Source organism: Caulobacter sp. GW821-FHT12A07 (genome assembly GCF_058807655.1).
Window position 1 is genome coordinate 56354 of the sequence record NZ_JBXAQX010000007.1, and the last position, 51875, is coordinate 108228.

Sequence of the window (51875 nt, forward strand, 5' to 3'; positions counted from 1 at the left end):
CACCGAGAACGGCTGCTCGGACCCGTTCGGCGACGGGCCGGGCATCCAGGCCGACACGTTCCGTATCGCCTTCCTGCGCCGGCACCTGCAGGCGGTGAAGGCGGCCATGGAGGCCGGCTCGCCGGTGAAGGGTTTCTTCGCCTGGTGCCTGATCGACAACTGGGAATGGGCGCTGGGCTACCGCTCGAAGTTCGGCCTGGTGACCCACGACCGGGCGAGCGGGGTGCGAACGCCCAAGGCGTCGTACGCCTGGTACGCGGCCCTGGCGCGGAGCGGGGTGTTGCCAACGGCGCCGTGAGGACCGCCGTCTTTCTATCCGCCCGTCATTCTCGCCCTTGTGGCGAGAACCCCTCTGTCAGCCGCAGGTGCGGATGGGGCGGATCGCTGGCGATCCGCTTGCGCTTCACGTGCGAGCGGGTCCAGGGGTTCCCGCCACAAGGGCGGGAATGACGGGAAGAAAGGGAAGCGAGCTAAATCCTTAGTCCGGCTTGCAGATCAGCACGTCCTTGCCGCCGCGCTTGGCGGACAAGAGGCTGCCGGCGCAGGCCTGCGGGTTGGCGGGATCGATGATGATCTCGCGGCCGGCCGGGATCTTGGCCGGGGTCGCGCCGATGGGGGCCAGGGGCTTCTTGACCGCCGGGGCGGCCACGGGCTTGGCGGCGACCGGCTTGGCCGCCGCGGGCTTCTGGACGGCCGGCTTCTGCACCGCGGCCTTGGGCGCCGGCGCGGGGGCCGAGACCTCGACCTTGGCGGCAGGCGCTTCGGCGGGCGCGGCGGGCTCCTCGACGGGCGGCGGCGGGGCCGGTTCGGGCGTTTCGGCCTGCGGCTCGGGCTGGGCCGGCACGGCGCTTTTCACGTTGTAGTTCAGGGCCTGGCCGAACAGGTTGGACTTCTTCTCCAGGGTCTTGGCGCGGGTCTCGCAGTCGCCGGGCGGCGACCAGCTCATCCACACCTGGGCCAGGCGCGCCTTGTCGATGGTTTCCGAGCCGCCCCAGATCGAGCGGCCCTTCTTCATGGCCGCCGCGCCGTATTCCGAGATCGGACGCGGGCTGGCCTTTTCGGCGGCGGTGATGGCCGAGGCGTAGATCCTGAGGTCTGAGCGCGCCTGGGTGCGCATCGCCGGATATTCCTTCAGCGCCGCGGCCGCGCCGTCGGGGCCGGGGAAGGCCTTCTCGATCCGCGTCACCTCGGGCATGACCCGGTCGTACAGGTCGATGTAGCCGCCGAGCGCGCCATAGCACCAGGCGATATAGCCGTACTCGTCGCTGGGCGGCGTGGCCGCGGGCTGGGTGCGCGGCGGCGGAGCGGCGGTGGTCACGGGCGCGTCCTGCGCCATCAGGGCGAGGGCGAAGAGAAGAGCGGTCGCCATACGGCCGGGAATCCTTTCGGTAGCGTCAGCGGACTGACTAGATCATTTCGGGCCGCAATGGGACCGCAGCATGGCGCCGGCGGGACCAACCCGCGCTCCAAGCTCGACCATAACGACGCAAGCGCCGGATGGCTCCGAAGTTCGCGGCGATTCTGAACAAGTTTACATGTGCGGCGCAGCAATCGCCGGGTGGGTGCGCCGCGAGGCGTGTGCTATGAGGCGCTTCCGGAGCGTCATCCTGGAGACGTTCGGATCCGTATCTCCCAGGACCGGCCGGCTTTTAAGACCCCTCCGCATGACCTTCTGGCGCAACATCGCAAGCATCGCGGCCCGCCGTCTGGACCTGGCGGAGTGCGCCGAGTGTCCGCCCGGACCGCCGGGACAGGATCCGGCCTTCTCGACCGCGGTCACGGCGCTGGGCGCCAAGCTGGCCAAGGCCGACGGCAGCGCCGACGGCCACGAGTTCGCGGCCTTCTCGCAGGTCTTCCACCCGGATCCGGCCTCCGAGCAGAACATCCACCGCCTGTACGACCTGGCCCGCCAGACCACCCACGGCTTCGAGAGCTACGCCAAGCGGCTGGCCAAGCGCTATCGCTCGTGCCCGCAGCTGTTGGAAGACGTGCTCGACGGCCTGTTCCACATCGCCAAGGCCGACGGCGCGGTGACCCAGGACGAGCTCGACTACCTGGAGCGGGTGGCCGAGCTGTTCGGCCTGTCGCCGCTGGCCTTCCGCCGTCTCAGCGCCACCCACCTGGGGGCGGGGGCCGACGATCCCTATGTGATCCTCGACGTGGCGGCCGACGCCGACGACGCCGCCGTGCGCAGCGCCTGGAAGCTGGCGCTGTCGGACGCCCACCCCGACCGGGCCCGGGCCCGCGGCCTGCCGGCCGAGTTCATCGAGGTGGCCGAGGCCAAGGCGGCCGCGATCAACGCCGCCTTCACCACCGTCATGCGCGAGCGCAGGGAACTCGGACTGGCCGCCGCGGGTTGAGCGGAAAAGTCTTTGTGATTGAACCCAATGGGTGTTCAGTTGACGTTCAGACCTCCGAAGCCAACCTAAGGGGCGAGGACGGAGATTCTGGGCGCTTCGGCGCCGATCGAGGACGACGATGACCATGACCCTGGGCGCGAACATCGGCGCGACGCAGTCTTCGGCTTGGCGCGGCCTGGCTGGAGTGATCGGCGGCGTGGCCACGGCGATCGCCGTTTCGGTGGCCGCCATCGTCGCCGTCGTGTTCGCAGCGACCCTGGTGGTGGTGGGCTTCATGGCCACCGCGCTGCTGGGCCTGGCCGCCTTCGCCCTGCGCGGCCGCCGCCACGCCCACGCCAAGGCCAACGCCGATCCCAACCTGATCGAGGCCCGCAACGTCGGCGGCCACTCGTGGGTCGCCTACGGCTGGAACGAGCGGCGCTGACCTGATCCTGGGCTTCGGTCCGACCGCCGCGCCGTGCTCGAACGCATTCCAAACTGGGTTCCAGCGGTGTTCACCTGTGCGGTGATCGCCAACCTGATCGCTTTCGCCGTGGTTTGCGGCCGTTACGGCTGGGCGCTCGGCGGCAAGGTCGAGGCCGGGCGCTATTTCCTGAACAACCACGGCCTCTATACGCGGGTGAGCCAGCAGGTCTTCGTACTCGACGCGGCTTGGTCCTACACGTCCCTGCTCGGGATTCTGTCCCTGTACGCCCTGGCGAAGGCCCATAAGCGATCCGTCTCCGGGACGAGCTTGTAACTTCGCTCGTGCTCGTCCAACCTGCTTTTCAAACAAACGTTGGGAGGCGAGCATGATCGGCGTGGTGGCGACCCTGAAGGTCCAGCCGGACAAGACGTCCGAGTTCGAAGCGGTGTTCCTGGGGCTGGCCGCCAAGGTGAAGGCCAACGAGCCGGGCGCGATCGTCTATCAGCTGACCAAGTCCAAGACCGAGGCCGGCGTCTACAAGGTGCTGGAGCTTTATGCCTCGGAAGACGCCCTGAAGCATCACGGCGGCACCGACTATTTCAAGGCCGCCGGCGCGGCCATGGGGCCGTTCATGGCCGGCCGTCCGGAGATCGAATATCTCGACGCGGTGGAGTAGGGGCCAACCCCGCGCTTGACGGGCGGCCCAGGCTTCGCGCATCCCGGCGGCGAAAGTCGTTTGGAGCAAGACCTTGAGCCGTTTCTGGAGCCCGCTGGTCCACAAGCTGTCGCCCTATGTGCCGGGCGAGCAGCCGAAGATCGCCGACCTGGTCAAGCTGAACACCAACGAAAGCCCCTATGGGCCTTCGCCCAAGGCCGTCGAGGCGATCGCGGCGGCGGCGGGTGAGGCCCTGCGGCTCTATCCCGATCCGACCTCCAGCGCGCTGCGCGAGGCCCTGGCCGCCTATCACGGCGTGGCCGTGGAGCAGGTGTTCGTCGGCAACGGCTCGGACGAGGTGCTGGCCCACGCCTTCCGCGCCCTGCTGGGGCACGATGCGCCGCTGCTGTTCCCCGACATCACCTACAGCTTCTATCCGACCTATTGCCGGCTGTTCGACGTGGCCTACGAGACCGTGCCGCTGGCCGATGACCTGTCGGTGCGGATCGAGGACTATCGCCGTCCGGCCGGCGCGATCATCGTCGCCAACCCCAACGCCCCGACGGGCGTCGCCCTGACCCGCGCCGAGATCGCCCGCCTGCTGGCCGAGCATCCTGACAAGCCGGTGGTGATCGACGAGGCCTATGTCGATTTCGGCGGCGAGAGCGCCATCCCGCTGGTCGCCGACCATCCCAACCTGCTGGTGGTGCAGACCATGTCGAAGTCGCGGGCCCTGGCCGGCCTGCGGGTCGGCTACGCCATTGGCGACGCGGCCCTGATCGAGGGGCTGACGCGGGTGAAGGACAGCTTCAACTCCTATCCCCTTGGCCGTCCCGCCCAGGCCGGCGCGCTCGCCTCGATTGAGGACGAGGCCTTCTTCCAGGAAAGCTGCGCCAAGGTGATCGCCGGCCGCCGTCGCCTGGTCGAGGGGCTGGAGGCGCGCGGCTTTACCGCCCCGGCCTCGTCGGCCAACTTCGTCTTCGCCCGCCACGCCTCGCGGCCCGGCGCCGAGCTGGCGGCGGAGCTGCGCAAGCGCGGCGTCATCGTTCGTCGCTTCGACGCCCCGCGCATCGGGGACCACCTGCGGATCACGGTGGGGACGGACGGCCAGATCGACCGTCTGCTGGCGGCGCTGGACGAAATCCTGGGATAGGGGTTTTCTTTCCGAACGGGCCACACCAGATACAACGACCGTTGCAGTATTTCTGCATGGCGGTCGCTCCGAACAAGTGTTTGGATCGCATCGGTTCATACTCCTGCTGGAGCGCCCGCATGGCCCTCGACGCCCTCTTCAAGCCCTTCGAGTTCAAGTCGCTGAAGCTGCCCAACCGGGTGGTGATGGCGCCGATGACGCGGTCGTTCTCGCCCGGCGGCGTGGCCACCGACGATGTGGCGGCCTATTACGCCCGCCGCGCGGCCGCCCAGGTCGGCCTGATCGTCACCGAGGGCACGGGCGTGGCCCGCGCCGCCTCGCTGAACGACGCCAACATCCCGCGCTTCCATGGCGAGAAGGAACTGGCGGCCTGGAAGAAGGTGGTCGACGACGTCCACGCCGTCGGCGGCCTGATCGCGCCGCAGCTGTGGCATGTGGGTTCGGCCAAGGGCAAGGACGTGCTGGGCAAGATCGACAGCCCCTCGGGCGTGTCCAAGGCCGGCGGCTCGCCGTTCACCGAGCCGATGACCGACGCCGAGATCGCCGACACCATCGCCGCCTTCGCCACGGCCGCCGCCGACGCCAAGCGCCTGGGCTTCGACGCCATCGAGCTGCACGGCGCCCACGGCTACCTGATCGATCAGTTCTTCTGGAACGGCACCAACCTGCGCGACGACGGCTTCGGCGGTCCGACCATCGCCGAGCGCAGCGCCTTCGCGGCCGAGATCCTGAAGGCCGTCCGCGCCGCCGTCGGCCCGGACTATCCGGTGATCATCCGCCTGTCGCAGTGGAAGCAGCAGGACTACGCGGTGAAGAACGCCGAGACCCCGCAACTGCTGGAAGCCTGGCTACAGCCCCTGGCCGACGCCGGCGCCGACATCTTCCACTGCTCGCAACGCAGGTTCTGGGAGCCGGAGTTCGAGGGCAGCGACCTGAACTTCGCCGGCTGGACCAAGAAGCTGACCGGCGCCCCGACCATCACCGTCGGTTCGGTGGGCCTGTCGGGCGAGTTCATCGCGGCCTTCGGTGGCGAGGGCAGCCAGCCGGCCTCGATCGACGGCCTGCTCGAGCGCCTGGACCGCGGCGAGTTCGATCTGGTCGGCGTCGGCCGGGCGCTGCTGCAGGATCCCGAGTGGGTGGTGAAGATCCGCGACGGGCGCGAGGACGAGCTGCAGAGCTTCTCGCGCGAAGCGCTGGGGGTTCTGTACTGATCTTCCCGATCCCTCTCCCCTTGCGGGAGAGGGTGGCCTCCCGGAGGGAGGTCGGGTGAGGGGTTGCACGTGCGGAAACGCCGCGACAGCCGATCAGCTGTCGCGGCGTTTTGCGTTTGAGAGACCCCTCATCCGTCGGCTTTCGCCGACACCTTCTCCCGCAAGGGGAGAAGGATCATTGATTGAAGTTCAGCCTCAGCCCCGGCCGCTCCCACCGCCCGCGCCAGAGCTTCCCGGTTCCCGACCCGGTGATCCACACGTCCCGCAGATCCGCCCCCCCGAAGCAGAGGTTGGTGACGATCACGTCCGGGACCGCAACGTGCTGGGTCGTCCCGTCCGGCGAGAAGGCCGTGATCCCGCCGTTGATGATCGTCGCGACGCACACCCGCCCATCGGCCTCGACCGCCAGGCTGTCGAGCAGCTGGTAGCCCGGCAGGTTGCAGACCACGCGGCCGGGGTGGAGCGGGGCGGGCGGGGCGAGCTCGCCGGGGGCGACGACGTCGAAGGCCCATAGGCGGCCCAGCATGGTGTCGGCCACATAGACCACGTCCTGCGCCGGCGACAGGCCCACGCCGTTGGGCGAGATCAGGTGGTCGCGGGCGCGCACGATGTGGCTGCCGTCGGTCCGGGCGTAGTACAGCGCGCCGTACTTGCGACCCTCGGGCGTCGAGCAGCCGTGATCGGTGAACCAGAACCCGCCCTGCCTGTCGAAAACGAGATCGTTGGGGCCGACCAGCCGCTTGCCGTCGCAGGCCTCGTAGAGCGTGGTCACCGCGCCGGTGGCAAGGTCCACCCGCTGGATCGAGCCGCCCTGGTGGCTGGCAGGCGTGGGGCCGGGGATGTTCAGCCCGCCCATGTCGAAGAACTCGAAACTGCCGCCGTTGTTGGTGACATAGACCGCGCCGTCCGGACCGATCGCCGCGCCGTTGGGACCGCCGGGCAGGTCGGCGACGGTGGTGCGGGTTCCGTCCGGCGCGATGCGGGTCAGGGTCTGGCGCTGGATCTCGACCAGCAGCACCGAGCCGTCGGCCATGGCGATCGGGCCTTCGGGGAATTGCAGGCCTTCGGCGACGAGGGTCAGGTCCATGTCGTCTCGCTCCCTGGATGCGCGTCTCTGCTGGACGCTGCAGGGGAGTAAACGGTCGTTTGAACCGGGCCGCAACCCACTCAGGCGTCAGCGAGCAGCCGGGTCAGCTCCTCGGCGTTGAGGCCGCGCGGGGCCAGGCGCGCCGACTGGCCGGCCCAGAGGTTGGTGAAGTCGGCGTTGGTCCCGTCCTGGCGCAGTGGTGTCAGGGCGCCGCCGGCCAGGGGGAAGGGCGGAACGACTTCGCCGCCGATCGGCCCGGCCTCAAGCATCAGCCGGTTGGCGACGCCCCGGGCCGGACGGCCGGTGAAGAGGTCGGTGATCATGGTGTTGTCGTCGCGGGCCTCGTCCAGGGCGGCGCGGTGGGCCGGCGGGATCCTGGCTTCGGGCGTGAAGAGGTAGGCCGTGCCGACCTGCACGCCGGACGCGCCCAGGGCCCGGGCGGCCGCCACGCCGCGCGCCTCGGCGATGCCGCCGGCCGCGATCACCGGTACGGAGACGGCTGAGACCACCTGCGGCAGCAGGGAAAAGAGGCCGGGCTGGGCGGCGCTGTCCAGGCGGTTGTCGATCGTCTTGTCGATCCCCTGGCCGAAGCCCGGCAGGAAGACGGCGCGATGGCCGCCGGCCTCGGCCCCCATGGCGATCACCACGTCGGCGCCGTTGACCTCCAGCCACACGGCCTCGGCGACCGTGGTGGCCGAGGACAGCACCTTGGCCCCCGTCGCCTTCACCCGGTCGAGCAGCGCGGGCTCGGGCAGGCCGAAATGGAAGCTGACCACCTCGGGGTGCAGATCCTCGACCAGGGCGCAGAAGGCCTCGTCGAAGGGCGCGCGGCCGCCGGCGGGCGGCGGCGGGGCCGGATCCAGGCTCGCCTCGACATAGTAGGGCGCCAGGCGGGCGCGCCAGGCCATCATCCGTGCCGGATCGGGCGCGGGCGGGGTGTGGGCGAAGAAGTTGAGGTTCAGCGGCGCGTCGACGGCGGCCCGGAACTGGGCGATCGCCTCGCGGGCCTGGTCGGGCGTGTATTGCGCGCAGGGCAGGGAGCCCAGGCCGCCGCCGCGGGCCGCGCCGATCGCCATGGCCGGCGTGCTGGCTCCGGCCATCGGCGCCTGGAGCACCGGCGCCGCCACGCCCAGAAGGTCGATCAGCCGCCGGTCGGTCCAGGAGGTCATGGGCGCTCTCAGTTCAGGTCGAACAGGTCGTAGGCGATCAGCTTCAGCCGCGCGTCGAAGAAGGCCCGGCCGTAGCTGGAGCGCTTGAGGGCGGCCTGATCGACGCCGTGCTCGACGTCCGAACCGCTGGCGCCGGGCGCGGCGCAGGGCACGTAGAGGCGCAGGGTGCGGCCGACGGCCAGCTTCACCCCCGGCTCGGCCCGATAGACCTTGGCGACGACGTAGCAACGGCCGCGCACGCCGCGCGGTACGCCCACGTGCTGGACCTGGACCACGGCGATCTCGGCGGCCTTGTCGCGCGCGGCCTGACGGGCGTCCGCGGGCGAGGGCGGCGCGGGCGTCGCCGCCTGGGCCAGCAGGACCGCCGCGATCAGCGGGCCGCTCATTTACGTTCCAGCACGCGGAAGACGAAGGGGAAGTCGTCGCCCTCGCCGGCCGGGCGCTCCTCGCGCCGCACCTCGGTCCAGGCGTTCTCGTCGAAGGCGGGGAAGTGGACGTCGCCCTCGACCTCGGCTTGCACTTCGGTGACGTAGATTCGCTTGGCGCGGGGCAGGGCGAGCTCGAACAGGGCCGCGCCGCCGATCACGCAGACCTCCTCGACGCCGTCCTCGGCGGCCTGCTCCTTGCCGATCTGGACGGCCTCCATCCAGGTGTCGCAGACCACGGCGCCCTCGGCCTCGAACTTGTGGTCGCGGGTCAGGACGATGTTCAGGCGGCCGGGCAGGGGCTTGCGGGGCAGGCTGTCCCAGGTCTTGCGGCCCATGATCACCGGCTTGCCCAGGGTGGCGGCCTTGAACATCTGAAGATCCGACTTCAGCCGCCAGGGCAGGTCGTTGTCGCGGCCGATGACGCCGTTGAGCGAGCGGGCCACGGGGCCGACGGTAAGGATGGGGGCGGTCATGGGCGACTCTTAGCCGCCCGCAGCCCGATCCGGAAGGTCGGGTTTCAGACCGAGACCGCCGCCTTGATGTGCGGGTGGGCCTCGTAGCCCTCCAGCTGGAAGTCCTCGTACGCGAAGGCGAAGAGGTCGGTCTTGTCGGCGATCTTCATCGTCGGGAACGGCTTGGGCTCGCGGGTCAGCTGTTCGCGGGCCTGGTCCAGGTGGTTCAGATAGAGGTGGGCGTCGCCGAAGGTGTGCACGAACTCGCCGGGCTGGAGGCCGACGACCTTGGCCACCATCAGGGTCAGCAGGGCGTAGCTGGCGATGTTGAACGGCACGCCCAAGAACACGTCGGCGCTGCGCTGGTAGAGCTGGCAGCTGAGCTTTCCGTCAGCCACGAAGAACTGGAACAGGCAGTGGCAGGGCGGCAGGGCCATGTCCTCGACGTCGGCCGGGTTCCAGGCCGAGACGATGTGGCGGCGGCTGTTGGGATTGGTCTTCAGGCCCTCGACCAGGTTGACGATCTGGTCGATCGAACCGCCGTCCGGGGTGGCCCACGAGCGCCACTGCTTGCCATAGACCGGGCCGAGCTCGCCGTTCTCGTCGGCCCACTCGTCCCAGATGCGCACGCCGTTGTCCTTGAGCCAGGCGATGTTGGTCTCGCCCCTCAGGAACCACAAAAGCTCGATGATGATCGAGCGCAGGTGCAGCTTCTTGGTGGTAAGGACCGGGAAGCCCTTCGACAGGTCGAAGCGGATCTGGCGGCCGAAGACGCCCAGCGTGCCGGTGCCGGTGCGGTCGCCGCGTTGCACGCCGTTCTCGAGGATGTCGGCGAGCAGGGCCAGGTACTGGCGCTCGGGGTGATCGGCGGCGGCTTTCGGGGCGTCGAGGACGGCGGTGGTCATGGGGCGCACAATCGCGACGAATCGAGCTCGTGGCCAATCACAAAAACGCCCCGCGCGGCGAGCCGGCGGGGCGTTCTAGCTCAGGTGGCGAAGACGCCTATTTCGACGGTTCGAGGCCGGTGTTCAGCACCCAGCCGACATTGTCGTTCTCGTCGGCCACTTCCCACCACAGGTCCTGCTTCTTGCCGGTCGGGTAGACGATGGCGCCGGCGGGCAGGGCGCGGATCAGCTTGCCGGCGGCCACCGGGGTGGCGCGCATGTTGACGACGCGGGTGGCCACGAAGGTCTTGGCCGGGGCGTTCTGGGCCGCCGCCGGGCTGTCGCCGACCAGGCCAAGCTCGCCGACCATCTTCGAATAGGAGTTGATGAAGGCCAGGGTGATGATGCGGCCGATCTCGGTGTCCTCGTAGCCGCCGCCGACCGCGCCGCCGAAGCCGATGCCGCCGCCCGCGCCCCAGCCGATGTCGTTCTTCACGGCGTAGCCTTCCTGCACGGCCACGGTCTCGGTGGTGCGGACGTTGGTCAGCGACAGGACGGTGTTGGCTTCCAGCTTCTTGGTCTTGATGCCGCCGACCAGGGCGCCGGCGCGGCCGCCGATCAGGCCGCCGATGGCGCCGGCCACCGCGCCGCCGCCGGCGTTGCTGTCGCTGGCCTGGACCTCGGCCACCAGCACGTAGTCGGCGGCCTTGATCTGGCCCTGGCCGACGTTGGAGCCGCGCTGCAAACCGAGATTGCCGCCGATGTTGCGCTCGATCTGGGCGGCGTTCAGGCCCGCGCCGCGATCGACCAGATTGAAGCAGCCCGACTTCTGGACGATGGCCCGCAGCAGCTTCTGCGGCGAGGCGAGGTTGTACTGGGTCCAGCCGCGCGGATCGTCGCCGTCGATGATCGACAGGGTGCCCAGCTTGCGCGAGCAGCGCGGCACCTCGGTCACCGCCTGGGTCTGCATCTGCTGGGCCTTGCTGGCCTTGGCCTGGGCGAAGGCCTCGACCGGAACGACGGCGCAGACGATCGCGCCCGCCGCCAGCAGGCATTTCTTCATCGACATCAACTTGGCCTCCAGAGCCCTCGAAAACTGCGTGCGAACACTACAGTACCGATTGCACGCAAGCCAAGCTCGCCCGGAGGCTGATCCCCAAAAGTGGGGAGCAATTACAATCTTCGGGCTCTGCGGATCGTGGAGAAGCCTATCCGGCGAAGCCGCCTTCGTCGAGGAAGGCCTGTTCGGCCGGGGTTGTCTCGCGGCCCAGGGCGATGTTGCGATGGGGGAAGCGGCCGAAGCGGGCGATGATGTCGCGGTGGATCAGGGCCCACTTCATCGGCCCCTCGTCGCCGGTGTCGGCCTGCAGGCCGGCGCACAGCTCGATGCACAGCTCCTGGTCGGCCAGGGATTCGGAGTGCTCGAACGGCAGGTAGAAGAAATAGCGAAGTTCGGGGGCCACCTCCTGGTCGAAGCCGGCGGCGATGGCGACGCGGGCCACGGCGCGGGCCTTGCCGTCGGTGGCGTAGCCGTGGCCGCTGCGGCGGTAGAGGTTGCGCGGGAACTGGTCGAGCACGATGACCAGCGCCAGGGCCCCCTCGGGGCTTTCCAGCCAGGCGTCATAGTCGCCGCGGGCGGCCTTGTGGTGGGTGGGCTCGTACTTCAGGCGGATCGCCTCGTCGAAGGCGTGGTTCTTCTCGAACCACTTCTTGGGCCCCGCCTGGGTCCAGAAGCCGAGAATGTCCTGGGGCTGAGCGGCCATCGAATCCTCGCTGCGGGTTTCGTTCAATTGCGGTTCATGCACCGAGCGCGACACTGTCATCAAGGGATGAGCCACGGGCCGGCGCAAGGCCTATTGGAGCTAGAAATGAAACGTCTGATCACCGTCGCCATGATCCTGTCGCTGACGGGCGGCGCGGCGGCGCAGGCTGGCAACGGGGCGTTCGCCGTCGCCCAGCAAGAACAGAACGATCGCGGCGATCGCCCCGCGCGCCAGGATCGTGGCTCGCGCGGCGGCGAGCAAGGCGGCCGCGCCCAGCAGCAGCGTGGCGGCGATCAGGCCGCTCGCCCCGAGCGCGCCGACCGCCAGGAAGGCGGCTGGCGCGGCGGCGGCGGCCGGGTGAACGACGGCGCGCCCCAGGCGCCGCGCGCCGCCGAGCCGCGTCCGGCTCAGCAAGCGCCCCAGGCGCCCCAGGCCGATCGCGGCCAGGACCGTGGCGGCCGTGGCGACCGTCCTGATCGCGGCGGCTGGCAAGGCGGCCAAGACCGCGGCGGCCAGGATCGCGGCGATCGCGGTCCCGACCGAAACGACCGCAATGATCGCAACGACCGTCCCGGCGGGCAGCCCGATCGTCGTCCCAATGACGGGCGTCCCAATGATGGCCGTCCCAATGACGGTCGCCCCAATGACGGTCGTCCCGGCGGCTGGCAGGGCGATCGCGGCGGCTCCCGCCCCGGCGCGCAACGCCCCGGCGACCAGCGCTGGCGCGACCGCGACAACGGCCGTCCGCAGTACGACCAGCGTCGCTGGCGGCCCAGCTATCGCTCGGCCCAGCGCTATCGCGCCCCGGCCTACCGCTATCCGCGCGGCTGGTACTCGTTCCGCTGGAGCTTCGGCGATTACCTGCCGGGCGGCTGGTACGGCAGCTCGTACTATCTCGACTGGTACCGCTACGGCCTGCCCATGCCGCCGATCGGCTGCGAATGGGTGCGGGTCGGCGGTGACGCCGTCCTGGTCGATGTCTGGTCCGGCCAGGTGCTGAGCGTCTACTACGACCTCTTCTGGTAAGAGGCCCAGTTCTGGTAAGAGGCTCAGGCCTCGCCGGTAGAAAGTCGAAAGCCGCGCTTCCGGAAGGAGGCGCGGCTTTCTCTCTTTCTGAGCGGGGGAGGAGCTCAGGAAGCGGTGATGGTCGGATCCCAGACGAAGTAGCCCAGCACCTGCAGCGAGCCGGAGTGGTACTGCAGCACGGCGAACGAGACGTTGTAGTTGCCCGTGCCGCTCTGGACGATGTCGGCCGTCAGGTAGAAGTCGTACTGCGGCGTCACCGAGTAGGTCGGCGGCAGGGCGATGTTCCCCGGGGTGGTGCCGGGCACCGGGGTCTCGACGTTCAGCAGCTTGCCGCCCGTCGTGGAGGTCACCTGCGTGCCCGAGAAGATCGCGATGTTCTGCAGGTCGGCCGAGTAGCTGGTGTTGCCCGACTGCGAGACCATCCGCCAGCGCACGGTGTCGCCCACGTCGGCCGAGATCGACAGGTCGCCCGAGGCCTGGCCGCTGCGGACATATTCGTTCGGCGCGACCATGTAGGCGTAGTTGTGCCCGATCGGGGTCGGGGCGTTCTGGTTCTGGCTGGGGTTCTGGACGCTCGCGATCAGGTTCGCGGTGTCGACCACGATCTGGATGTCGATGATCTCGCTCATGGGGATGCCCTCCCGTTCTCGCCTCCGGGTGTGGAGGCGGGTTGAGGGTGTTGTGTATGCAACTTTGAGTCAATTTGACTTATTTATATATCTGAGGTTGTTTTTGCACATTCTTCGCTGAAGGCGAGGCGAGAAAAGGCTTCGTCGCGATCCGCCTTGCCTTTCCGGGGGCTTTTTCGCCTCAGTCGCGGTATTAAGCGTCGCCGATCATCGCTCATGGGCGCGCCCCGCCTTGACGAGGCGGCAAAAAAACGCTCAAACGCCGGCCTTTCCCGCCTCCAGCTTGCGTGAGGCGGGCAGATTGACCAGTCCTGGAGAAGAAATCATGCGCGTCTACTACGACCGCGACGCCGACCTCGCCCGCATCCTGGACCGGAAGATCGCCATCGTAGGCTATGGCAGCCAGGGCCACGCCCACGCGCTCAACCTTCGTGACAGCGGCGCGTCGAACGTGGCCGTCGCCCTGCGCCCGGGTTCGCCCAGCGCCAAGAAGGCCGAAGGCGAAGGCCTGAAGGTTCTGTCGGTGGCCGAAGCCGCCGCCTGGGCCGACCTGATCATGATCCTGGCGCCGGACGAGCACCAGGCCGCGATCTACAAGAACGACATCGCCCCGAACATCCGCGACGGCGCGGCTCTGCTGTTCGCCCACGGCCTGAACGTCCACTTCGGCCTGATCGAGCCGAAGGACACCATCGACGTCCTGATGGTCGCCCCGAAGGGCCCGGGCCACACGGTCCGCGGCGAGTACCAGAAGGGCGGCGGCGTGCCCTGCCTGATCGCGGTGCACCACAACGCCACCGGCAACGCGCTCGACCTCGGCCTGGCCTACGCCTCGGCCATCGGCGGCGGCCGTTCGGGCATCATCGAGACCAACTTCCGCGAGGAATGCGAAACCGACCTGTTCGGCGAGCAGGCCGTCCTCTGCGGCGGCACGGTCGAGCTGATCCGCGCCGGCTTCGAAGTGCTGGTTGAAGCCGGCTACGCGCCGGAAATGGCCTATTTCGAGTGCCTGCACGAACTGAAGCTGATCGTGGACCTGATCTACGAAGGCGGCATCGCCAACATGAACTACTCGATCTCGAACACCGCCGAGTACGGCGAGTACGTCACCGGCCCGCGCGTCGTGACCGCCGAGACCAAGGCCGAGATGAAGCGCGTGCTGGAAGACATCCAGTCGGGCAAGTTCGTCCGTGACTTCATGCTGGAAAACGCCGTCGGCCAGCCGTCCTTCAAGGCGACCCGCCGTCGCGCTTCCGAGCACCAGATCGAGGAAGTCGGCGCGCGTCTCCGCGGCATGATGCCGTGGATCGCCAAGAACAAGCTGGTGGACGTCACCAAGAACTAAGCTTCCGCCTCACGGCTGAAGACGGAAACGGCGGGCTCGCAAGGGCCCGCCGTTTTTCGTTTGGGCTACCCCTGCTGCTGGGCCGCGTGGCGGATCCTGATCACCTCGACCGTGCTGGCGCGGATGCGATAGCGGATCAGATAGGGGCGGACGATCAGGAGTTCGTGCAGCCCGCGCGCCACGGGGCGGCCACGCTGAGGGTGACGTTCCAGCGTCTCGATGGCGGCGAGGAAGCGGGCCGCCATGCGTTGGGCGGCCAGGGGCGCACCTTGCGCATGGATGTAGGTGCAAGCCTCTTCCAGTTGACGAAGCGCCAAGCTGGAAACCGCGACTTTGTAGGCTTCGGGCGAAGAGCTCATGCGCCGATCTTGGGTCTCACGACGTCGGCGCTCTTAGTGGATCAACCGCCGACGCGCGGCGTGGGCAGAACCTTGTCCGTTCCCCAGGAGCGAAGCCACTGCTTCACCGCTTCGCCGGAAATCACACGTCCAGCCTCGATATCGCTCAGGCCCTCGGCGTCGGCGAGGGCTTCGGCCTCGTCGTCGATAGGGGCGATGGGAGAGGGCTCGGGCTTCATGCCGACAGGATAACACACTGTCGGAAGCATGGGAGGCGTCCGTGCGCTCGCCTCAGTGTGCAACTATCTGGTTGCGCATGTAGCGGTTTGGAGTCATCAATCTAGCAACCAGAAGGTTGCTGAAATGACCGACCGCATCGAGAAGACCATCGTGTTGAACGCGCCGCTGGAGCGCGTCTGGAACGCCATCGCTGATCACGAGCAGTTCGGCGCCTGGTTCCGGGTCAAGCTGGACGGGCCGTTCGTGCCGGGAGAGGACTCGACCGGCCACATCACCTATCCAGGCTACGAACACATCCAGTGGCGCGCGCAGGTCGTCGCCGTGGAGCCCATGCGGCGGCTGGCCTTCCACTGGCATCCCTACGCCATCGATCCGGCGATCGACTATTCGGGCGAGACCCCGACCCTGGTGGAGTTCCTCCTGACGCCGGAAGGCGACGGCGTGCGGCTGCTCGTGATCGAGAGCGGCTTCGACGCCGTGCCGGCCCATCGCCGCGAGGAGGCCTTCCGCATGAACGAGGGTGGCTGGGCCCAGCAGGTCGAGAACATCAAGGCCCATGTCGAGGCTTGAGGCCGGGGCGCCGGACGCCCCTGATCCCGCCGTCGTGTTCGCCGCCCTGGGCGATCCTACCCGCCTGGCCCTGCTGGACCGGCTCAGCGACGGCCGCCCGCGCTCGATCTCGGCCCTGGCCAGCGGCGGCGACATCACCCGCCAGGCCGTGACCAAGCACTTGCGGGTTCTGGAGGGCGCGGGCCTGGTCGCCAGCCTGCGCGAAGGCCGCGAGAGCCGCTTCGCCTACCGCCCCGAACAGGTGCGGCAGGCGCGGGCCTGGCTCGACACCGTCTCGGCCCGCTGGGACGACGCGCTTGGGCGGCTGAAGGCGTTTGTGGAGGGGTAGGGGCCGTTGCGGGGCGCCACGGGCTGCGGCATCTCGCGGCGATGATCGGTTCAATCCTCGCCGCCGCCCTCGCGATCTCGACGCCGGACGCCCCCGATCCGCCGAGCCGGACGCTGCGGGGCGCGCTGGTGACGTCGGTCGCCCCGTCGCCCTGCAGTTCCGGGGTTCTGGCCTGCTACGCCCGGATCACGGTGAGCGCCAAGGATCAGCCGTCGCAGGACCTGTTCCTTATGGCCGAGCCCAACGGCCGGTTGCCGGCGCTGGGCGCGACCTGCGACTTCGAGGTCCATCGCGGGCTGGTCGGCGGCGGCCAGGGCGACCGCCTTCCGCGTTCGGCCGACCGGCTGGAGATCGACAAGCTCTCGTGCGCGACCGCCGCGCCGAAGTCCTGAACGAGCTACCCCAGCACCACCACCGGCCCCCACGCCACCTGATAGCGGTGCGCGCCGCTCGACAGGTGGGGGCGCAACTGCCAGGCGCCGGGCGGGATCGCCACCGGCTGGGGGCGTTCGACATAGGTCTGGGTCAGCACCTCGCCGCCGGGATCCGACAGCGAGAACTGGTCGATGCGCGGGCTGGCGCGGGAGAGGGCGGCGGCGATGGCCTCGACCGAGGGGGCGCGCAGCGGGGCGGGGGCGGCCAGGCGGGCCGAGACCTCGGCATAGACGCCCACGGCGATGACCTCCGGCCCGTCGCGCAGGGCCGCGTAGCCGACATGGGTCAGGCCCGGCGCCAGCAGGTTGGCGCGATGGCCGGGGCTCGACTTCCACTGGCCCATGATCTGGTCGGGGCGGACGGCGCCCGAGGCGTTGCGGCGCATGGCGATATTCTCGGCCGGGGCGCCGACCATGTCGCGGGCCAGCAGGCCGACGCGGGCGGCGGGGCCGAAGCCTTCGCGGGTCATGTGGTCGTAGATGCGGGTGCGGGCGATGTCGGCGGCGTGGGCGCGGGCGGCCTGGGCCAGGCCGGGATCGAAGGTCAGGGGCGACAGGCGGCGCGCCTCGCGGAAGGCGTCGCCCTGGTCGAGCAGCTCGCGCTCGAAATCGGCGTCGAAGTCGCCGCGGCGGGAGGCCAACTGGTCGCGCAGGCGACGCTCGTAGGCCAGCCAGGTCTGGGCCGGGGCGGCTTGCGCGAGACCGGGCAGGAAGAGGGCCGCGACGCCAAGGCTGAGGACGGTTCGGCGGGGAAGGGCGGTCATCGGGGCGGGCTCTGATCTCCAAGACGGTTGACAGGACAGGCCGGTCGTCCGCTCTAAGGCCGGATGCGACCCGTCCGTTCCCTTTGGCTGGCCGGCCCCGAGGCCTGGCTCCCCGATGCAGAAGCCCAAGACCTGCGGCGCAAGGCCCTGTGCCTGGACGCCGGCTTCACGGCCTTTTCCGGCGCCCAGCCGGCGCCGGGCGACGAGTTCAGCTCCGAGATCCAGGCCCGTGAACTCTACATGGAGCGCATGGCCCAATTGCGTCGGGCCGACGCGGCGATCGTCAACCTGACCCCCTGGCGCGGGCCGTCCTGCGACGCGGCCACGGCCTTCGAGGCCGGGGTGCTGGCGGGGCTGGGCAAGCCGATCTTCGCCTATCTCAACGTCGAGGACGAAAGCCTGGCGGAATATGTCGACCGGGTCGACGTGCTGGTCGGCGCCGAGCGCGGCGAGGACGGGATCTGGCGCGACGAGCACGACTGCGTGGTCGAGGACCTGGGCCTGCCCGAAAGCGTCATGCTGTGGGCCGAGGCGCGGCGGCTGTTCGTGATCGTCACGCCCGAACCGCTGCACGACCTGACCGGGCTGGAGATGTGCCTGCAGGCCCTGCGGCTTTACGCGGAGTAGGGGGAGAGAGCCCCCTCAGTCGCTCCGCGACAGCTCCCCCAGAGGGGGAGCATCTGGGCGCTCGAGATCCTCCCCTCTGGGGGAGGTGCTCCGGAGGACCGGAGGGGGCTCGCCGCCCCTTGCCCTCCCATCGCGCATCGGCCACCTTCCGGCCCCGTTTCGAAAGGCCCTTCCATGTCGCGTCCCGCGGCCGCGCCGGCTTCCGGGAAGTCGCGCGGCGTCATCGCCTCGGATCTGATCGAGCTGCTGCGCCTGGCCGGGCCGGTGGTGCTGTCGCGCCTGGGCATCATGGTGATGGGCCTGACCGACGCCATCGTGGTGGGGCACTATTCGGCCAGGCAACTGGGCTTCCACGCCATGGCCTGGGCCCCGACCTCGGTGTTCGTCACCGTGACGGTCGGCCTGCTGGTCGGGACCCAGGTGATGGGCTCGCGGGCGCTGGGGGCGGGGCGGCTGCACGAGGCGGGCGCGGTGCTGCACCGGGGTGTGAAATATGGCCTGTGGCTGGGTCTGGCCGGCTCGGTGCTGCTGGCCCTGGCCGCGCCGCCGCTGCTGCACCATGTCGGCATCGACAAGGCCCTGGCCGACGGCGCGACCGCGCCGCTGATCGTCTTCTCCCTGTCGCTGACGCCCTACGCGCTGAGCGTCGCCTTGAGCTTCTGGCTCGAGGGGCTGGGCCGCCCCGGCCTGGTGACGGTGACGATGTGGATCGCCAACCTGATCAATCTGGGGGTCAACCTGCTGCTGGTGCCAGGCGTCATGGGCCTGCCGGCTCTGGGCGCGGTCGGCGCGGCCTGGGCGACCTTCGTGGCCCGCACCGCCTTCACGATCATGCTGGCGGTGGTCATCGTCCGGCTGAAGGACGCCCGGGCGCTGGGCGTGTTCGACAAGCCCGGCCGGGATCGCGCCGCCGAGAAGGACCAGCGTCGGGTCGGCTACGGGGCCGGCGCGTCCAACCTGTTCGAGGTGTCGGCCTTCGCCGGCATGAGCCTGGTGGCGGGTTGGCTGGGCGGGCTGAACGTCGCGGCCTGGGCGGTGGTGCTGAACGTGGCCGGGGTGATCTTCATGGTGCCGCTGGGTCTGGCCACCGCCACGGCGGTGCAGGTCGGCCGGGCGCATGGCGCGCGCGATCCGGCGGGCATGAGCCGCGCCGGCTGGATCGCCTTCGGCGTCACCGCCGTGTTTTCGCTGATTGTGGCGCTGCTGCTCTATCCGCTGCGTCACCTGGTGGCCGGCGCCTACACCGCCGATCCCGCCGCCATCGCCCTGATCGCCCCGGCCCTGGTGCTGACCTGCCTGTTCCTGGTGCCCGACGCCGTGCAGGTGGTCTGCGCCCAGGCCCTGCGGGCGCGTGGCGAGGTCTGGATTCCCGCCTGCACCCACATGGTCGCCTACGCCCTGATCATGGGCCCGCTGGCCTGGTGGCTGGCCCTGCCGATGAAGATGGGCGTCAACGGCATCGTCTGGTCGGTGATCGTCACCAGCTTCGCGGCCGCGGCGATGCTGCTGGGGCGGTATCGGATGCTGGATCTGAAAAGCTGATCCTTCTCCCCTTGTGGGAGAAGGTGTCGTCCGAAGGACGACGGATGAGGGGTCTCTCAGACGCAAAACGCCGCGACAGCTGACCAGCCGTCGCGGCGTTTCTGTTCGTGCGACCCCTCACCCGACCCCGCTCCGCGGGGCCACCCTCTCCCGCAAGGGGAGAGGGATCAGATGCTGGCCCCGAGGATCCAGCCTTCCTGTGTCTGCACGTCCTCGACCAGTTCGGCCGGCGCGTCCTTGCCCGGACCGAACAGCGCGGCCAGCTTGCCGGCCTCGTCGAGCTTGGCGAAGTGTTCGGCCAGGGTGCGCACCTGGGCCAGGTCCTTGATCTCGCCCGGACCGGGGACGGCCTTGACCAGCGAGGGATAGACCTCGGCGGCCACGACCTCGACGCCGTCGAGATCGGCCTCGGTCAGGGTCTTGAAGCCGGTCTCGAACGGCCACACGCGAACGGTCTCGCCGCGGGCGTCCTTCAGGCGGCGCACGGCCGGGATGCCCATGATCGCCTGGCCGCCGACCGAGCCGTTGTAATAGAGCTTCCAAATCGAGTGTGCGCCTTTCGCGGCGACATCGGCGTGGCGGAACTCCGGCAGGTCGTCGGGGCCATGCTCGCGGGTGCGCTTGGGCTGCAGGGTGGTCAGGGCGTCCTTGGGCGGGCAGCCCCAGAACGGGAACGGCCCGCCGGTCAGGCGGCGGTTGATCTCGGAACCGACCCCAAAACGATTGTTGGTGTTGTCGGCCTTGTCCTTGACCATCTTGTTCAACTGGTCCCAGACCGCGCGCCAGGGCTTGTCGCCCGGCAGGTTCAGGGCCTGGGAGAAGCCGCGCGGGAAGCCCAGCGGGAAGTCGAAGCCCAGCAGGGCGCGCTCGCCGCGCTTCTTCAGGTCGTCGAGGATGACGGCGATCTTGGCCTCGGCCTCCTGGCGGGTGGCCGGATTGAAGCTCTCGAAGGTCAGGCGGAAGCGCACGTCGCGCTTGAGCACGCCGATCCAGACGGAATCCGCGCCCGTTGTGGGCTTGGCCGCCGCGCTCCAGTCGACGATCACATAGGCGCTGAAAAGCCGCGACACGGCGAAGGCTCCGTCAAATCCAAACGAAGCGCGCTTCTACTCCCCCGGAGGGCGAGCCGCCAGACGTTGCGAAGCTTGAGTAGCTGTTTCTGGCCGGCCGAAAACAAAAAGCCCCGCCGGTGAGGGCGGGGCTTTTCATATCGGGGCGAAGAGTGATCAGGCCGCGTTCTGCTCGGCGGTCGCCAGCGGCGCGGCCGGGGCCTTGCCGACCTTCCAGCGGGCCGGCGGTTCGCAGACCGGGCCGAGGGCGGCGCGGACGATGGCCGGCGGGGTGCGCTCGTCGGGGGTCATGAACAGGCCGTTGGCCTTCAAAGCGAGGCCGGCGGCCTTGCTGGCGCCCAGCATGGTCAGTGGCACGGCCAGGATCAGGCCGGCCAGGATCGGGGCGGTGGCGGTCAGCAGGTCCGGCGTGAACCAGAACATCGCGGCCAGGCCCAGGCCCGTGGCGCTGATCCAGCCCATGGCGGCGCAGGCTTCCTTGAAGGCGACCTTGTCGGCGTCGCGGCGCTGGGCGCTCCAGCCGCCGACGCGGCCAGCCAGGATCTCGACCAGGGCGCGGGTCTGGGTGAACATCAGCATAGGGGCGACCAGGGCCGAGAGCAGCATCTCGACGCCCAGGCCGGCCATCACCCGGCGACGGCCGCCGAAGCCCTTGATCTCGTGCTTGCGCATGAAGATCAGGGTGGCGCCCATGATCTTGGGGCCGAACAGCAGCACGAAGGTGATGATCATCGCCCAGGCGGTGGCCTGGATCTCGCGCCAGTCGATCAGGGCGTGGGCGGCGGCCTGCAGGTCGGCCATGGTGAAGGCGGCCTTCTTGACCTCGGGCATCAGGGCCCGCGAGATCACGCCGGCCGACAGGGCGACGAACCAGATCGGCGACAGGGCGTAGCTCAGCACGCCGATCACCAGGTGCAGGCGGCTCATCCAGTGCAGGCCCGGCAGGCCGATCAGCGGCACGTGCTGGACGTTGCCCCGGCACCAGCGACGGTCGCGGGTGGCGAAGTCGAGCAGGTTCGAGGGGCTTTCCTCGTACGAGCCTTCCAGATAGGGGGCCAGGTGCACGGCCCAGCCGCCGCGGCGCAGCAGGGCGCTTTCCAGGGCGTCGTGGCTCATCACCTCGCCGCCGAAGGGCTTGGGGCCGTTCAGCGAGGGCAGGCCGCAGGTCTGGGCGAAGGCCTTGGTGCGGATGATGGCGTTGTGGCCCCAGAACGAGCTTTCCGAACCCGACCACCAGGCCAGGCCCGTCCAGGCCACGCGGCCATAGAGCTTGGTGGCGAACTGCAGGGTGCGGGCGAAGATGGTCTGGCCGTTGATGATCGTCGGCATGGTCTGGATCAGACCCACGCCCGGGTGACGCTCCATGGCGTCGGCCAGGCGGACCATGGCGTCGCCGGTCATCAGGCTGTCGGCGTCGAGCACCAGCATGTGCTCGTAGTCGCCGCCCCAGCGGGCGACCCAGTCGGCGACGTTGCCGGCCTTGCGGCCCGCGTTGTCGGGGCGGCGGCGATAGAAGGCGTGGCTTGAGGCCTCGCGACGGAAGCGGGCGAAGCAGGCCTGCTCGGCCAGGGCCACGGCGGCGTCGCGGGTGTCGGAGATGATGAAGATGTCGAAGGCGCGGCTGTTTCCGGTCTCGGCGATCGAGGCGTCCATGGCCCGCAGGCGGGCGAACACCGCCTGGGCGTCCTCGTTGTAGACCGGCATCAGGATCGCCGTGCGGGCGCGCGGCTTGGGCATGGGCTTGCTGCTGTCGATGCCCAGCGGATCCTTGGGCGTGCGCAGCAGCACCACGAAGCCGGCGACGGCGGTGACGAACCACAGGGCGAGCGCCAGGAACAGCGGGGCCAGCAGGGTCAGGCAGACGGCTTCCAGGCGGGTGACGCCGCCCAGGGCCACGGTGTCGAAGGTGGCCTTCCAGCCGGCCGCGCCCATGATGGCGGTGGCGATGAACACCACCCAGCGGCGCATGACCGTTTCCGAACCCGGGGTGCTGACGGCGCGAGCCGCGCCCTGCCAGAAGCCCAGCGGCTGGACCGGCATGGCCAGCGGCGCCTCGGTCGGGATTTCGACCCGGTCGCGCGGAGAGATCACGGTTTCGAAGGCCACCGGGGTGGAGGTGGCCAGGTCGAAGAAGGCGCCGCGTTCGGTCATCGGTTCCGTCTCGGTGATCCGACCGTGGTCGGACGAAATGCAGAGCTTCGATTTCACGCCGAACGCCTTCACGGGACGCCTCCGGTCCGCTAGGGATCGGTTGCGTTCAGGGAGGGGTCTGGCGTTGCACGAAGTCCGGCGGAGGAACCGCCGACGCATCTAGAGTAAAACTTCGATCACGAAATCGCTATCGAAAATGTGATCGATTTCGCAGGTGCGGTGAAAAATCTGTGCAAATGCGCGCAATGGCGCGGCCGGAAGTCGCTATGAGATTGGGTAAGGCTATGAAGTTCAAGGCAGTTTTGGCGTTTCTCGCGGTTGCGAGCCTGGCCGCCTGCGGGCCGGCTTCGAAGGGCGACAGCGCCACGCCGCCCGCCGCCCGGCCCGCGCCGCCGATCTCGATCGCCCCCGAGCACGAGACTCAAGGCGTGATCGCCACGGTCGACGGCCAGGTTCTCACGCTCGATCACGACGGCGCGAGCGCCGCGCCGCTGCCGGCCGGCCGCACGACCTTCCAGGCCTATGGCGACGTCCTGGCCGAAGCCCCGCTCGAACCCGGCGCGCGGGTGACGTTCAAATTTCGCAAGGTCGCGGTTGGCGAAGGCTGGGAACTGACGGAGATGCGGGGGCGGTGAACCCCCTCCGGCCCTCCGGGCCACCTCCCCCAGAGGGGGAGGATCTAAGCCGCAGATGCTCCCCCTATGGGGGAGCTGTCGGCGAAGCCGACTGAGGGGGCCTTCGCCCCCCTACAGCTTCACCAGCATCTTCCCGAGGTTCTCGCCTGAGAACAGCTTGATGAACGCCTCGGGCGCGCGGTCGACGCCTTCCAGCACGGTCTCCTTCCAGGTCAGCTTCCCCGAACCGATCCAGTCGGCCATGTCGCGCACGAAGGCGGGGAACAGGTCGTAGTGGTTGGAGACGATGAAGCCTTCGAGGCGAAGGCTCTTGCCCACCGCCTGGATGATGTTGGCCGGGCCGGTCGGGCGGCCGGTGTCGTTGTACTGCGAGATCATCCCGCACAGGGCGAAGCGACCGAACGGCCGGGCCGAGTTCAGGGCCGCCTCCAGGTGCGCGCCGCCGACGTTCTCGAAATAGACGTCGATGCCCTTGGGGGCGACCTTGGCCAGTTCCGCGACCACGTCGGGCGTGGCCTTGTAGTCGATCACGTGGTCGACGCCGATCGACTTGAGGAAGGCGACCTTCTCCGGTCCGCCGGCCGAGCCGATCACCGTGTGGCCCTTGATCTTGGCGATCTGGCAGACGACCGAGCCCACCGCGCCGGCGGCGGCCGAGACGAAGACGACGTCGCCTTCCTTCAGCCCGGCCACCCGCAGAAGGCCGGCATAGGCGGTCATGCCGGGCATGCCGGCCACGCCCAGGAACGCCTGGGGCGGCATGCCGTGGGTGGAAAGCTTCATGATCCCGCCCATCGGCCCGGCGGCCGCCAGGGCTTTCGGATGGGCGTTGTAGGCCTCGCGCCAGCCGAACATCGAGCTGACCAGGTCGCCGACCTTGAAGTCCGGATCGTTGGAGGCCGTCACCTCGCCGACCGCGCCGCCTTGCAGGGCCTTGCCCAGCTCGAACGGCGGCACGTAGCTCTTCCGGTCGGTCATGCGGCCGCGCATGTAGGGATCGACCGACATGTAGAGGTTCTTGACCTGGATCTCGCCGTCGCCGGGCGGGGGCAGGTCGACGCTGGCCAGTTCGAAGTTCTCGGCGGTCGGCACGCCGACGGGACGGCTCTTGAGGCGGATCTCACGCGACGTGGTCATGGCGACCTCCCTTTTCTGGCTTTTGGGCCTTTGTGTTCTGGTTCAAACGAATGTTTAGCGCTGGTCCGCGTCGCCCGCCAAAGCTTTTCGCGGCATCCCGAAGCGGCTAGAGACAGCGCCCATGACCCAAGATGCTCAAGTCAAAGCCCTGAAGGCCGGCGTTGTCGGCGCCGGCGTGTTCGGTGGCTACCACGCGAAGAAATACGCCGAGCTGCCGGGCGTCGATCTGGTCGGCGTGTTCGACATCGACCTGGCGCGCGCGCAAGCTCTGGCCGGCCCGTTGGGCGCCAAGGCCTATGACGACATGGACGCCTTCCTGGCCGCGGTCGACGTCGTCACCGTCGCCACCCCGGCCGTGCACCACGCCAAGGCGGCGCTGGCGGCGCTGAAGGCCGGCAAGCCGGTCTATTCCGAAAAGCCCCTGGCCGTGTCGCCGGAAGACGCCGACGCGCTGATCGCCGCCGCCGCCAAGTCCGGCGTGGCTCTGGCCTGCGGCCACCAGGAGCGGGTGGTGTTCCAGGCCATGGGCCTGCTCGACATCCCCGAGCAGCCGCTGCGCCTGGAAGCGGTGCGTCGCGGCACGCCGTCGGACCGCAATCTCGACGTCTCGGTGGTGCTCGATCTGATGATCCACGACATCGACCTGGCCCTGGCGCTGTGCGCCGCCGATCCGGTGGCCGTGGAAGGCGAGGGCGAGGCCGCGCGCGGCTACGGCCTGGACTGGGTGAAGGTCGAAGCCACTTTCGCCAATGGGTTCACCGCCGTGTTCGACAGTTCGCGCGTGGCGCAGGCCCGCGAGCGGACGATGAAGGTGGTCTACCCCTCGGGCGAGGTCGAGATCGACTTCCTCGCCCGCACCTTCCGCAACACCACGCCGTTCCCGCTGATCGAGGACTTCACCGAGACCCCGGCCGGCAAGGACCCCCTGGGCCAGAGCGTCGCCGGCTTCCTAAAGGCCGTGCGCGGCGAGGCCCCGCGTCCGGTGGTCACCGGCGAGGAAGCCGCCCGGGCGCTGGACCTGGCGCTGGCGGTCGAGCACTCGGTGGATTGAGTTCCACCTGCGTCGTCATCCCGGCTCTCCGCTACGCGCTGCGGCCGGGATGACGACCGTGGGGTAGGCGAGATGGAATTCAGCCCTTCCGCCCCTTCAGGCTCGTCACCTGCAACACGCTGGCCACCGCCGCCAAGCCCGCGCCCATCAGGGCCACGCTGCTCCAGCCGCCGAGGTTCCAGGCAGCGGCCGCCGCCGCCGAGCCGGCCGCGCCGCCCAGGAACATCCCGCCCATGAACAGGGTGTTGAGCCGCGCCCGGGCCTCGGGCCGCAGCGCGTAGACGAGGTGCTGATTGGAGACCAGCGCCCCCTGGATGGCGAAGTCGAGCAGGACGACGCCCGCGATCAGGCCGGCGATCGAGATCCAGGTCCCGAACAGGATCCACGAGGCCAGGGTCAGCACGGCGCCCAGGGCGATCGTCAGGTGCGGACCGCGCTTGTCGGCGACGCGTCCGGCGATCGGGGCGGCCAGCACGCCGACCACGCCGACGATGCCGAACAGGCCGGCGACGTCCGCGCCCAGGTGAAAGCGGGCCTGAAGCTGCAAGGCCAGGATCGTCCAGAAGGCGGTGAAGGCGGCGAACAGGCTGGCCTGGGTCAGGGTCGCCAGGCGCAGGGCGGGGAATTCGCGCCACAGCTTGCCCAGCGAGCCGAGCAGACCGGCGTAGGTGAGGTCGGCGTCCGGCTTGCTGCGCGGCAGGGCCAGGGCCATCAGGCCGGCGGCGGCCAGGGCGATCGGCGCGCCCAGCCAGAACATCGCCCGCCAGCCGCCGTGCGCGCCGACGAAGCCGGCCAGGGTGCGCGACAGCAGGATGCCGCACAGCAGGCCCGACATCACGACGCCCACGGTCTGGCCGCGCCGCTCGGGCGCCGACAGGTGGGCGGCGAAGGGCACGATCTGCTGGGCCACGGTCGCGCCGGCCCCGACCAGCAGCGAGGCGACCAGCAGCAGGCCGGTGTTTGGCGCCAGGGCGGCGGCGACCAGGGCCAGGGCCAGCACCAGGAACTGCACGACGATCAGGCTCTTGCGCTCCACCCGGTCGCCCAGCGGCGTCAGCAGGAAGAGGCCGGCGGCGTAGCCCAGCTGGGTGGCGGTCGGCACGAAGGCGGTCAGCGGGCCGGGCAGGTCGCGCTCGATCAGGCCCAGCATCGGCTGGTTGTAATAGATGTTGGCCACGGCCAGGCCCGCCGCGGCGGCCATGGCGAAGGTCAGGCCCTTGCCCAGGGCGTGGGTGTTGGACGTGTCGGCGGGAAGGGCGGCTGTGCTCATGATCGGCTCCAGGCCGCCCGGCGAGGGGGAGGGGGCGGCGTTCCGTGTCAGTCGCCCGGCTATATAGAGTATCCCCGATCCGTTTATAGTACGGTCTTGCGTTAAGTCGGCATAACGGAATTCGATAGAATGGATCTCGCGGACGTCGGCGTCTTCGTGGAGGCCGCGCGGGCCGGCAGCCTGGCGGGCGCGGCCCGTCGGTTGGGCGTCACGCCCATGGCCGCCTCGCGCCGGATGGCGGCCCTGGAGCAGGAGGTCGGGGCGCGCCTCGTCCACCGCACCACCCGGGCCCTGTCGCTGACCCCCGAGGGCGAGGCGTTCCTGCCCCACGCCCAGGCCATGCTGGAGGGCGAGGCCGCCGCCCGCGCCGCGATCCGGCCGTCCGACGCCGGGGCCTCGGGCCTGTTGCGCGTCACCGCCTCGGCCGCCTTCGGCCGCAAGGTCGTGGCCCCGGCGGCGGCGGCGTTCATGCACGCCAATCCCGAGGTCAGCGTCGACCTGCTGCTGACCGACAGCGTGGTCGACATCGTCGCCGCGGGCCTGGATCTGGCCATCCGCATCGCGCCCCTGCGCGACAACTCGCTGGTCGCCCGCCGGCTGGCCGGCAATCCCCGGGCCCTCTACGCCGCGCCGGCCTATCTGGAGCGTCGCGGGGCGCCGGCCCGCCTGGCCGATCTGGCCGAGCACGAGTGCCTGGCGATGAGCGGAACCACCCACTGGTCGTTCGAGGCCGGCGGCCGGGCCGTGCAGCAGAAGGTCGCCGGCCGCTTCACCGCCTCGGGCATCGAAGGCTTGCACCAGGCCTGTCTCGGCGGGCTGGGGATCACCCCGCTGTCGGCCTGGGACGTGCGCGACGAGGTCGTCGACGGCCGCCTGGTCGAGCTGCCGCTGGCCGACGCCGCCTTGCCCGGCTGGTCGATCTGGGCCGTCTATCCGACCGCCCGCCTGGCCCCGCTCAAGGTCCGCCTGTTCGTCGCCGCCCTGGCCGAGCGGCTTGGTGAAGGCCTGGGCGAAGGTTTGGGCGAGGCCTGAACCGTCAGTCGCCCTTGGCGGCGGGCGCCAGGCCCGCCTCGTCCAGTTCGTCGCCGGCCTTGGCGCTCAGGGCCTTGGCGGCGGCGATGTCGCCGCGGCCGCCGGCCTCGTCGCCCCGGCGCAGCTTCACCAGGCCGCGCCCATAGAGGCTGGCGGCCTGCCGCGGCGCCAGCTTCAGGGCCTGGTCGTAGCGTTGCAGGGCGACGTCGAAGCGGCCGTCGCGCAGCGCCACCAGGGCGTAGCTGTCCCAATAGGCGGCGTCCTTGGGCTCTAGCTTGACCGCTTCGGCGCAGTCGCTCTCGGCGCCCTTCAGCTCGACATTGGCCAGGGCGCGCTCCCAGCAGCGGCTGTTGAGGGCCCAGCCGTCGCGACGACGTGCGATCGAGGCGTCGTACAGCGCGGCCGCTTCGGCGCCGCGGCCAGCGGCGCGCAGGGCCAGGGCCTTGGCGTCCAGGTTGTCGATGTCGACCGGGTTCATCCGCAAAGCCTCGTCGAGATCGGCGAGGGCCTCGTCGGTCCGGCCCAGGCGACGCAGGGCGTAGGCCCGGTTGCGCAGGTTGATCGGGTCCTCCGGCTGCAGGCGCACGGCGGTCTCGAAGTCGGCGAGCGCGGCCTCCATGTGGCCCAGCTGGATGTTGAGCGCGGCCCGGCGGCGCAGGGCGACGATGTTGTCGGGCGCCAGTTTCACGGCCCGCTCGGCGCCCTTCAGCGCGAGGTCGCTGCGGCCCACGGCCTGGGCCGTATCGGCGAAGGCCTCTGCGACCTCCAGCTCGTCGTCGCGCGACGCCAACGTCGCCTCCATCGCCGCCAGGCCGGCGTCGGTCTGGCCAAGACCGGCCAGGATCCCGCCGCGCTGGATCGCCAGCACCGGGTCGTCGTCGGTCTTCAGCGCCTTGTCGACGAAGGCCAGGCCCTTGGCCGGCGAGGTCGTGGCGATCGCCAGGGCCTTGAGGCGGACGGCGGGGCGGAAGCCGGGGCTCTTGGCCAGAGCCTTGTCGGCCGCGGCGAGCGCCTTCTCCGGCTTGCCCGTGGTCTGGTAGTAGGCGCCGATCCCCACCAGGTTGGCGGGATCCTGGGCCGTCTCCTCGGCCGGCCTGTCGGGACCTTCGTCCGCCGCGCGGTACTGGAAGATGCGCGAAACCTTGTTGTCGAACTTCGGAAGCTTCTTGTTGAGCAGCTTGGCCTCTTCGGCCGAGACCTCGGGCTCGTAGACGCGGCGGGTCATGGTGGTGCGCATGACGCCGCGCTCCAGGTCGGCCTGGCGCCAGTAGGCGGTTCCGCCCAGCCGGTCGTCGACCGGACTGGCCATGAAGCTCCACTTCCAGCCGTCGGTTTCCGGCGGCAGGCGAATGAGGGTGGTCCAGCGCCGATAGATCGGGAATTCGGTCAGCCAGGGGGCGGTCTGGTCCTGCTCCTTGGGCCTCTTGTAGGGCGAGGGCGGGCTGAAGCCCGCGCTGGGGATGTCGAACGTGCGGCCGTCGGTCGCGTCGCCTTCCCAGTCGAGTTCGCCTTCGCCGGTCATGGTCAGCAGCATCTGCTTGCGGACCGCGTCGTAGGTCCAGCTGACGGTCTCGGGCTCGACCCAGTCGTTGGCCTTGCTCCAATAGCCCTTGAGGGCGCGGTCGGCGTCGTCCTTGGAGAGCTGGGCCAATGCGGTCTTGAAGGCGAAGGCCTGGTCGCCGCGGACGATGTTCTCGGCGGTCACCTTGGCCGGGGCGTCGAAGCCGGCCGAGGCGTCGATCTCCAGCAGGAAGCCTTCCTGCGCCAGCAGCGGCGCCTCGGGCTTGAAGGCGGTCAGGCTGGTCGCGCCGGCGCGGACGGGCAGGAACCAGTGGAAGTCGGGCTCGGGGATGGACTTGAGGTCCAGGTCGCCCATGCGCGTGCCGTCCAGCCAGTAGGCGCGGCCGCCGATGACGGCGCGCACCAGGATGTGGTCGAAGGCGCTGACCATCGGCAGGCGCTTGTCGAGGCCGTCGTCGTTCTGGCTCTGGATCAGGACCGGCTCGGCCTCAATCCCCAGTTCGCGCAGCAGGGCCAGCAGCAGGACGGTCTTGGCCTTGCAGTCGCCGAACCGCCGCGACCAGGTGTCCTCGGCCGAGGCCGGACGATAATTGCCGTCGTCCAGGCCGATATAGACATAGCGGATCTGCTCCTGGACCAGGGCCAGGGCGGCCGCTGCGCGGGCCGTCGGGTCCTTGTGGGCGGCGGCGATCCTGGCCGCCTCGGCCTTGATCGGCGAGGTCGGCGCCAGCTGGGCGGCCTTGTCGTAGATCGGCCAGAGCAGATTCGACACCTCGCTCCAGCCGCCGAAGCTGCTGAACTGCACCAGGCGGCGGATGTTGTAGCGCAGCGGCGCGCCGTCGGCGGCGATGGCGCTCTTGGGATCGCGCATCTCCAGGGTCAGCACGTTGTCGGCGCCCTGGCGCACGGGCTCCAGCTTGCCCAGGTCCGGCGAGGCCGACCATTGCAGCGGCCGATCGACCGGCCAGACCAGCCGGGTGCGATAGGTGCCGGCCGCGCCGACCGAGGGCAGCATCATGCCGCCCTGCGAGCGGTCGCCCAGGGTCGGGTCGCGTCGGCTGATGGTGGCGGCGAATTGCAGTTCGTCGCCGACCTGCAGGCCCGGCGCCTGCAGATTGGCGGTCAGATCGCCGGCCAGCACGGCGGCCTCGAGATTGTTCTCGCGCTGGATGACGCCGAACTTGGTCTTGGCCAGCACGTCGATCTCGCGGCCGTCGCGCAGGATCTTCAGCATGTGTACGCGGATCTCGTCGGACGACGGGTTCCACACCGCCATCACGTTGCCCAGGGCCAGGGCTTCGGGCTTGAGGATCTTGATGCGATAGCTGGTGTAGAACTCGTCGTGGTCGGCGCCGAGGCGGGTCTGCACGTCGTTGTAGACGAACTGGGCGGCGGCGCCTTCGGGCGGGGCCGTGTCGGTCGGGGCGGGCGGCGGCGCGACCCAGGCCGGGGCGGGCCCGTACTTGACCACGTTCGATCCCGCATGCGCCACGCCGGCCGCGGCCACAAGCGCCGTCGCCGCAATACCCCAGACTCGCATTTCACGCCCCCGCTACTCGAAGCGGGACAATAGCCGAGCTTGCGGCGCAGGCAACTTTCGGACGAGCGATCGCGCGAGGTCTCGCGAACCTGTCGCTCGGGCGAGCAGCGATATCCCTCTTCGTCGCATGGTTTTCATTGTTTGCAGGCCGCCGCCGGTCCATCCGGGGGTCTGTCCATATCTGCCGGAGCTCCGCCTTGACCGACGATCGCACCCACAAAGCGCGCATGCTGGCCGGCGACCTCTACGACCCGCTGGACGCCGAGATCGTCGCCGACCAGGAGCAGGCGCTGGACTGGATGGAGCGCTACAACGCCCCTGGCCAGACCCTCGCCCAGCGCATGGCGTTGCTGAAGGAGCGGTTCGGAAGCGTCGGCCTCGGCGCCAACATCCGCGCGCCGTTCCACTGCGACTACGGCTACAACATCGTGCTGGGCGACGGGGTGTTCATGAACTTCGGCTGCGTGATCCTCGACGTGACCACGGTCACGATCGGCGACCGCACGATGATCGGCCCGCACGTGAAGATCTTCGCCGCCGACCATCCGCGTGACGCCGAGACCCGCCGTTCGGGGCTGGAGTTCGGCCGCCCGGTGACCATCGGCAAGGACGTCTGGATCGGCGGCGGGGCGATCATCGTCCCGGGCGTCACCATCGGCGACGGCGCGGTGATCGGGGCCGGGGCGGTGGTCACCCGCGACGTGCCGGCCGGCGCGACGGCGGTCGGCAATCCGGCCCGCGTGAAGGGCTGACAAAAAGATCCGGCAGGATGTCGGGAGCGTCGAGGGCTAAACGTCCTCTGGCCGACACAGTTTAGGGAGCCGCGTCATGCGCATGATCTTCGTCAACCTGCCGGTCGCCGACCTCGACCGCTCCAAGGCCTTCTTCGAGGCCCTGGGCTTTTCGATCAATCCGCAGTTCACCGACGAGACCGCCGCCTGCGTGGTGGTGTCCGACGTGATCCACGTCATGCTGCTGACCCACGACAAGTTCCGCCAGTTCATCAACGGCGACATCGCCGACGCCTTCAAGGCCACCGAGGTCCTGACCTGCCTGTCGGCCGACAGCCGCGCCGAAGTCGACGCCCTGCTGGCCAACGCCCTGGCCAACGGCGGCCGCGAATGGAAGCCGGTCATGGACATGGGCCCGATGTACGGCGCCAGCTTCCAGGACCCCGACGGCCACGTCTGGGAGGTGATGTTCATGGACATGGCGGCGATGGCGCAGTGCGAACCGGCGACTTAGAGCGCCTGATCGCCTGTCGGGCAGTATTTCAGGATTGAAACTCAGTCGCAGTTGCGTCAATAGCCGGCCCTCTCTTTCTGGGGATGGTCATGCGACTTTGCTTCTCGCGCGCCGCCGCTCGGCGCGCCCTGTTCTCGACGCTCAGCCTGGCGGCGCTGTCGATCGCCGCCGGCGCCCACGCCCAGGCGCCTAAAGCTGACGACGTCGAACAGGTGGTCGTCACGGCCGCCCGCACCAAGCTGCCGGTCACGGCCCTGCCGCTGACCGTCGACGTGGTCGGCGCCGAGGCGCTGAACCAGCAGGTGGCCATCAGCGGCTCGATCGTCGACGCCCTGTCGACCCTGTCGCCGTCGTTCTCGCCGACCCGCCAGAAGCTGTCGGGCTCGGGCGAGAGCCTGCGCGGCCGCTCGCCGCTCTACGCCATCAACGGCATCCCGCAGTCGACCCCGATCCGCGACGGCTCGCGCGACGGCTACACCATCGATCCGTTCTTCGTGGACCGGGTCGAGCTGATATACGGCTCCAACGCCCTGCAGGGCATCGGCGCCACCGGCGGCGTGGTCAACCAGGTGACGGTCGGCCCGCCCAAGAACGACGGCGTCTCGGGCCGCACCCTGGTGCAGAGCACGATCGGCCATGACCTGGGCGACAGCGTCGGCGGCAAGGTCGCGGGCCTTCTGGCCTGGCGCGGGGGCGCGTTCGACGCCACCGGCGGCGTGGCCTACGAGACCCGCGGCGCCTTCTACGACGCCGACGGCCGCCGCATCGGCATGGACAACACCCAGGGCGACGTCCAGGACTCCAAGAGCCTGTCGGTGTTCGGCCGTTTCGGCTGGCAACTGGGCGACACCACCCGCCTGGACGTGGTCGCCAACCGCTTCGAGTTGAAGGGCGACGGCGATTACGTGACCGTCACGGGCACGGCCGCGGCGGTGACCGACGGCAATCGCGCCACCCGCCTGCCCACCACCTCGGTGCGCGGCCCGGTTCCGGGCAAGCCGGCCGCCAACCGGGTCGAGACCCTGTCGGCCTCGCTGACCAGCGGCGAAGTGCTCGGCGGCGACTTCACCGCCCAGGTGTTCTTCAACCGCTCGCGCGACACCTTCGGCGGCGACCGCAACGCCACCTTCCAGGACGTCAGCATCGCCCCGTCGGGCACGCTGTTCGACCAGTCGTCGAACCGCTCGCGCAAGCTGGGCGCGCGCCTGAATTACGAGCGGGAGGTGCCGGGCATCGAGGGCCTGACCGCCACCGTCGGCCTCGACGCCATGAACGACCGCACCGAGCAGCTGCTGATCGCCACCGGCCGCGCCTGGGTGCCGCCGACCAAGTTCCAGAGCGTCGCGCCCTTCGTGCAGGGCAACTACGCCCTGCTGGACGGCAAGCTGCGCCTGGCCGGCGGCCTGCGCTTCGAGAACGTCCAGCTGAAGGTCGACGACTTCACGACCCTGGCCTCCTACGGCTCGCGCAAGGTCGCGGGCGGCGATCCGGAGTTCAAGTCGACCCTGGCCAACGGCGGGATCGTGCTGGAGCCGGCCTCGGGCCTGCGCCTCTACGCCAGCTACGCCGAGGGCTACACCGTGCCGGACGTCGGCCGGATCCTGCGCAGCATCAACGTCAACGGCGTGGACGTGGACAGCTACCTCAACATCGAGCCGATCGTGTCGAACAACCGCGAGATCGGCGGCGAGTGGAAGCGCGGGCCGTTCGACGCCAGCGTCGCCTATTTCTGGTCGTCGTCGAAGCTGGGCCAGCTGCTTGTCAAGAACACCGGCGGCATCTTCGACGTGCAGCGCCAGAAGGTGGCGATCGAGGGCCTGGAGCTGAACGTCAAGGCCAGGACCCCGGTCCCGGGCCTCGGCGTCTCGGCCGGCTACGCCCGCCTGCGCGGCGAGACCGACGCCAACGGCGACGGCAAGCTCGACACCGATCTCGACGGCGCCAACATCTCGCCCGACCGGGTCAACCTGGCGGCCGACTACCGCGCCGGCAAGCTGACCCTGCGCCTGCAGGTGCAGTCCTACCTGCAACGCGACATGAGCCACGCCCTCGTGAAGGACGACTTCTCGGGCTACACCCTGGTCGACGCCTTCGCCCGCTACGAGCTGCCGGTGGGGGCGCTGTCGCTGGGGGTCCAGAACCTGCTGAACGAGCAGTACATCACCTACAACTCCGACACCGTGCTGCCGGCCAAGGACAAGTTCTACGCCGGCCGCGGCCGCACCGCGACGCTGGGTTGGGAAGCGCGCTTCTGATGAAGACGCTGCGGCTCCTGCATCGCTGGGCCGGCGGGCTGATCGGCTTGCTGCTGGCCGTGCTCGGCTTCACCGGCGCGCTGCTGGTGCACGAGGACGCCTTCCTGCGCGCCACCGTGCCCCACGCGGCCGACGCCCAGCGGCAGGACACCGCGACCCTGGCCGCCGCCGCGACGCGGATCTTCGCCGCGCAGGACCGCCCGCGTTCCATTGTCCTGGCGAGCGAGCGCAAGGGCCTGCACAAGCTGTCCTATCCCGGCGAGACCGAGAAGGGGGCCTATGCCGACCAGGACGGCGCGATCGTCCAGGCCTGGACCAGCAACTGGGCGCGGCCGGAGATCTGGCTGTTCGACCTGCACCACCATCTCTTCGCCGGCGACACGGGCGAGATCGTCGGCGGGATCGCGGGGCTTGTCGGCCTGGGCTTCGTGGTCACGGGCCTGATCCTGTGGTGGCCGACCCGGCGGATGTTCCATCTGCGGCTCTGGCCGCGGATGGCCAAGCGGGCGGCCATCGTCCACCACCATCGCGACCTCGGGGTGCTGGTGGCGCCGCTGCTGATCCTGTCGCTGGCCACCGGCGCGACCATGAATCTCAAGTGGTTCTCGCAGGCCCTGCGCGCGCCGTTCTCGTCGCCGGCGGTGATGGAGAAGGCCGCCGCCGCGCCGAAGATCAAGGGCGGCAAGCTGGCCAAGGACCTCGACTGGGCCGTGGTGATCGGTCAGGCCCAGGCCCGCTTCCCGGGCGCCGAGGTGCGGACCATCGGCCTGCCGGCCAAGACCGGCGGCCTGGTCGCCATCCGCCTGCGACAGCAGGCCGAGTGGCTGCCCAACGGCCGCAGCATGGCCTGGTTCGACCCGGCCACGGGCAAGATGGTCGCCGCGCGCGACGCCCAGGCCATGCCGCTGGGCTCGCGGATCACCAACGCCGACTTCCCGCTGCACGCGGCCAAGGTCGGCGGCCTGGCCTACCGGTTGGTGATGACCGTCTCGGGCCTGGCCCTGACCCTGCTGGGCACGCTGGCGGTGGTCACCTTCTGGGGCAATCCCTCGGGCCTGCCCAAGCGCCGCAGGAAGCCCGCGGCCAAGGCCAAGGCGACGCCGGAGCCGGTGACGGCCTAGGGCCAATCGACATTCAGGCTCGGTGCGTGGTCCTCGTCCTTCGACAAGCTCAGGATGAGGACCATTTACAGGCCCAGGCAGCAGAGAAACCTCATCCTGAGCTCGTCGAAGGACGAGGTTTTCGTCTCAAACGCCGAATGTCGATCCGCCTTAGGAGGAAACCCTCACCGCATCGCCCACCGCGATCTCGCCGCCCTCGATGACCCGGGCGGTCAGGCCGCCGCGGCCGCGCACGGCGTTGTAGCCGCCCTCGCCGAGAATCTCGTTCATGCGGCTGCATGGGTGGCAGCCGCCGGTGGCTTCCAGCAGCACGGCCCCGACCCGGAAGCGCTTGTCGGACAGGCCCAACAAGTTGATCCCCTCGACCACCAGGTTACGGCGCAGTTCGAAGGGGGAGGCGGGTTCGCTGTGGCCGAGGAAGCCGGCGATGGCGGCTAGGTCCTCGGCCTGGATCAGCGTCACCTGGCGCGGACCGCCGGGCCGGCCGGCATAGTGGTCGCCCACGAGACCGGCCACGAGCGTGACCTCCGCCCGTTCGACAGCGACCAACGTCGCGCGGCGGGCGGGCCTCAGGCCGATCCAGGCCAGGCGGCCGGGGCGCATCGGCCCGGCGATCAGCCGGGCGAGGGGGCTGTCGGGATTGATCCCGCGCTTGGCCCCCGCCGCCATCAGGCCTTCTCGACGAAGCTGTCGATGACCTTCTTCTCGCCGGCCTTGTCGAAGTTGACGGTCAGCTTGTTGCCTTCGATCGAAGCGACCTTGCCGTAGCCGAACTTGACGTGGAACACGCGGTCGCCGCGGCTGTAGGCGCTGTTGGTCGGGGCCGAGACGGCGACGAGGCGGCCTTCACCCTCGATCGGCTTGGACCGCGCGGCCGAGCCTCCGCCGCGCCAGGCCGCGTGGCCGCCGCCCTTTTCGGCGAAGCCGCGCGCCTGCACCCGGTCCTGGGCCCGCTTCCAGCCTGGGCTGTCGTAGCTGCCGCTCTGGAAGGCGCTCGTGCCCGGATCGTCCCAGCGCGACGAGGCCGTCTGCTGCATGCCCGGACCGCCGCCGTAATAGCCGGTCTCCGAGCCCGCATCGACGTGCTCCAGCGGCAGTTCGTCGACGAAGCGGGAGGGGAGCTGCGAGGTCCAGCGGCCATAGACCTGCCGGTTGGCCACGAAGCTGATGCGGGCCTCCTCGCGGGCGCGGGTGATGCCAACGTAAGCCAGCCGCCGCTCTTCCTCGAGGCCCTTCTCGCCCTTGTCGTCCATGCTGCGCTGGCTGGGGAACACGCCTTCCTCCCAGCCGGGCAGGAAGACCAGCGGGAACTCCAGCCCTTTGGCCGAGTGCAGGGTCATGATCCAGACGGCGTCGCCGGTGGCCTCGCGGTCGAGGTCCATGACCAGCGACACGTGCTCCAGATAGGCCTCCAGGCTGTCGAACTGGCCCATCGACTGGACCAGTTCCTTGAGGTTTTCGAGCCGCGTCTGGCTCTGCGGGCCTTTGTCGAGGCGCAGGGCGTCGGTGTAGCCGCTTTCCTCCAGCACCATCTCCAGCACCCGCTGGTGATGCATGTTCCCGATCTGCGCCCGCCAGCGGTCGAGGTCGCGGATGAAGTTGGAGAGCGCCGTGCGGGTGCGGGCCGGCAGGTCGTCGCTGCCGATGATCACCCGGGCCGCCTCGACGGTGGAGATGCCTTCGCCGCGCGCGATCTGCAGCAGCTTCTGCACCGAGGTGTCGCCGATGCCGCGCTTGGGCGTGTTGACGATGCGCTCGAAGGCCAGGTCGTCGTCCGGCGACTGGATCAGGCGCAGATAGGCGTGGGCGTCGCGGATTTCCGCCCGCTCGAAGAACCGCGGACCGCCGACCACCTTGTAGGGGATCTGCAGCATCACGAAGCGTTCTTCGAAGGCCCGCATCTGGAACGAGGCGCGCACCAGAATGGCCATCTGGTTGTAGCGGCGGCCGGCCTTTTTGGCCTTCTCGATCTCGTCGGCGACCATCCGGCTTTCGGCCTCGCCGTCCCAGACGCCCGAAACCTTGACCTTCTCGCCGCCCGTCGCCTCGGTCCACAGGGTCTTGCCCAGGCGGCCCTTGTTGGCGGTGATCAGGGTCGAGGCGGCGGCCAGGATGTGCTCGGTCGAGCGGTAGTTGCGCTCCAGCCGCACCACCTTGGCGCCGGGGAAGTCGCGCTCGAAGCGCAGGATGTTGTCGACCTCCGCTCCGCGCCAGCCGTAGATCGACTGGTCGTCGTCGCCCACGCAGCAGACGTTCTGGCGGCCCTGGGCCAGCAGGCGCAGCCACAGGTACTGGGCGACGTTGGTGTCCTGGTACTCGTCGACCATCACGTACTGGAAGCGGCGCTGGAAGTCGGCCAGCACGTCGGGGTTACCCGTGAAGATCGTGATGTTGTGCAGCAGCAGGTCGCCGAAGTCGCAGGCGTTCAGGATGCGCAGGCGCTCCTGGTACTGGCGATAGAGGCTGATGCCCTTGCCGTTGGCGAACTCGCCGGCCTCGGACGGCGGCACGCGGTCGGGCGTCCAGCCGCGGTTCTTCCAGGCGTCGATCAGGCCCGACAGGATGCGCGGCGTCCACCGCTTGGCGTCGATGTTCTCGGCCTCGATCAGCTGCTTGAGCAGCCGCTCGTTATCGTCGGTGTCGATGATCGTGTAGTTCGACTTCAGGCCGACGAGTTCGGCGTGGCGGCGCAGGATCTGGGCGGCCACCGAGTGGAAGGTGCCCAGCCAGCGCAGGCCCTCGGCCTCCGGGCCGATGATGTGGGTGATCCGCTCGCGCATCTCGCGCGCGGCCTTGTTGGTGAAGGTGACGGCCAGGATCTCCCACGGCCGGGCGCGGCCGGTGGCGAGAATGTGGGCCAGGCGCGTGGTCAGCACCCGGGTCTTGCCGGTGCCGGCGCCGGCCAGCACCAGGACCGGGCCCTCGGTGGTGACGACCGCTTCGTGCTGCTCGGTGTTGAGGCCGTTCAGGTAGTCGGGCGCGGGTCCGCCGCCGCCGGGAGCCTGCGGACGGGCCAGGTCGGAGATGCGCGGAGCGGGGAGGTCGCCGAGAGGGTCGGTCGAGTCGAAGCCGGAAGACATGGGAACATATGTAGCACAAACTTCCTCCGGCTTAAGCCCCGTGGCGCCCGCTTAGGGAACTCCGGCCGCGACGCTCCCGTTGATCCGCAGGGACGAAGCAGGAGCAGGAAGAATGGCGGAAGAAACCAAATCGGGCGGCAACGCGGGTCTGGCCTTCATCGTCGGCGCCCTGGTGGTGATCGTCGCGGTGCTGGCCTTCATGATGTTCTCCGGCGGCTTCACGCAGAAGAAGACGGTGGACGTCGACATCTCGGCCTCCGCGCCCAAGCTGCCGGACGCGCCGAAGGTCCCCGAAGCGCCCAAGGCGCCGGGCTAACGGAAGGAGGCGGGCATGGCTCGCCATCATGGACATCATCACGAAGGCGCGTGGAGTGGAGCGGCCATGCTGGCCGTCCTGCTGTTCGTCGCGCTGCTGATCTACGCGATCTGGAACTCGGGCCTGCTGGCCGTGCGGCCGGATCTGGCCGAACTGCGGCTGCCGAACCTCGCGCCGCCGACCATGCCGACGCCCAATCCCGAGCCGCTGCCGGCGCCGGTTCCGCGGCCGGGGTAGGGGGACCCCCTCAGTCGCTTCGCGACAGCTCCCCCAGAGGGGGAGCATCTCGAAATCCTCCCCCTCTGGGGGAGGTGGCCCGGAGGGCCGGAGGGGGTTAGCCCCCAGCCCGTTCCAGCGCGTACACCCGACACGCCGAGGCCAGCGGCCGATCGGCGCGGCCGACGTCGATGCGCTGGATCAGGGCCGCGATGCTGACGGCGTCCTGCTTGGCGATGCGCTCCAGCGCGGCCCAGAACTCTGGCTCCAGCGCCAGAGAGGTGGCGTGGCCCGCGAGGTTCACCGATCGCTTTTTCAGACTGCCCATCGACGTGGGTCCCCTGTGATCGCCTGTTCGGCCCTTGAATAAAAATGACGTCGTGTCATCTTTACTCACGTCACGCCGGGAGCATGCCTGATGAACGCAGCCGCGCAAGCCCTTGACGCCGGTTCGGCGCGTCCGCCGCTCGGCGCCCGCGATGCGAGCTTCCGCTTGCAGCCTTTGCGGGCGTTTCGCGCCGTCCGCCGGTTGATCGCCGACAAGGAGGACACCGCCCAGGTGTTCGAGATCATGCGGGCGCTTTCCGGCCGCGCGATCCCTCGTGGCTACGCCCGCCTGCTGAAGACGCCGCAGGGCGGGGCGATCGCCTATCGCCGCGAGGAATTCGCCGACCGGCTGTCGGACGCGGCCTGGCTGGCGCGGTTCGAGCCGGGGACGGTGGGCGCGGCCTATCGCGACTTCATCGCCCCGCGCGGCCTGACCGCCGAGGGTCTGGCCGACGAGAGCCGCAAGGTCGCCGACGCCGACATGGACGCGGCCCACCCGCTGCTCTGGTACGCCCGCCGCCTGCGCGACGTGCACGACGTCTGGCACGTGCTGACCGGCTACGGGACCGACGCTCTGGGCGAGGTCTGCGTCGTGGCCTTCTCCTACGCCCAGACCCGCAGCCTGGGCTTCGCCTTGATCGCCCTGGCCGGCACCCGCGAGTTTCGCCGCCTGAAGGACGGCCAGCCCTACGGCCGCGCGGTGCGCGAGGCCTGGCGGGCGGGGCGCAAGGCCGCCTGGTTGCCCGAGGTCGACTATCCGGCCCTGTTCGCCATGCCGCTGAATGAGGCCCGGCGAACCTTGCGCATCGTTCCGCCGACCACCTACGAGGCCATTCCAGCGGACCTGCGCCAGCACTTCCATCGGGCCGCCTGATCAGGTCAGGCGATGTCCCTGTAGCGGGCGACGGCCGGGTCGGCGGCGACCGCTTCCAGCAGCCAGTCGCGGAAGGCGGCGATCTTGCGCACGCGCCGGCGCTCCTCCGGATAGGCCAGCCAATAGCCGCCGCCGTAGCGGGGCGCGATGTCGAACGGCTGCACCAGGCGTCCGGCGGCGATGTCGGGCGCGAAGAAGATCGGCGAGCCCAGGGCCAGGCCCTGGCCGGCGAGCGCCGTGGCCACTTCCACCGACTGGGCGTCGGCGGCCAGGCGCGGCGCCTCGGCTCCCTCGCGCGGCGTGACGCCGGCGGCGGCGAACCAAACGGCCCATTCGCCGGGCGAGCCAATGCGGGGCGCGTCCAGCAGGTCGGCGGGGCGCTCGAAGCCGCCCATCCGGGCCAGGAAGTCCGGCGAGCACAGCGGCGTCTGCACGAAGGGCATCAGGAAGTGGGCGGTCAGGCCCGGCCAGTCGCCGTTTCCGGCGCGCAGGGCCAGGTCGGCCTCGCCGCGCGTCAGGTCGCGCATGGCCGAGGTGGTGTCGAGGCGCACGGCGATGCGCGGATGGGCCAGCTGGAACGCGCCCAGACGCGCCGCCAGCCAATGGCTGGCCAGGCTCTGCATGGTGGTCAGGGCCAGCACGCCCTCGTCCGCCTCGATCAGGTCGGCGAAGGCCGAGCGCAGCAGGCCCATCGACTCGGTCGCCGCCCGTGACAGCCGCTCGCCGGCCGGGGTGAGATCGACCTCGCGCACCTTGCGCACGAACAGCGCCTGGCCCAGCCGCTGCTCCAGCGCCTTCACCTGCCAGCTGACAGCGGCCTGGGTGACGCCCAGCTCGTCGGCGGCGCGCGTGAAGCTCTTCAGCCGGGCGGCGGCTTCGAAGGCGCGCACGGCGCCGAGCGGAACGGATGCAAGGATGTCTGCCATAAGTCTGGCTTATCCATAGCTCAGCGAACCGCGTTTGTCGCGGGCCGCGATCAAGCCGATCTTCCTGACATTGAAAGGCGTCAGGAGGCGCGATCATGGAAGAGTTCCACAAGACCCATAAGGAAACCACGTTCGGCTGGGTGTGGGCGATCGAACGCCTGATCGCCGCCTGGAAGAGCCAGGCGGCGCCGCCGCCGGTACCGACGGCGCCGGTGATCGGCTGCTGTGACGCCCTGCCCAAGGGCGCGCGCTACCTCGTTCTGCGGTGAGGGCTCAGCGCCGGAAGCGGCGGTAGAGCAGAAACCCGATGAAGCCGGCCGCCAGGGTCAGGGCCGCCGAGATCGCCGCCCGCCAATGCACCTTGCGGTTCTTTTCGCTCTTGGCCTGCGCGGCCAGCCGCGCCTTCTGGTCCTCGGGCCGCAGCAGCCAGTCCGCGCCGGACTTGGCGCCGAGCAGCACGCGCCGGGGCGCGCCGCCGGGACCTGCGGCCAGTTCATAATAGCGCACGGTGGCGTAGCGGCCCGCATGATCGCCCAGCCGTCCGCCGCCGTTCAGGCAGTCGTCGGCCGCCGCGCCGACCGGCGCGCAGCGCAGGCGCAGGCGGCGGCCATCGACGGTCTCGTAGTCGTAGCCGTCGGCCTGGGGCTTGTCGGTGGGGCTCCTCAGCACGCCGATCGTCAGCACCGTCTTGTCGCGCGGCGGCGGCGTCCAGGCCGGATCGAGCGGCGTCGCCCAGGTCCAGATCGTGTTCCAGCCGATGACGGCGACCAGAATCGGCGCGAAGCGGACGGCCAGGGCCTGGAACGGCCAGGGAGAACTGGGCGGCTTGGTCATTCGGTCAGGGAGGAAGGCGCGGCTGAGGCCTTGCGGCGTAGCATATGGAAGGCGCCGATTCCGACGACGTAGAGCGCCAGTTCGGCGAACTTTCGTTCCTGGCCGGAAAACGATTCCGCCCGCCGCGTGCGGAAGAACGGCTCCGTCATTCCTCGCGTTTCGCGCCGTCCAGCGTGCGCGACAGCTTCTCGGCGCGGGCGGCGTCGAGGGTCTTTTCGGCCTTGGTGCGGCCAAAGCGGGCGCGGTTCTCAGCCGCGACCTGCTTGGCGTCGGTCTTGGCCTTGGCCTTGCGGGCCTGGTTGAGGTTGAGGATCTCGGCCATGGGTTCGGTCTTGCGGTCTTCAGGGCTTCGGCGCTGCGGCGGGCTTGGGAGCGCGCTTGCTGGCCGGGCGGATGATCAGGGTCTCCTGCAGGCGCAGGCTTTCACCCTTCTTGATCACATAGGGCGCGCGTCCGGGGAAGACGCAGTTCTGCATGGAGAGCTCGTTGCGCAGGATCCAGCGGGTGACCGGCTTGTCGTTCGCCTTGCAGCTCAGCCCCACGGTCCAGGCCGGAACGCCAGAGCCGCTCGCGGCCGATGACCAGGCGAAGCCCATGGCCTTGCCGGCCTCGACCGGTTCGTTCTGCGGCTTCACCTGCTTGCCGCCCGAGCCGAACACCAGGGCGTCGGGACGGATCAGGCGGATCGAGAAGCCGCCATAACCCTTGGCGTCGTCGCTGCCGCCCAGGGCCAGGGTGTCGGTGCGGGCGGTGATGGTCGTGTCGAAGTCGATCCGCCGCGCGCCGCCCTTCAGCGGATGGACGGTGACCTTGGTGGTCTCGGCGGCGGCGTAGACCACCTCCGGCCCCGAATTGACCAGCCAGTCGGCCTTGATCGTCACGATCCCGCGCCCGGCCGCGTCGCCCTCGAAGCCGCGGTCGTGCACGTGGAAGCTCAGGCCCTGCATGAACCAGCCGTCTCCGACGCTCTTGCCGTTCACCAGCACCTGATGCCAGCTCCAGAACGCCCCGCGCTGGTGCAGGTGGTCGGCGGGGCGATCCTCGGTCAGCACCGTTCCGTCCGGCGCGTAGAGCGGGTGGACGTAGTTGGCGCGGCCCGGCTCCTTGGCCGGGTCCAGCGGCTTGGTGCGGTAGACGAGGGCGGTCTTGCCGTCTTCCGTCACGGTGATGGCGTCGTCGCTGAGCGCGGCGTCGATGCGGCCGGCGAAGGCGGGCGACGCGAGCGTAAGAAGCGCGGCGGCGAGCAGGGCGGCTTTCTTCATCAGGAGAGGTCGTCCTTGGTCAGGGCGCGGGCGAGGGCGGGACGGGCGTTGGCCCGGGCCAGCCAGGCGTCATAGACGGCGTGGGGCGGCAGCATCTGGCGGGCGAACTGCAGCAGGCTGACGAACAGGATGTCGGCCGCCGAGAAATGCTCGCCCAGCAGCCAGGGCTGCGTTTCCAGGGTGGTGCGCAGGCGCTCGTCGAGGGCGGCGTACTGGGCCTTGTCCTGGTCGTCCTGCCGCTTCTTCCAGAGATTGGTCACCGCCGGCTCCAGCACGCCGGCGTAATAGGCCAGCCAGCTGAGATAGGGGCCGCGATGCGGGTCGCTGATCATGGGCCCGAGGCCCGCGGTCGGGAACTTGTCGGTCAGGTAGAGGGCGATGGCCGCGCTTTCGGTGATCAGCACGTCGTCGTCCAGCAGGGCCGGCACCTGGCCGTGCGGATGGGGGTTGCGCGGGTCGGGCGCGCCCGTGCCCGTGGTGCTGCGGAAGATGTCGACCTTCTCGATCTTGTAGGGCGCGCCCAGTTCCTCCAGCAGCCAGAGGAAGCGGGTCGAGCGCGAGCGCGGCGCGTGAAACAGGGTGAGCATGGCGGCGTCTCCTGGGACCCGTCTCTTTCGCGGGTCTCGCCAGCGAACGTATGGCGAACGCGAGGCCTCGGCAATCGGGAAACCAACGGTCGTCCACGGCCGTTGATGCGGTCAGGGCCGCGCTATGACGGCGCGGCCGATGGGAGGACACATCCATGATGGATGCATCTCAAATCCACGAACATCTGGAAGTCGTCGGATCGGACGGCAAGCACGTCGGCCGGGTCGACCACGTGGTCGGCACCGAGATCGAACTGGCCAAGTTCGACCTCGGCGGCGGCCTCAAGCACCACATGATCCCGCTGTCGTGGGTCGACTATGTCGACGACGACGCGGTGCACCTGAGCCTCACCCAGGAAGACGCCAAGGCCCGCTGGCGCGAAAAGCACTGAGGGACGCAGGCTCAACGAAAAAGGGGACCGGCCATCGGCCGGTCCCCTTCGATCGATCTGAGGCTCTGAACGCCTACTTCACGCTGGCGCAGAAGCGCTGGATGCGCTGGCAGGCGTCTTCCAGCACGTCGTTGCTGGTGGCGTAGCTGATGCGGAAGAACGGCGACAGGCCGAAGGCCGCGCCGTGCACGACCGCCACGCCCTCGGCTTCCAGCAGTTCGCCGGCGAAGTCCTCGTCGGTCTCGATGACCTTGCCCGAGGGGGCCGTTTTGCCGATCACGCCGGCGCAGGACGGATAGACGTAGAAGGCGCCTTCCGGGGTCGGGCAGTGCAGGCCCTGGGCCTGGTTCAGCATCGACACCACCAGGTCGCGGCGTTCCTGGAACAGCTTGGCGTTCGGCTTGATGAAGTCCTGCGTGCCGTTCAGGGCCTCCAGCGCCGCCCACTGCGAGATCGAGCAGGGGTTGGACGTCGTCTGGCTGATCATCTTGCCCATGGCCTTGATCAGCGCTTCGGGACCCGCGGCGTAGCCGATGCGCCAGCCGGTCATCGAATAGCCCTTCGAGACGCCGTTCATCGTCAGGGTGCGGTCATAGAGCTTGGGCTCGACCTGGGCGATGGTGGTGAATTCGAAGTCGTCGAACACCAGGTGCTCGTACATGTCGTCGGTCAGCACCCAGACCTGCGGGTGGCGCAGCAGCACGTCCGCGATCGCCTGCAGTTCGGCGCGGGTGTAGGCGCCGCCCGAGGGGTTGGACGGGCTGTTGATGATCAGCCACTTGGACTTGGGCGTGATCGCCGCTTCCAGCGCTTCCGGCGTGATCTTGAAGCCGCTCTCGGCGGTGGTCTCGACCGAGACGGGCGTGCCGCCGGCCAGCAGGGTCATGTCGGGATACGACACCCAGTACGGCGCGGGGATGATCACTTCGTCGCCCGGGTTCAGGGTGGCGACCAGGGCGTTGTAGATCACCGGCTTGCCGCCCGGAGCGACGTGCACCTGGCTCGGCTTGTACTCCAGGCCGTTCTCGCGCTTGAACTTGTCGCAGATCGCCTGCTTCAGCGCGGGCATGCCGTCCGGGTCGGTGTACTTGGTGTGGCCGGCCTTGATGGCGGCGATGGCCGCGTCCTTGATGTTGTCCGGGGTGTCGAAGTCCGGTTCGCCGGCGGAGAGGGCGATCACGTCGCGACCGGCGGCTTTCAGCGCGCGCGCCTTGGCGCTGATGGCGATGGTGGCCGAAGGTGCGATGCGCCGCAGGGCGGCGGACTCGAGCGACATGGTCTTGGACTCCCCTGGAAAGGACCGGTTTCAGGATTGCGGCGGTCTTTACGCCCGACCCCTTCGCGGCGCAACGCGAGACCGGACTAAAGCTGCGCTTCTTGCCAGGCTGTGGCGGTCGCGCTACCGCTACCATTCGATAACAAGGGTCCGCCGCGCGTACGGCGGAGCCACGCGTCGGGGGACGTGGTCGGAGCATCCGGCATCCCCCTGGGAAGGAAACGGCCCGCCGACTCGCACAGGCGAGCGGTCACAAGTCACGCCTTTCGGAAGGGGGAACACCTGATGAAGAAGACCATCCTCGGAGCCGCCGTTGCGGCCCTCGCCCTGTCGCTAGCCGCGCCGGTCGCCTCGGCGCGCGACGAGGGGATCATGAAATACGCCCTCAACAAGCCCTCGACGGCCTGGAACGTCTACGGCCCGGGCCAGACCAACGGCTACGTCAAGGACAAGGCCGTGGCCGGCGGCGGCGGGGTGCGGGTCGTGGTCGCCACGCCCGACCCGGCGGCGGCCTGGCGGGTCTCGGGCGGCCAGGCGGTCAACGGCAAGATCACCAAGGGCGACGTCATCACCGTGGCCTTCTGGGCCAAGGCCGAAGCGGTGGAGGGCGGCCCGGCCGCGGCCACGGTCGCTTCCGTGCGCGTCCAGCAGTCCAGCGAGCCGTGGGGCGGCATCGTCGAGGGCGGCTCGGTGAAGGTCGATGGCGCCGAGTGGAAGATCTACAGCGTCAGCGGCCGCGCCACGATGGACGCCGACAAAGGCGGGGCGGGCGTGGCCCTGCACCTGGGCTCGACCAAGCAGACGATCGTGCTGGGTCCGCTGTTCGTGCTGGACTTCGGCCCGAACTACGATCCGTCGCAGCTGAAATAGGGGGCGGGCGCTTAGATGCTCCCCCTCTGGGGGAGCTGTCGCGAAGCGACTGAGGGGGTCTGCTCGGCATAGGCCGGCGCTACCCCCTCCGGCCCTCTGGGCCACCTCCCCCAGAGGGGGAGGATCTTGGGCTCAGCCCCGCACCGCCTCCACGAACCCCGCCAAGTGCCTCCGCAGACCCTCGATCGTGCGTTCGTCCGTCAGCACGCCGTCGAGGATCTTCACATGGGCCTGGCCGACCAGCACGTCGCCCTGCGGCTCGGTGCGGGCGCCGGCGCGGCGGAGGCTAAGGCGCAGGGCGTCCTGGGCGCGGACGGTTCCGGTGATCCCGGGCGAGGCCCCGAACAGGCAGCACAGCTTGCCGGCCAGCGGCGCGGACTTGCTGCGCGAGGCCCAGTCGATGGCGTTCTTCAGCACGCCGGTGATTCCGCCATTGTATTCGGGGCAGGCGATGACCAGGCCGTCGGCGGCGCGGACCGCCTCCTTCCAGGCGACGACGGCGGGCGGATCGCCTTCGTCCTCAAGGTCCTGGTCGAAGAACGGCAGGTCGCGCAGCGAGAACGGCGTGATCGTCACGCCCTCCGGCGCCAGGTTCTGGGCCGCGCGCAGCAGGGCGGTGTTGAGCGAGGCGGCCCGCAGGCTGCCCGAGACGCCGAGAAGGTTCATGCGCGACTCCGAGGAAAAGGGAGGCGCGACCATGCCCGTCGCCGTCGGGCGGGGGCAAGCCTCAGCCGGCGCGAACGGCGGCGAGGTCCGCTTCGGTCAGGTGAAGCTGGGCGGCGACCTGGCTCCACAGGCGGCCGATCTCCTGGGCCGCGGCGCCGGCCGGCTCCCATTCCAGCACCGAGCGGCCGTGGGCGATCGACTGCTGGAAGGCCGTGCGCGAGCGTAGGCCGACGACGGCCAGCGGCAGGCCGCAGAAGCGCAGGGCCTCGGCCGCCTTGACAACGCTGGACGGCTCGACGCCGCCGCGCTTGGCCGGGGCCTGGTTCAGCACGATCAGGCCGCTCTTGCCCAGGCGGCGCACGGCCTCGGCCGAGCGGGCGACGGCGGCGATGTCGAGGAAGGTCGGGCGGCAGACCAGCAGGCACAGGTCGGCGACATTGACGGCGGTGACGACGTCGGCGTCGGGCGCGGCGGGCGTGTCGACCACCATCAGGTCGAAGGCCTCGTGCTCGGCGTGGAAGCGGGCCTGGTGCAGCTTGCCGGCGCTGCTTTCCAGCAGCACGGGACCGTCGGCGGCGCGGCCGCGCAGCACGTCGGACGCCGAGCGCTGCGGATCGATGTCGGCCAGGATCGTCCGGCGGCCGGCCAGATGAGCGGCGAGCGCCAGGTTGACGGAAAGAGTGGTTTTGCCCGCGCCCCCCTTGCGCGAGATGACGGCCAAGGTCTTCACGTTCGTTTCCTCACTGCGCCCGCGTCCCCCTGCAGGCCTGTGGATAACTAGCGTTGGTATACGACGTTATCGCAACGTCAAAGTCGCCACGCGGGAATCCGGCCCCTCGGCGCCCGCCGCCGGGGCGAACTTTTCCCGTCGATGCACAGCGGCCACGCTTTTGACGCCATCGGGGCGCTTGACCCGGCGCCGACCATGCGCGAGGCAGGACCCGTGATCATCCGCCGTCTCATAGACTTCTTCACCAACATGGACGCCCGCGCCTGGCGCGCGGTGGCCGTCTCCTTCGTGCTGTTCGGCGGGGTGGGGATCGTCTTCCTGTTCGGCGCCCAGCTTCTGGGCCTCAACGGCGAGACCACGGTCGAGCAGTGGCTGACCGCCGCGCACGGCCCCTGGGCGCTGCCGGCGGCCGTCGGCGCCTTCGCGGCCCTGGCCTTCGTGGGCGTGCCGCAGTTCGTGCTGATCGCCGCGGCGGTGGTCGCCTTCGGTCCGTGGACGGGCTTGGCCTACAGCTGGATCGGCACCCTGGTTTCGTCGCTGGTCGGTTTCTGGGTCGGCCGGGCGTTCGGCGGCAAGATGCTGGCCAGCCTGCCCAGCGACGGCGTGCACAAGTTCATGAAGCTGATCGGCAAGAACGGCTTCCTGGCCAGCCTGATCGTGCGCCTGGTGCCGTCCGCGCCGTTCATCGTCGTCAACATGGCCGCCGGCGTCACGCCGATGAAGGTGCGCGACTTCACGGCCGGCACCGCGATCGGGATCATCCCCAAGATCGCCCTGACCGCCTTCGCCGGGAACACCATCGTCCAGGCCATGCGGGGCGGCGGGATCCAGCACATCGTGATGCTGGTCATCGCGGCCGCGATCTGGATCGGGGCGGGTTGGGTCGCCCGCAATTGGCTGAAAGCCAAGGAAGAACAAACCGACGCTTAATTCCGAGCGGGGCATTTTTTGCCCCTAGCGCGGCGAAATGCCCGTCTTGCGAGCAAACGGCTTGCTGGATTTGGCGTGGTTCGCTAAACAATCCGTCATGTGCCGCGAACGCGACAATCTCCTTCTCCTTGCGCTGGGGCTTAGCCGCCCCTGGGCGTCCGTCTAGCCGCGCGTACGAATCGTCGCGGCCGGTCGCTCAGGGGATGAACCGCCCTTCAGCCCTCCGGACCTCGCGAAAGACAACTCCATGACCGCCCCGATCACCGCCGCCGTCGATTCCAAGAAAGAGTCCGGCCGCGACAACGTCGTCATCTTCGACACCACCATGCGCGACGGCGAGCAGTCGCCCGGCGCCTCGATGTCGCTGGAAGAAAAGCTGGAACTGGCCAAGATCCTCGAAGAGATGGGGGTCGACATCATCGAGGCCGGCTTCCCGATCGCCTCGAACGGCGACTTCCAGTCGGTCAACGAGATCGCCAAGATCGTCAAGAACTCGACCATCGCCGGCCTGTGCCGCGCCCACCAGGTCGACATCGACCGCTGCGCCGAGGCCCTGCGCCCGACCCAGCGCGGCCGCATCCACGTGGTGATCGCCACCTCCGACCTGCACATGAAGCACAAGCTGCAGATGGAGCCGGACGCCGTCATCGACGTGATCGCCCGCTCGGTGACCCACGCCCGCAACCTGCGCGACGACGTCGAGTGGTCGGCCGAGGACGCCACCCGCAGCGACCGCCAGTTCCTGCGCCGCGCCATCGAGACCGCCATCAAGGCTGGCGCCACGACGATCAACCTGCCCGACACGGTGGGCTACACCTATCCGTCGGAATACGCCGACCTGTTCAACTGGATGGTCAACAATGTCGAGGGCGCCGACAAGGTGATCTTCTCGACCCACTGCCACAACGACCTGGGCCTGGCCGTCGCCAACAGCCTGGCCGGCGTGCAGGGCGGCGCCCGTCAGATCGAGTGCGCCATCAACGGCCTGGGCGAGCGGGCCGGCAACGCGGCGCTGGAAGAAGTGGTGATGGCCCTGAAGGTGCGCGGCGACAAGCTGCCCTACGACACCCGCATCGACACCACCCACATCACCCGCGCCAGCCGCTACGTATCGGCCATCACCGGCTTCCCGGTGCAGTACAACAAGGCCATCGTCGGCAAGAACGCCTTCGCGCACGAGAGCGGCATCCACCAGGACGGCATGCTCAAGAACCGCGAGACCTACGAGATCATGACGCCGGAATCGGTGGGCCAGGCCCCGTCGAGCCTGGTCATGGGCAAGCACTCGGGCAGCCACGCCTTCCGCGCCAAGCTGAAGGACCTGGGCTACGAGCTGGGCCAGAACGCCCTGAAGGAGGCCTTCGGCCGCTTCAAGGACCTGGCCGACCGCAAGAAGCACGTCTACGACGACGACATCATCGCCCTGGTCGACGACGCCCTGGCGCGCGGCTCGGAGAAGATTCGCGTCTCGCACCTGCGCGTGGTGGCTGGCACCGAAGGCCAGTCGGCCGAGCTGACCCTGGACGTCGACGGCCAGCCCAAGAGCGCCGAGGCCTCGGGCGATGGTCCGGTGGACGCCGTGTTCAACGCCATCCAGAAGATCGTGCCGCACAGCGCCGCCCTGCGCCTGTTCCAGGTGCACGCGGTCACCGAGGGCACCGACGCCCAGGCCCAGGTCTCGGTGCGTCTGGAAGAGGACGGCCGCATCGCCACCGGCGCGGCCGCCGACACCGACACCCTCACGGCCTCGGCCAAGGCGTACGTCAACGCCCTCAACAACCTCTTCGCCCGCAAGGAGAAGAGCGCGCCGGCGGCCATCGCCAGCGGGTTCTGAGGAACGCGCGACGCCGTCCTCGCCCTTCGACAAGCTCAGGGTGAGGACGAATGTCGGTCCTGTGCAGTAGAAACCTCACCCTGAGCCTGTCGAACGGCGAGGTTTCGAAACCCTAGCCTTAAGCCGCCTTGTGCCAGCCCCAGCGTCGCGTCGCCAGGATCTCGGCGGCGAGGTGCGCCTGCGGCTGCACGTCCAGGCCCAGCTGGGCCAGGCCCTCGCACAGCGACAGGCGTTCCTCCGCGTCCACCACGGCGCTCACGTCGATCACCATCACCCCGCCCGGGCGCAGCAGGCCCAGGGTGGAGGCCGCGGTCGCGCGCATGTCGTCGGCCGTGGGGCAGCCCACGACCAGCAGCACGTCGTTGCGCTCGTCGGCGGCCGAGCAGGTGGCCCGGCGGGCGATCTCGACGCGCTGGTAGCCACGCCGCCACAGCTGGCCCATGGCCTCGGCCGCGTCGGGTCCGGTCACGGCGACGAAGCACAGCGGGGTGGACTGGGCGAGCTCGAGCATCCGGTCGAGCGTTGGATCGATCCCCTCGGTCGGGACGCCCAGCAGGAACTGTGCGGCTTGACGAAGCGGGTGGGCAGACATGGTGAACACCTTGTTAGGGAACGCAGCTTAAGTGCGCCAACCCCACTGTTCTGACGCCGCGCCGCGTCAGGGCGCTATTCGTAAACCCGCCGCCGGCGTAAGGGCGGCATAAAGGAGCCGAACCCATGAGCTCGACCCTGGAAGGCAGCGTCGCCTCGCCGCCGCGTTGGCACGAAATCGCCATGCGCACCATCGAGGCCGGTTTCGACATGTCGTCCGAGGCGCGCATCGGCGAAATGCTTCGCATGCTCGCCGTGGGCCGCAAGGCGCTGCTGGAGATGGGCACGGGCACGGGCCTGGCGACCGCCTGGCTGCTGGATGGCATGGACGAGGACGCCCGCCTGGCCACCGTCGACAACGATCCCGAGGTCCAGGCCGTGGCGCGCGACGTGCTGGGCGAGGACCCGCGCGTCGACTTCGTCACCGAGGACGGCGCGGCCTATCTGGCGGGCCAGAACGACGGCGGCTTCGACCTGATCTTCGCCGACGCCGTTCCCGGCAAGTACGAGAGCCTGGACGACGCCCTGCGCCTGCTGCAGGTCGGCGGCATCTATGTGGTCGACGACATGTCGCCTCAGCCGAACTGGCCCGAGGGCCACCAGGCGCGGGTCGACGACTTGGTGCTGCGCCTGGCCAGCGATCCGCGGCTGGCCATCGTCGGCATGGACTGGGCCTCGGGCGTTCTGGTGGCGGCGAAGAGAGCGGCATGATCTGGATCCCCATC

General features: G+C 69.6%; 61 protein-coding genes (2 of these 61 running past the window's edge). 31 read left to right on the plus strand and 30 right to left on the minus strand.

Annotation, left to right across the window (positions count from 1 at the left end; genetic code table 11):
- Positions 1-298 carry the 3' end of a GH1 family beta-glucosidase gene (locus tag AC1RRS_RS15455; protein ID WP_492855907.1) on the plus strand. The gene continues 1151 nt to the left of window position 1, outside the view, so the window shows 298 of its 1449 coding nt (coding positions 1152-1449); its start codon lies off the left edge, out of view; the stop codon is at positions 296-298.
- A gap of 180 nt (positions 299-478) precedes the next feature.
- On the opposite strand, the gene AC1RRS_RS15460 is transcribed toward AC1RRS_RS15455, so the two are convergent.
- Positions 479-1369, minus strand: a complete 891-nt coding sequence (locus AC1RRS_RS15460; protein WP_492855908.1) for a hypothetical protein — start codon at positions 1367-1369, stop codon at positions 479-481.
- A 295-nt stretch (positions 1370-1664) separates the two neighbouring features.
- Here AC1RRS_RS15460 and AC1RRS_RS15465 point away from each other — a divergent pair, with 295 nt between their 5' ends.
- The 6 genes from AC1RRS_RS15465 (at position 1665) to AC1RRS_RS15490 (ending at position 5785) form a co-directional block, all read left to right on the plus strand.
- Positions 1665-2360 carry a tellurite resistance TerB family protein gene (locus AC1RRS_RS15465; RefSeq protein ID WP_487288414.1) on the plus strand — a complete coding sequence of 232 codons (696 nt, stop codon included), beginning with the start codon at positions 1665-1667 and terminating at the stop codon, positions 2358-2360.
- A 124-nt stretch (positions 2361-2484) separates the two neighbouring features.
- Positions 2485-2784, plus strand: coding sequence for a hypothetical protein (locus AC1RRS_RS15470; RefSeq protein ID WP_110117930.1), 300 nt, complete (start codon positions 2485-2487; stop codon positions 2782-2784).
- A gap of 33 nt (positions 2785-2817) precedes the next feature.
- Positions 2818-3099, plus strand: a complete 282-nt coding sequence (locus AC1RRS_RS15475; protein WP_492855909.1) for a hypothetical protein — start codon at positions 2818-2820, stop codon at positions 3097-3099.
- Between the two features lie 52 nt (positions 3100-3151).
- Positions 3152-3442 carry a putative quinol monooxygenase gene (locus tag AC1RRS_RS15480; protein WP_492855910.1) on the plus strand — a complete coding sequence of 97 codons (291 nt, stop codon included), beginning with the start codon at positions 3152-3154 and terminating at the stop codon, positions 3440-3442.
- Between the two features lie 73 nt (positions 3443-3515).
- Positions 3516-4574 carry a histidinol-phosphate transaminase gene (gene hisC, locus AC1RRS_RS15485; RefSeq protein WP_492855911.1) on the plus strand — a complete coding sequence of 353 codons (1059 nt, stop codon included), beginning with the start codon at positions 3516-3518 and terminating at the stop codon, positions 4572-4574.
- A 119-nt stretch (positions 4575-4693) separates the two neighbouring features.
- Positions 4694-5785, plus strand: a complete 1092-nt coding sequence (locus tag AC1RRS_RS15490) for an NADH:flavin oxidoreductase (protein ID WP_487288410.1) — start codon at positions 4694-4696, stop codon at positions 5783-5785.
- Positions 5786-5960: 175 nt separating this feature from the next.
- On the opposite strand, the gene AC1RRS_RS15495 is transcribed toward AC1RRS_RS15490, so the two are convergent.
- The 7 genes from AC1RRS_RS15495 to AC1RRS_RS15525 all read right to left on the minus strand — a co-directional run bounded on the left by AC1RRS_RS15495 (position 5961) and on the right by AC1RRS_RS15525 (position 11568).
- A complete protein-coding gene (locus tag AC1RRS_RS15495) occupies positions 5961-6872 on the minus strand; it encodes an SMP-30/gluconolactonase/LRE family protein (protein WP_492855912.1) in 912 nt (303 codons plus the stop codon).
- Positions 6873-6952: 80 nt separating this feature from the next.
- On the minus strand, positions 6953-8041 hold the full coding sequence (locus AC1RRS_RS15500; RefSeq protein ID WP_492855913.1) for an NAD(P)H-dependent flavin oxidoreductase: 1089 nt from the start codon (positions 8039-8041) through the stop codon (positions 6953-6955).
- Between the two features lie 8 nt (positions 8042-8049).
- Positions 8050-8427, minus strand: a complete 378-nt coding sequence (locus AC1RRS_RS15505; RefSeq protein WP_492855914.1) for a hypothetical protein — start codon at positions 8425-8427, stop codon at positions 8050-8052.
- A complete protein-coding gene (locus AC1RRS_RS15510) occupies positions 8424-8942 on the minus strand; it encodes a dihydrofolate reductase (RefSeq protein WP_492855915.1) in 519 nt (172 codons plus the stop codon). The genes AC1RRS_RS15505 and AC1RRS_RS15510 overlap by 4 nt, the downstream gene beginning before the upstream one ends.
- A 44-nt stretch (positions 8943-8986) precedes the next feature.
- A complete protein-coding gene (locus AC1RRS_RS15515) occupies positions 8987-9826 on the minus strand; it encodes a thymidylate synthase (protein WP_492855916.1) in 840 nt (279 codons plus the stop codon).
- Between the two features lie 97 nt (positions 9827-9923).
- Positions 9924-10868: a CsgG/HfaB family protein gene (locus AC1RRS_RS15520; RefSeq protein WP_492856091.1), complete on the minus strand. Its 945-nt coding sequence runs from the start codon at positions 10866-10868 to the stop codon at positions 9924-9926.
- 145 nt (positions 10869-11013) lie between these two features.
- On the minus strand, positions 11014-11568 hold the full coding sequence (locus AC1RRS_RS15525; protein ID WP_492855917.1) for a DUF924 family protein: 555 nt from the start codon (positions 11566-11568) through the stop codon (positions 11014-11016).
- Positions 11569-11673: 105 nt separating this feature from the next.
- Here AC1RRS_RS15525 and AC1RRS_RS15530 point away from each other — a divergent pair, with 105 nt between their 5' ends.
- Positions 11674-12594 carry an RcnB family protein gene (locus AC1RRS_RS15530; RefSeq protein ID WP_492855918.1) on the plus strand — a complete coding sequence of 307 codons (921 nt, stop codon included), beginning with the start codon at positions 11674-11676 and terminating at the stop codon, positions 12592-12594.
- A 104-nt stretch (positions 12595-12698) separates the two neighbouring features.
- On the opposite strand, the gene AC1RRS_RS15535 is transcribed toward AC1RRS_RS15530, so the two are convergent.
- A complete protein-coding gene (locus AC1RRS_RS15535) occupies positions 12699-13223 on the minus strand; it encodes an inclusion body family protein (RefSeq protein ID WP_487288404.1) in 525 nt (174 codons plus the stop codon).
- Positions 13224-13548: 325 nt separating this feature from the next.
- On the opposite strand from AC1RRS_RS15535, the gene ilvC reads away from it, so the two are divergent.
- Complete coding sequence (gene ilvC, locus AC1RRS_RS15540) at positions 13549-14568, plus strand: ketol-acid reductoisomerase (RefSeq protein WP_110117938.1); 1020 nt, start codon at positions 13549-13551, stop codon at positions 14566-14568.
- A 65-nt stretch (positions 14569-14633) separates the two neighbouring features.
- Here ilvC and AC1RRS_RS15545 read toward each other — a convergent pair whose 3' ends face one another.
- Both AC1RRS_RS15545 and AC1RRS_RS15550 read right to left on the minus strand, forming a co-directional pair.
- The gene (locus tag AC1RRS_RS15545) at positions 14634-14927 is read right to left on the minus strand and encodes a type II toxin-antitoxin system RelE/ParE family toxin (protein ID WP_492855919.1); all 294 of its coding nucleotides are present in this window, start codon (positions 14925-14927) and stop codon (positions 14634-14636) included.
- A 41-nt stretch (positions 14928-14968) separates the two neighbouring features.
- Positions 14969-15145: a CopG family transcriptional regulator gene (locus AC1RRS_RS15550; protein WP_492855920.1), complete on the minus strand. Its 177-nt coding sequence runs from the start codon at positions 15143-15145 to the stop codon at positions 14969-14971.
- Positions 15146-15269: 124 nt separating this feature from the next.
- On the opposite strand from AC1RRS_RS15550, the gene AC1RRS_RS15555 reads away from it, so the two are divergent.
- The 3 genes from AC1RRS_RS15555 to AC1RRS_RS15565 are packed head-to-tail and all read left to right on the plus strand — an operon-like array spanning position 15270 to position 16436.
- Positions 15270-15716 (plus strand): SRPBCC family protein, encoded by a 447-nt coding sequence (locus AC1RRS_RS15555; RefSeq protein ID WP_492855921.1) that lies wholly within the window; start codon positions 15270-15272, stop codon positions 15714-15716.
- The gene (locus tag AC1RRS_RS15560; RefSeq protein WP_492855922.1) at positions 15703-16044 is read left to right on the plus strand and encodes an ArsR/SmtB family transcription factor; all 342 of its coding nucleotides are present in this window, start codon (positions 15703-15705) and stop codon (positions 16042-16044) included. Before AC1RRS_RS15555 ends, AC1RRS_RS15560 begins: the two co-directional genes overlap by 14 nt.
- Positions 16045-16085: 41 nt before the next feature.
- Entirely contained in the window at positions 16086-16436 is a 351-nt protein-coding gene (locus tag AC1RRS_RS15565; protein ID WP_492855923.1) for a hypothetical protein, read from the plus strand.
- Between the two features lie 5 nt (positions 16437-16441).
- Here the strand turns inward: AC1RRS_RS15565 and AC1RRS_RS15570 are convergent, their stop codons facing one another.
- Positions 16442-17242, minus strand: coding sequence for a CAP domain-containing protein (locus tag AC1RRS_RS15570; RefSeq protein ID WP_492855924.1), 801 nt, complete (start codon positions 17240-17242; stop codon positions 16442-16444).
- 63 nt (positions 17243-17305) lie between these two features.
- Between AC1RRS_RS15570 and AC1RRS_RS15575 the strand changes: the two genes are divergently transcribed.
- On the plus strand, positions 17306-17869 hold the full coding sequence (locus AC1RRS_RS15575; protein ID WP_487288400.1) for a nucleoside 2-deoxyribosyltransferase: 564 nt from the start codon (positions 17306-17308) through the stop codon (positions 17867-17869).
- 174 nt (positions 17870-18043) lie between these two features.
- Positions 18044-19411 (plus strand): MATE family efflux transporter, encoded by a 1368-nt coding sequence (locus tag AC1RRS_RS15580; protein WP_492855925.1) that lies wholly within the window; start codon positions 18044-18046, stop codon positions 19409-19411.
- A gap of 167 nt (positions 19412-19578) precedes the next feature.
- Here AC1RRS_RS15580 and AC1RRS_RS15585 read toward each other — a convergent pair whose 3' ends face one another.
- Both AC1RRS_RS15585 and mdoH read right to left on the minus strand, forming a co-directional pair.
- The gene (locus AC1RRS_RS15585; protein WP_492855926.1) at positions 19579-20481 is read right to left on the minus strand and encodes a cobalamin biosynthesis protein CbiG; all 903 of its coding nucleotides are present in this window, start codon (positions 20479-20481) and stop codon (positions 19579-19581) included.
- A gap of 156 nt (positions 20482-20637) precedes the next feature.
- Positions 20638-22632 (minus strand): glucans biosynthesis glucosyltransferase MdoH, encoded by a 1995-nt coding sequence (mdoH, locus tag AC1RRS_RS15590; protein ID WP_492855927.1) that lies wholly within the window; start codon positions 22630-22632, stop codon positions 20638-20640.
- 284 nt (positions 22633-22916) lie between these two features.
- On the opposite strand from mdoH, the gene AC1RRS_RS15595 reads away from it, so the two are divergent.
- Positions 22917-23267, plus strand: coding sequence for a copper-binding protein (locus AC1RRS_RS15595; protein WP_492855928.1), 351 nt, complete (start codon positions 22917-22919; stop codon positions 23265-23267).
- 111 nt (positions 23268-23378) lie between these two features.
- Here AC1RRS_RS15595 and AC1RRS_RS15600 read toward each other — a convergent pair whose 3' ends face one another.
- A complete protein-coding gene (locus AC1RRS_RS15600; RefSeq protein ID WP_492855929.1) occupies positions 23379-24404 on the minus strand; it encodes an NADP-dependent oxidoreductase in 1026 nt (341 codons plus the stop codon).
- A gap of 121 nt (positions 24405-24525) precedes the next feature.
- Between AC1RRS_RS15600 and AC1RRS_RS15605 the strand changes: the two genes are divergently transcribed.
- Complete coding sequence (locus AC1RRS_RS15605) at positions 24526-25455, plus strand: Gfo/Idh/MocA family protein (protein ID WP_492855930.1); 930 nt, start codon at positions 24526-24528, stop codon at positions 25453-25455.
- A gap of 79 nt (positions 25456-25534) precedes the next feature.
- Here AC1RRS_RS15605 and AC1RRS_RS15610 read toward each other — a convergent pair whose 3' ends face one another.
- Positions 25535-26725, minus strand: a complete 1191-nt coding sequence (locus AC1RRS_RS15610) for an MFS transporter (protein WP_492855931.1) — start codon at positions 26723-26725, stop codon at positions 25535-25537.
- 129 nt (positions 26726-26854) lie between these two features.
- Here AC1RRS_RS15610 and AC1RRS_RS15615 point away from each other — a divergent pair, with 129 nt between their 5' ends.
- Positions 26855-27757, plus strand: a complete 903-nt coding sequence (locus AC1RRS_RS15615) for a LysR family transcriptional regulator (protein WP_492855932.1) — start codon at positions 26855-26857, stop codon at positions 27755-27757.
- Positions 27758-27761: 4 nt separating this feature from the next.
- Here the strand turns inward: AC1RRS_RS15615 and AC1RRS_RS15620 are convergent, their stop codons facing one another.
- The gene (locus AC1RRS_RS15620; protein ID WP_492855933.1) at positions 27762-30818 is read right to left on the minus strand and encodes a DUF3857 domain-containing protein; all 3057 of its coding nucleotides are present in this window, start codon (positions 30816-30818) and stop codon (positions 27762-27764) included.
- Positions 30819-31015: 197 nt separating this feature from the next.
- On the opposite strand from AC1RRS_RS15620, the gene AC1RRS_RS15625 reads away from it, so the two are divergent.
- The 4 genes from AC1RRS_RS15625 (at position 31016) to AC1RRS_RS15640 (ending at position 35439) form a co-directional block, all read left to right on the plus strand.
- The gene (locus AC1RRS_RS15625) at positions 31016-31570 is read left to right on the plus strand and encodes a sugar O-acetyltransferase (protein WP_492855934.1); all 555 of its coding nucleotides are present in this window, start codon (positions 31016-31018) and stop codon (positions 31568-31570) included.
- Positions 31571-31646: 76 nt separating this feature from the next.
- The gene (locus AC1RRS_RS15630; RefSeq protein ID WP_492855935.1) at positions 31647-32063 is read left to right on the plus strand and encodes a VOC family protein; all 417 of its coding nucleotides are present in this window, start codon (positions 31647-31649) and stop codon (positions 32061-32063) included.
- A gap of 89 nt (positions 32064-32152) precedes the next feature.
- Complete coding sequence (locus tag AC1RRS_RS15635) at positions 32153-34318, plus strand: TonB-dependent receptor (RefSeq protein WP_492855936.1); 2166 nt, start codon at positions 32153-32155, stop codon at positions 34316-34318.
- A complete protein-coding gene (locus AC1RRS_RS15640) occupies positions 34318-35439 on the plus strand; it encodes a PepSY-associated TM helix domain-containing protein (protein ID WP_492855937.1) in 1122 nt (373 codons plus the stop codon). The genes AC1RRS_RS15635 and AC1RRS_RS15640 overlap by 1 nt, the downstream gene beginning before the upstream one ends.
- 150 nt (positions 35440-35589) lie before the next feature.
- On the opposite strand, the gene AC1RRS_RS15645 is transcribed toward AC1RRS_RS15640, so the two are convergent.
- Together AC1RRS_RS15645 and AC1RRS_RS15650 are read right to left on the minus strand one after the other, a co-directional pair.
- Positions 35590-36108, minus strand: a complete 519-nt coding sequence (locus tag AC1RRS_RS15645) for an MOSC domain-containing protein (protein ID WP_492855938.1) — start codon at positions 36106-36108, stop codon at positions 35590-35592.
- Complete coding sequence (locus tag AC1RRS_RS15650; RefSeq protein ID WP_492855939.1) at positions 36108-38519, minus strand: UvrD-helicase domain-containing protein; 2412 nt, start codon at positions 38517-38519, stop codon at positions 36108-36110. Before AC1RRS_RS15650 ends, AC1RRS_RS15645 begins: the two co-directional genes overlap by 1 nt.
- 112 nt (positions 38520-38631) lie before the next feature.
- Between AC1RRS_RS15650 and AC1RRS_RS15655 the strand changes: the two genes are divergently transcribed.
- Both AC1RRS_RS15655 and AC1RRS_RS15660 read left to right on the plus strand, forming a co-directional pair.
- On the plus strand, positions 38632-38835 hold the full coding sequence (locus AC1RRS_RS15655) for a flagellar basal body-associated FliL family protein (RefSeq protein ID WP_110121633.1): 204 nt from the start codon (positions 38632-38634) through the stop codon (positions 38833-38835).
- Positions 38836-38850: 15 nt separating this feature from the next.
- A complete protein-coding gene (locus AC1RRS_RS15660; RefSeq protein ID WP_492855940.1) occupies positions 38851-39072 on the plus strand; it encodes a hypothetical protein in 222 nt (73 codons plus the stop codon).
- Positions 39073-39169: 97 nt separating this feature from the next.
- Here AC1RRS_RS15660 and AC1RRS_RS15665 read toward each other — a convergent pair whose 3' ends face one another.
- On the minus strand, positions 39170-39379 hold the full coding sequence (locus AC1RRS_RS15665; protein ID WP_110121631.1) for a ribbon-helix-helix domain-containing protein: 210 nt from the start codon (positions 39377-39379) through the stop codon (positions 39170-39172).
- A 90-nt stretch (positions 39380-39469) separates the two neighbouring features.
- Here AC1RRS_RS15665 and AC1RRS_RS15670 point away from each other — a divergent pair, with 90 nt between their 5' ends.
- Positions 39470-40252 (plus strand): Coq4 family protein, encoded by a 783-nt coding sequence (locus tag AC1RRS_RS15670; protein ID WP_492855941.1) that lies wholly within the window; start codon positions 39470-39472, stop codon positions 40250-40252.
- 5 nt (positions 40253-40257) lie between these two features.
- Here the strand turns inward: AC1RRS_RS15670 and AC1RRS_RS15675 are convergent, their stop codons facing one another.
- Positions 40258-41178, minus strand: a complete 921-nt coding sequence (locus tag AC1RRS_RS15675; protein ID WP_492855942.1) for a LysR substrate-binding domain-containing protein — start codon at positions 41176-41178, stop codon at positions 40258-40260.
- A 95-nt stretch (positions 41179-41273) separates the two neighbouring features.
- Between AC1RRS_RS15675 and AC1RRS_RS15680 the strand changes: the two genes are divergently transcribed.
- On the plus strand, positions 41274-41447 hold the full coding sequence (locus tag AC1RRS_RS15680) for a hypothetical protein (protein ID WP_492855943.1): 174 nt from the start codon (positions 41274-41276) through the stop codon (positions 41445-41447).
- A gap of 4 nt (positions 41448-41451) precedes the next feature.
- Here the strand turns inward: AC1RRS_RS15680 and AC1RRS_RS15685 are convergent, their stop codons facing one another.
- The 5 genes from AC1RRS_RS15685 to AC1RRS_RS15705 are packed head-to-tail and all read right to left on the minus strand — an operon-like array spanning position 41452 to position 43861.
- Complete coding sequence (locus AC1RRS_RS15685; protein ID WP_492855944.1) at positions 41452-42012, minus strand: hypothetical protein; 561 nt, start codon at positions 42010-42012, stop codon at positions 41452-41454.
- On the minus strand, positions 42009-42161 hold the full coding sequence (locus tag AC1RRS_RS15690) for a hypothetical protein (RefSeq protein WP_492855945.1): 153 nt from the start codon (positions 42159-42161) through the stop codon (positions 42009-42011). Before AC1RRS_RS15690 ends, AC1RRS_RS15685 begins: the two co-directional genes overlap by 4 nt.
- Positions 42158-42334, minus strand: a complete 177-nt coding sequence (locus AC1RRS_RS15695) for a DUF4169 family protein (protein WP_110119937.1) — start codon at positions 42332-42334, stop codon at positions 42158-42160. The genes AC1RRS_RS15690 and AC1RRS_RS15695 overlap by 4 nt, the downstream gene beginning before the upstream one ends.
- 19 nt (positions 42335-42353) lie before the next feature.
- A complete protein-coding gene (locus AC1RRS_RS15700; protein WP_492855946.1) occupies positions 42354-43274 on the minus strand; it encodes a DUF6807 family protein in 921 nt (306 codons plus the stop codon).
- Positions 43274-43861, minus strand: a complete 588-nt coding sequence (locus AC1RRS_RS15705) for a glutathione S-transferase family protein (RefSeq protein WP_487288374.1) — start codon at positions 43859-43861, stop codon at positions 43274-43276. The genes AC1RRS_RS15700 and AC1RRS_RS15705 overlap by 1 nt, the downstream gene beginning before the upstream one ends.
- 155 nt (positions 43862-44016) lie before the next feature.
- Here AC1RRS_RS15705 and AC1RRS_RS15710 point away from each other — a divergent pair, with 155 nt between their 5' ends.
- Positions 44017-44253, plus strand: a complete 237-nt coding sequence (locus AC1RRS_RS15710; protein ID WP_110119940.1) for a DUF2171 domain-containing protein — start codon at positions 44017-44019, stop codon at positions 44251-44253.
- Between the two features lie 73 nt (positions 44254-44326).
- On the opposite strand, the gene AC1RRS_RS15715 is transcribed toward AC1RRS_RS15710, so the two are convergent.
- Positions 44327-45529 carry a pyridoxal phosphate-dependent aminotransferase gene (locus tag AC1RRS_RS15715; RefSeq protein WP_487288373.1) on the minus strand — a complete coding sequence of 401 codons (1203 nt, stop codon included), beginning with the start codon at positions 45527-45529 and terminating at the stop codon, positions 44327-44329.
- A gap of 285 nt (positions 45530-45814) precedes the next feature.
- On the opposite strand from AC1RRS_RS15715, the gene AC1RRS_RS15720 reads away from it, so the two are divergent.
- Complete coding sequence (locus AC1RRS_RS15720; RefSeq protein WP_492855947.1) at positions 45815-46399, plus strand: hypothetical protein; 585 nt, start codon at positions 45815-45817, stop codon at positions 46397-46399.
- Between the two features lie 132 nt (positions 46400-46531).
- Here AC1RRS_RS15720 and AC1RRS_RS15725 read toward each other — a convergent pair whose 3' ends face one another.
- Positions 46532-47065 carry an NADPH-dependent FMN reductase gene (locus AC1RRS_RS15725; protein ID WP_492855948.1) on the minus strand — a complete coding sequence of 178 codons (534 nt, stop codon included), beginning with the start codon at positions 47063-47065 and terminating at the stop codon, positions 46532-46534.
- A 61-nt stretch (positions 47066-47126) separates the two neighbouring features.
- Entirely contained in the window at positions 47127-47795 is a 669-nt protein-coding gene (locus AC1RRS_RS15730) for a nucleotide-binding protein (RefSeq protein WP_487288369.1), read from the minus strand.
- 216 nt (positions 47796-48011) lie between these two features.
- On the opposite strand from AC1RRS_RS15730, the gene AC1RRS_RS15735 reads away from it, so the two are divergent.
- Both AC1RRS_RS15735 and AC1RRS_RS15740 read left to right on the plus strand, forming a co-directional pair.
- A complete protein-coding gene (locus AC1RRS_RS15735; protein WP_487288431.1) occupies positions 48012-48725 on the plus strand; it encodes a TVP38/TMEM64 family protein in 714 nt (237 codons plus the stop codon).
- Positions 48726-48972: 247 nt separating this feature from the next.
- The gene (locus tag AC1RRS_RS15740; RefSeq protein WP_487288368.1) at positions 48973-50559 is read left to right on the plus strand and encodes a 2-isopropylmalate synthase; all 1587 of its coding nucleotides are present in this window, start codon (positions 48973-48975) and stop codon (positions 50557-50559) included.
- A 118-nt stretch (positions 50560-50677) separates the two neighbouring features.
- Here the strand turns inward: AC1RRS_RS15740 and AC1RRS_RS15745 are convergent, their stop codons facing one another.
- Entirely contained in the window at positions 50678-51151 is a 474-nt protein-coding gene (locus AC1RRS_RS15745; protein WP_492855949.1) for a hypothetical protein, read from the minus strand.
- Positions 51152-51276: 125 nt separating this feature from the next.
- Between AC1RRS_RS15745 and AC1RRS_RS15750 the strand changes: the two genes are divergently transcribed.
- Together AC1RRS_RS15750 and AC1RRS_RS15755 are read left to right on the plus strand one after the other, a co-directional pair.
- The gene (locus tag AC1RRS_RS15750; protein WP_110119946.1) at positions 51277-51861 is read left to right on the plus strand and encodes an O-methyltransferase; all 585 of its coding nucleotides are present in this window, start codon (positions 51277-51279) and stop codon (positions 51859-51861) included.
- Positions 51858-51875, plus strand: the 5' portion of a protein-coding gene (locus AC1RRS_RS15755) for a DMT family transporter (protein ID WP_492855950.1). Its footprint extends 861 nt past the window's final position; the window shows 18 of its 879 coding nt (coding positions 1-18); its start codon is at positions 51858-51860; its stop codon lies beyond the right edge, outside the window. Before AC1RRS_RS15750 ends, AC1RRS_RS15755 begins: the two co-directional genes overlap by 4 nt.

Excerpts from the sequence above, each read along its gene's own strand:
- AC1RRS_RS15460 (WP_492855908.1), bottom strand. The coding sequence starts at position 1,369 with ATGGCGACCGCTCTTCTCTTCGCCCTCGCCCTGATGGCGCAGGACGCG.
- AC1RRS_RS15465 (WP_487288414.1), top strand. The coding sequence starts at position 1,665 with ATGACCTTCTGGCGCAACATCGCAAGCATCGCGGCCCGCCGTCTGGAC.
- AC1RRS_RS15470 (WP_110117930.1), top strand. The coding sequence starts at position 2,485 with ATGACCCTGGGCGCGAACATCGGCGCGACGCAGTCTTCGGCTTGGCGC.
- AC1RRS_RS15480 (WP_492855910.1), top strand. The coding sequence starts at position 3,152 with ATGATCGGCGTGGTGGCGACCCTGAAGGTCCAGCCGGACAAGACGTCC.
- AC1RRS_RS15490 (WP_487288410.1), top strand. The coding sequence starts at position 4,694 with ATGGCCCTCGACGCCCTCTTCAAGCCCTTCGAGTTCAAGTCGCTGAAG.
- AC1RRS_RS15495 (WP_492855912.1), bottom strand. The coding sequence starts at position 6,872 with ATGGACCTGACCCTCGTCGCCGAAGGCCTGCAATTCCCCGAAGGCCCG.
- AC1RRS_RS15500 (WP_492855913.1), bottom strand. The coding sequence starts at position 8,041 with ATGACCTCCTGGACCGACCGGCGGCTGATCGACCTTCTGGGCGTGGCG.
- AC1RRS_RS15505 (WP_492855914.1), bottom strand. The coding sequence starts at position 8,427 with ATGAGCGGCCCGCTGATCGCGGCGGTCCTGCTGGCCCAGGCGGCGACG.
- AC1RRS_RS15510 (WP_492855915.1), bottom strand. The coding sequence starts at position 8,942 with ATGACCGCCCCCATCCTTACCGTCGGCCCCGTGGCCCGCTCGCTCAAC.
- AC1RRS_RS15515 (WP_492855916.1), bottom strand. The coding sequence starts at position 9,826 with ATGACCACCGCCGTCCTCGACGCCCCGAAAGCCGCCGCCGATCACCCC.
- AC1RRS_RS15520 (WP_492856091.1), bottom strand. The coding sequence starts at position 10,868 with ATGAAGAAATGCCTGCTGGCGGCGGGCGCGATCGTCTGCGCCGTCGTT.
- AC1RRS_RS15525 (WP_492855917.1), bottom strand. The coding sequence starts at position 11,568 with ATGGCCGCTCAGCCCCAGGACATTCTCGGCTTCTGGACCCAGGCGGGG.
- AC1RRS_RS15530 (WP_492855918.1), top strand. The coding sequence starts at position 11,674 with ATGAAACGTCTGATCACCGTCGCCATGATCCTGTCGCTGACGGGCGGC.
- AC1RRS_RS15535 (WP_487288404.1), bottom strand. The coding sequence starts at position 13,223 with ATGAGCGAGATCATCGACATCCAGATCGTGGTCGACACCGCGAACCTG.
- ilvC (WP_110117938.1), top strand. The coding sequence starts at position 13,549 with ATGCGCGTCTACTACGACCGCGACGCCGACCTCGCCCGCATCCTGGAC.
- AC1RRS_RS15545 (WP_492855919.1), bottom strand. The coding sequence starts at position 14,927 with ATGAGCTCTTCGCCCGAAGCCTACAAAGTCGCGGTTTCCAGCTTGGCG.
- AC1RRS_RS15550 (WP_492855920.1), bottom strand. The coding sequence starts at position 15,145 with ATGAAGCCCGAGCCCTCTCCCATCGCCCCTATCGACGACGAGGCCGAA.
- AC1RRS_RS15555 (WP_492855921.1), top strand. The coding sequence starts at position 15,270 with ATGACCGACCGCATCGAGAAGACCATCGTGTTGAACGCGCCGCTGGAG.
- AC1RRS_RS15560 (WP_492855922.1), top strand. The coding sequence starts at position 15,703 with ATGTCGAGGCTTGAGGCCGGGGCGCCGGACGCCCCTGATCCCGCCGTC.
- AC1RRS_RS15565 (WP_492855923.1), top strand. The coding sequence starts at position 16,086 with ATGATCGGTTCAATCCTCGCCGCCGCCCTCGCGATCTCGACGCCGGAC.
- AC1RRS_RS15570 (WP_492855924.1), bottom strand. The coding sequence starts at position 17,242 with ATGACCGCCCTTCCCCGCCGAACCGTCCTCAGCCTTGGCGTCGCGGCC.
- AC1RRS_RS15575 (WP_487288400.1), top strand. The coding sequence starts at position 17,306 with ATGCGACCCGTCCGTTCCCTTTGGCTGGCCGGCCCCGAGGCCTGGCTC.
- AC1RRS_RS15580 (WP_492855925.1), top strand. The coding sequence starts at position 18,044 with ATGTCGCGTCCCGCGGCCGCGCCGGCTTCCGGGAAGTCGCGCGGCGTC.
- mdoH (WP_492855927.1), bottom strand. The coding sequence starts at position 22,632 with ATGACCGAACGCGGCGCCTTCTTCGACCTGGCCACCTCCACCCCGGTG.
- AC1RRS_RS15595 (WP_492855928.1), top strand. The coding sequence starts at position 22,917 with ATGAAGTTCAAGGCAGTTTTGGCGTTTCTCGCGGTTGCGAGCCTGGCC.
- AC1RRS_RS15600 (WP_492855929.1), bottom strand. The coding sequence starts at position 24,404 with ATGACCACGTCGCGTGAGATCCGCCTCAAGAGCCGTCCCGTCGGCGTG.
- AC1RRS_RS15605 (WP_492855930.1), top strand. The coding sequence starts at position 24,526 with ATGACCCAAGATGCTCAAGTCAAAGCCCTGAAGGCCGGCGTTGTCGGC.
- AC1RRS_RS15610 (WP_492855931.1), bottom strand. The coding sequence starts at position 26,725 with ATGAGCACAGCCGCCCTTCCCGCCGACACGTCCAACACCCACGCCCTG.
- AC1RRS_RS15615 (WP_492855932.1), top strand. The coding sequence starts at position 26,855 with ATGGATCTCGCGGACGTCGGCGTCTTCGTGGAGGCCGCGCGGGCCGGC.
- AC1RRS_RS15620 (WP_492855933.1), bottom strand. The coding sequence starts at position 30,818 with ATGCGAGTCTGGGGTATTGCGGCGACGGCGCTTGTGGCCGCGGCCGGC.
- AC1RRS_RS15630 (WP_492855935.1), top strand. The coding sequence starts at position 31,647 with ATGCGCATGATCTTCGTCAACCTGCCGGTCGCCGACCTCGACCGCTCC.
- AC1RRS_RS15635 (WP_492855936.1), top strand. The coding sequence starts at position 32,153 with ATGCGACTTTGCTTCTCGCGCGCCGCCGCTCGGCGCGCCCTGTTCTCG.
- AC1RRS_RS15640 (WP_492855937.1), top strand. The coding sequence starts at position 34,318 with ATGAAGACGCTGCGGCTCCTGCATCGCTGGGCCGGCGGGCTGATCGGC.
- AC1RRS_RS15645 (WP_492855938.1), bottom strand. The coding sequence starts at position 36,108 with ATGGCGGCGGGGGCCAAGCGCGGGATCAATCCCGACAGCCCCCTCGCC.
- AC1RRS_RS15650 (WP_492855939.1), bottom strand. The coding sequence starts at position 38,519 with ATGTCTTCCGGCTTCGACTCGACCGACCCTCTCGGCGACCTCCCCGCT.
- AC1RRS_RS15655 (WP_110121633.1), top strand. The coding sequence starts at position 38,632 with ATGGCGGAAGAAACCAAATCGGGCGGCAACGCGGGTCTGGCCTTCATC.
- AC1RRS_RS15660 (WP_492855940.1), top strand. The coding sequence starts at position 38,851 with ATGGCTCGCCATCATGGACATCATCACGAAGGCGCGTGGAGTGGAGCG.
- AC1RRS_RS15665 (WP_110121631.1), bottom strand. The coding sequence starts at position 39,379 with ATGGGCAGTCTGAAAAAGCGATCGGTGAACCTCGCGGGCCACGCCACC.
- AC1RRS_RS15670 (WP_492855941.1), top strand. The coding sequence starts at position 39,470 with ATGAACGCAGCCGCGCAAGCCCTTGACGCCGGTTCGGCGCGTCCGCCG.
- AC1RRS_RS15675 (WP_492855942.1), bottom strand. The coding sequence starts at position 41,178 with ATGGCAGACATCCTTGCATCCGTTCCGCTCGGCGCCGTGCGCGCCTTC.
- AC1RRS_RS15680 (WP_492855943.1), top strand. The coding sequence starts at position 41,274 with ATGGAAGAGTTCCACAAGACCCATAAGGAAACCACGTTCGGCTGGGTG.
- AC1RRS_RS15685 (WP_492855944.1), bottom strand. The coding sequence starts at position 42,012 with ATGACCAAGCCGCCCAGTTCTCCCTGGCCGTTCCAGGCCCTGGCCGTC.
- AC1RRS_RS15690 (WP_492855945.1), bottom strand. The coding sequence starts at position 42,161 with ATGACGGAGCCGTTCTTCCGCACGCGGCGGGCGGAATCGTTTTCCGGC.
- AC1RRS_RS15695 (WP_110119937.1), bottom strand. The coding sequence starts at position 42,334 with ATGGCCGAGATCCTCAACCTCAACCAGGCCCGCAAGGCCAAGGCCAAG.
- AC1RRS_RS15700 (WP_492855946.1), bottom strand. The coding sequence starts at position 43,274 with ATGAAGAAAGCCGCCCTGCTCGCCGCCGCGCTTCTTACGCTCGCGTCG.
- AC1RRS_RS15705 (WP_487288374.1), bottom strand. The coding sequence starts at position 43,861 with ATGCTCACCCTGTTTCACGCGCCGCGCTCGCGCTCGACCCGCTTCCTC.
- AC1RRS_RS15710 (WP_110119940.1), top strand. The coding sequence starts at position 44,017 with ATGATGGATGCATCTCAAATCCACGAACATCTGGAAGTCGTCGGATCG.
- AC1RRS_RS15715 (WP_487288373.1), bottom strand. The coding sequence starts at position 45,529 with ATGTCGCTCGAGTCCGCCGCCCTGCGGCGCATCGCACCTTCGGCCACC.
- AC1RRS_RS15720 (WP_492855947.1), top strand. The coding sequence starts at position 45,815 with ATGAAGAAGACCATCCTCGGAGCCGCCGTTGCGGCCCTCGCCCTGTCG.
- AC1RRS_RS15725 (WP_492855948.1), bottom strand. The coding sequence starts at position 47,065 with ATGAACCTTCTCGGCGTCTCGGGCAGCCTGCGGGCCGCCTCGCTCAAC.
- AC1RRS_RS15740 (WP_487288368.1), top strand. The coding sequence starts at position 48,973 with ATGACCGCCCCGATCACCGCCGCCGTCGATTCCAAGAAAGAGTCCGGC.
- AC1RRS_RS15745 (WP_492855949.1), bottom strand. The coding sequence starts at position 51,151 with ATGTCTGCCCACCCGCTTCGTCAAGCCGCACAGTTCCTGCTGGGCGTC.
- AC1RRS_RS15750 (WP_110119946.1), top strand. The coding sequence starts at position 51,277 with ATGAGCTCGACCCTGGAAGGCAGCGTCGCCTCGCCGCCGCGTTGGCAC.